Source organism: Treponema putidum, from assembly GCF_000755145.1.
Lineage (GTDB): Bacteria > Spirochaetota > Spirochaetia > Treponematales > Treponemataceae > Treponema_B > Treponema_B putidum.
On sequence record NZ_CP009228.1, the window covers coordinates 2,708,060 to 2,765,730 of the forward strand.

A 57,671-nucleotide genomic window follows, 5' to 3' on the forward strand; every position below is an offset into this window, starting at 1 on the left:
GTTTTCTGCGGCATAACTTCCCGGTATTACTTCTGCAATACGGTAGGCATTTTTTTTACCCAGTGATTCAAGCTTAAAACCAAAGACAGGAAGCATCGATCTTTCGATGCTGTCTCTTTTAAAAACGGAATTTCCCGGATATAAGGGGCGTTCGGCACATAAAACAGGCCAAGTTTTTTCTTCATAAACACCTGCTTCATTTTTTTGATAACCTTTGATACGCACAATCGTTTCAGGAGAGATTGATAGTAAATGGGCCTGTATTTCTTCAACCGAATTTACCGGAATATCATTAACTTCTTTTATTATGGTACCTTCATTTATCCCTGAAATAGAAAAAGGCCCGTCAGGAAGAACATAATTTACAAGAACACCGTTCAGAACTCCGTTCGGTGCATTAGATTCACCTTTTTGGGTTTGACCGTGGCAGCCAAACCAAGAATGCTTAACTTCTCCGCCCCTATATAGATCGGGAAGAATAGTCTTTAAATGCTCCACAGGTATGGCAAAATTAAGCCCCTCATTTCTTTCAAGACCGGCAAATACCACGGCCTGCACAAGCCCTTTATCATCCACTATAGGACCGCCCGAGTTCCCATGATTGACGGCTGCATCTATTTGCATTATATCCACCATCGAAAAAAGCCTGCGGTATTTTGCCGATACGATACCTGAGGTAAGAGTTTTTTCCAAACCTGCCGGAGAACCTATCGCATAAATACGGCTTCCTACACCTAACTCCTTTGAAGATCCCAGACTAAAAATAACGCTTGGCGAGTACTCAGTCTTTACCAACGCCAAATCAAACAAGGGATCCCAGCCGACTACCTTTGCAGGAATTTTTATATTGGGATTATCCGGCGACTTTATATAAAGTCTTGAATATCCGTTATATTTTTTATCAACTTCGCTTTGAATAACATGATAATTTGTGATAAAATAACCGCGGGAATCTATAAAAAAACCTGAACCTATAACGATGTCGGAAGATGCGAAACCTTTTTGTATACGGGTGCCTCTATCAACCCAAACGGTAAGAGTCCCTTTTATCATATCATCTATATTTTTTGGAAAAGAAGCGGAATCACCTGCAAGCTGTTTTCCGTTATTTTGTAAGTTTAAAAGAGGAAAATCGGAATGTTTTTTCCATATAATACTTTTTTCATTAAATATACGTTCCTCAGTCCAACCTTCCGGCCTTTTTCCAATTGCCGTAAGCGATCTAAAGTATTTTAAAGCTTCATTCCAGTTTTTTTCATTTACACTCTTAAAAAAAGCAGATTCAGCTTGTTCTAAAGATTTTGATATGATACCATCAACCTCTTCAAAACCATTTGTATTAAGATAAAGAATCTGAGAACGAATTAATGCATCGGCAATTTTCCCTGATTTTAAGAGATTCTCGGTGTGCTGTACTTGGTATAAAACACTGGATCTGTCCGAATAATCAATATAAGCGGCTTTATAAGAATTTTCTTTAATCGAAGTACACGACAAAAACAATAAAATAAAAATAAAAAAATATAGTTTATTCATTAACGATTTCTGCAAAAACAAATCCTCCCGATCGAACAGCATAAACTTCAATATTATTGATACTAAACATATATGAAACAACCACTAGACCTGTTTGGTTAAAGATTTCTATAATTTTTTCATTTATCTTTTCAATATTTGTAGGGCTTTTATTAAGCCAAAATAAATTACCCTTATCAGATGGTATAAGATCCAGTCTTTTTTCTCCATCAAATAAGTTTACGGGAATACCGTTTTTAAAATTTACACTCACCCGTTTATTAAGTTTCGGATGGACCCATTCCGTTTGAGAATCTCCGTTTTCATATTGAATATATTTAATTTCAAAATTTCCGTCTTCATCGTTATCCCAAATTTTTATAATGGAAGCGTCTTTTTCATAAAGTTCGGAATACTCATAAAGTTTATTCTTATTTAAATCTATATCAATCCTTTTTAATAAACCTACGGAATCATATTCAACCCTTGTTTCAAAATACCCGTCTCCGTCTTTATCTATGTTTTCAAAAACAGGCAAACCGTTTCTATAATTAGTTTGTGAATATAAGTTACCGGATACGGTTACCTCTGCTTTTATAGGGATACCCTTATCAAAAAAAACTTTTTTTACGCCCCCGTCTATGTAAGGAGTATTTTCTTCAGAAAATGCAGAAGAATAAATTAAGGTTCCTTGATGTAAACTTTCAGCATTTTTATCGATCTTTAAAGAGAAAAAAGCATTTTGCTTTTGATTGATGCCGTATAGTTTTAAATTTAATTCTTTTAATTCGATTGGTGCCCAAGTTAAATCGAGAGGCCTCATTACATATATTACGGAGTTTTTTGTAAATGTTTTAACGGCAGGATAAGCATCATAAACGGCGGTATATTCGTTTTTTTTGCCATGTATTGCCGAAGGGATTCCGAAGTTACATTCTACCGTATATTCCGGATAACCTGTTTGGAAGGTATCGAATTCGGCGCACCAAGGTCTTCCGTTTTTATAATAAATTTTAGAGTCTATAATTAAATCGGCATTTTCATCATTTACTATCAAGCCATCATAAACCGATAAAAAATTTTTAATCTCATTTCGTAATATTGAATTTGAAACCAAGCGTAAAAGTTCAACCAAATGGGATTCATACATAGCATGCGTAAGAGTATATTCTTTTAAAATGGGATTAAAGTAATAAACCTTAGAGGATAAAAATTCACTCACAGCAGTTTGTTCATCAATTATACCGTACCGTAAACAAAGTAATGTAGAATAAGATCGATAGTACAAGTCTTCAAGATAATTGGATTCACTGAAAGGCAAATACATACCTCGATATAATTTTAATCTCCTGATATTTTCCTCCGACTTTGTTTCAAAGGGACTGGCAAGTAAAAGTAATGAAGGATTTTCTTCTTGCCATACATATAGTCTGGAAAGAATATGTTCGGATAATTTTTTACCTAAAAAGTCGATTTTTTTTCCTCTTTCTCTTAAAAAAAACAATTTTGCAAAACGGGCATCAAATGACCATCGATCAGAAGCCTCTAAGATTAAGCGCTTTGCTTCAGTATCCCGTCCAAGACCGTAAAGAGCATCGGCTTTTACATAATCACTGTCGGCAGATTCAAATGGTAACAACCGTATAAGGTCTAAAGCTTCTTTATATTTTAACATCCTGCAATTAATCTGAGCAGCCAATAATCTGCCGGCATTTATATCATATAAACGCCAAACCATTCCGTCCGTACAGGAAGCATCGGCTTTTTCCAGTATATCCTCATTAGGATGATTTAATTTTAAACCGCACATTGCCTGAATATATAAAAAATCGGCAGTCTTTGGATCATAAACTTCACCGAGCTGTGCCTCAAACAAGGCTTCGTTCCATTTTTCTTCAGTAAAAAGCCTTGCCGAATTCTGCAAGTAAGAAAGAGCGGCAGATAAATTTACCCCCTCACTTTGATTTGCATAAAGACCTATACAAATTAAAATAAAAAAAGCACATAGCTTATGCTTGAGCTTAAAATACTTGAACCTACAGGAATATTTCATCTCTTTACTTCCCATAAAAAATTTTTGCAGGAAACATCAGTTTCCGAAAAAAGTTTTTTCAAGTAGTTTTGCTTTATGCAAAACTACATAATATAATGCGACGTTTGCCTGAAAGGCAAACTCGTCAGATAAACAGAGAGGCACCATTTGTGCCGAACCGTTTATCACACATCCCCTATAACATACCAATTTTTTTTACCGATAGCGGCACCGTATATTCCTTTAACTACCCCGCCCTCTTCGATTATCGGCAAAATATTTCTATTTTCATAGCTTATATCCCACTCATTTATAATTTTTTTTATCGATTTTTTTGAGCCTGATGAGGTTTCAATTTCATCTCCAAAAAGACGCGATCGCATACAAAAAGGAGGCTTAAAGGGCCCGATTCCGCAGGTATCATCGTTTTCATGCACGATAAAAAAGCCGTCTTCACCTTGTAAAGCCTTAAAATTCCCTGCAGGTGTATCAAAACTGCAAGGTTTATCAATCCAAATAGAATAAAAGAGCTCACTTTTCTTTTCCTCATATACGGTTTTAAAAAGCAATAGGTTATCTCCTTCTTTTTTTATACAAAACCCGCCCGAAAAAATTATCTTTTTTGCAGCGGAAATTTTCATCAAATCGTCAAAAACCGAATATGGAATTCTTCTTTTTCCCTTCAAAAGAATTATGCCCTCTTGAAGAAATTTAAGCTTTAAGACTTTTTCAAGACTTATAAAAAAAAGAAATTTACATAGGCAGTAATTCTCCTTTTTATCCAATACCCATTTTTCTTTCTTTGTTTTATAGGCTTCAAATACAAAATCATTTTGAAATTTTATCTTTTCTAAAGTTTTATCTAAACCGTTTTGCCAACCGTCAAAACAAAGATTTAAGGCAGGAACAAGGTTATGCCGGATATTATTCCTAAGATAGGATGTTTTAAAATTAGTGGAATCTTCTCTCCACGGGATATTTTTTTCCTTAAGATAGTCTTCGATTTCTAACCGAGTAATATTAAGCAATGGCCGTATAAATCTTCCCCGCTTGGGTAAAATTCCCATAAGAGCTTCAGGCTCAGAACCTTGAAAAAGTCTCATTAAAACGGTTTCATAATAATCATTTTTATTGTGAGCCGTCAAAATATAATCAGCCTCTAAGGTTTCTGCAGCTTTTTCAAATTCTTTATAACGTAAAAAACGGGCAGCATCTTCAATTCCCGTCTTTTTGATGCCGGCTTCTTCAAATACCTTATTTTTAGGAATTTCGGCTAAAATACAGGGGCATTTATTTTTGCAAAAGTCTAAAACAAAGGAAGCATCTCCTGAGCTTTCTTGTTCAGGCCGGATATTGTGGTTTACTGTTATTACGAAAATGTCGATGTTTAACCTGATTTTTAGTTCAAAAAAGGCCGACAGCATTGCCATGGAGTCGGCTCCTCCCGATACGGCAAGCAAAAGTTTGACATGTCCTCCGCCTTTTTTATCCGTTAAAGAGTAAAAATTATGCACTACCTTTTTTAAAAAATCTTTTTTCATATTTACGATAAGATTTTACACAATTTACAAAAATGGTCAACAGTTAAGAAAAAATGAGAGGAGTATTATGAAGAGTCAAAAACTGCCAGCCAACAGCTGAGAAGCAGCCGAGCATCAGATCGAGCAACAACTGAGCATCAGCTCTAACGGATGCTCTAGCATCTTGTAAAAAACTTTGTTAGACTTTCTTCGCATTCTTCAGAATAGAGATACCCACTAGTTTTTCGTAAGTCCTTACATATCAATGACTTACGAAAAACATCACAAATTAAATCTAAGGAAAAGCTAAAGTTTTTGAAGTTCCATTACAGCTTATTTAGCCTCTGCAGAATCAGGTTCGGCAGCAGGAGCTTCGGCTTCTTCAACTTCAGTTTCAGCAGGAGTTGTAGTTTCAGCAGCGGCAAATTTAATAGCAGCAACGGTTATATCATCGTTTGTTAAAACTGTAACGGCTTCAGGTAATTTAATATCTCTAACATGGAGAGATTGATTTACATCCAAGGCCGAAACATCAACAATAATTCTAGGAGGCAAGTCTTTAGGCAAACATTCCAATTCAAGCTCGGTAATACCGGTTTCCAAAATTCCGCCATGGCGTACCCCTTCGGGAGAGCCGTCAAGCCTGATCTTTACCTTTGTACGCAATGTTTTTCCACGCTCTACTTCATAAAAATCAATATGCTTAATTTCATCGTTAACAATATCATGCTGAAAATCTTTAATAAAAACTTCGTAATCTTTTCCGGTAACACTCAATGTTACTATGGTACTTTCTGTAACGAGCTTAAAAAGCTTCATAAATTCTCTTTTATCAACATCAAGAGAAACGGACTTACCGTGCCTATCATACATTACAGCTGGAATACGGCCTTCCTTTCTAATTTTTACAGCAGCACTTTTACCGTATGCCGATCTTTCATTTGCATTTAACAGTCTCTGTTCCATAATACCAGAACTCCTCTACTACCAATTATTTAGTTTGCAACAAGTACCGCGATAAAAAGCGGACTCAATACTGGGACGGTAGGATTCGAACCTACGGAATGACGGCACCAAAAGCCGTTGGCTTACCACTTGCCGACGTCCCAAAATATATACAAAAGGCAAAAGCCGAATTGTATCCCAAAAAGAAAAATAAAACTAGCACTACCTAAGAAGATGATTGCTTCGGCTAAACTTAAGCTTTCACAGAATTATCAGGAAGGCTTGAAGTTCTTTCATAAGTCTCTAAAACAGCCTTTGTCATTTTATCCCTAAAGTCGGCTGTGATAGGATGAGCTATATTTCTAAACTCACCGTTACTCAACTTCCGGCTAGGCATTCCAATGTACAAACCGTTATTACCCTCAATCACTCTTACATTATGAAGGACAAAACAATCATCGAACGTAATATTAGCATAAGCTTTTAAACTATTCCCTAGGCTCACTCTCTGAATACGGACTTCTGTAATCTCCATACTGCCCTCCTTGCATAATAATATCGGTAATATTCTACCTACCAATATTTTACTACGCTTTTTATCAGAACGCAAGTATCAAGAAAAAAAAACATTTGCCGTATTCCTCAAAAAGATTGAAATAGGCATTTTTTACTGTTTTTTCATCTTTAAAAAGCCCGAAAACCGAAGAACCGGCACCGCTCATAAGAGCAAAGTCGGCCCCGTATTTTAAAAGGTCTAGTTTTGCCTTTTTTATTGCAGGATATTTATTAAAAAGAACATCCTCAAAACTGTTAAAAAAAGGCCATTCACGGCAATCTTTACCGCAAAAAAGCTCAGGATTAAAAGCAGCATTCAGTCTCTCTGATTCTTTACGGCCTAAAAGGCTGTAGGCTTCGGCTGTTGAGCTTTTTACTTCGGGGTAAATCAAAATCCCGAAATAATCCGAAGAAATAAAGACCCTCTTTATTTCTTCTCCGCGGCCCCTTACAACCGCTGCCCCATCTTCCAAAAAAAACGGAACATCGCTTCCTATTTTTAAGGCGATAGACTTCAGTTCTTCTTCCCGTAAACCGGCAGAAAACATATCATTAAGTCCATGCAGAACAGCAGCAGCATCTGAAGAACCGCCGCCTAGGCCGGCTCCTTCAGGGATTTTTTTTAAAACCCTTACGGAAATGCCTTCAGAAATACCGGTAAAGTTTTTAAACTCTTCATAAGTCCTTGTAATAGTATTTTCCTCAGGCAATTCAGCCAGCGGGGACAAGACTATACATCTTTTATCCGGTATTCTTTGCATCAAAAGCTCATCGTCAAGAGAAACAGGAGCAAAAACACTTACAATGTCATGAAACCCGTCACTTCTCTTTCCTAAAACTTCCAAATGCAGATTAATTTTTGCATGAGCCTTAAGGCTGATCGCACTTTTAATCATGTTCTAAGGATTATACCCAATTATAAAGTTTTGTCAATACAAAATACATACAAAATAGCGGAATTGTCAAAATTTTATGTTAAATACGTTTATCGCCATAGTTTTAATTTTTTGTTCTATTACAGTCATTTCTATTCACCCCTTATAGCACAAAGCCATAATTTATGATATAATTCCTCCCAGTTTTTTAACTGCGGAGGACAGAATGCCCAAAATTGAAGTAAATGAAAGCCTTTTTTTTAAATTGCTAGGAGCAAAGCTAGAAGCAAAGCTCGGAGCAAAGCACAATTACGATTACGATAAACTTGAAGAAATTTTAACATCTGCAAAGGCAGAGCTTGACGAAAAACCGGACACGGCTCTTCCCGAAAAAGAGCGTATAATTAAGATAGAATTAAATGACACCAACCGCCCCGACCTATGGTCTACGGCAGGCCTTGCAAGGCTTTTACGCATTCATGCAGGAGGGACTTCAAATACAAAAAGCTATCAGAGCTTCCTTTCATCAAAAGAAAAAATGCAAGACTCAGCTGACCGTACGGTTAAAGTATCACCGGAACTTAAAGACATCCGTCCCTTTGCGGCAGGCTTTGTAATTTCCGGGAAGCCCATAGACGAGCTCATGCTTGCCGACATAATCCAAACTCAAGAAAAACTTTGCCGCAACTTCGGAAGAAAAAGAAAGACGTTTTCTATGGGTGTTTACCGCTCCAAACTTATAAAATGGCCGGTCGAATACACGGCCGTGGATCCCGACAAAACGGAATTCACTCCGCTCGGTATGGAAAAGCCTCTTTTATGCAGAAAAATACTAAAAGAACACCCCAAAGGGATTGAGTACGCCTCATTACTTGAAGGCAAAAAATTCTTTCCGATTTTGAAAGATGCAAACGGCGAAGTCCTTTCTATGCCGCCGGTTATAAACAGTGCGAAGATAGGAGCAGTTCAAGCAGGCGATACAGATCTTTTTGTAGAATTTACCGGCACCGATATGACAAGCATCTTACTTTCAGCAAATATAGTAGCATGCGACTTTGCCGACTGCGGATATAAGATTCTACCCGTTAAAATAGAACATCCTTATGAAACGGGATACGGAAAAATTCTTACTACCCCGTTTTATTTCCAAGAAAATGCAGAAACTTCAGTAGAAGCCGTCAACAAGCTCTTAGGCTCCTCTTTTAAGGCAGAAGAAATTGCCGAAGCCCTAAAGCTCATGGACTCGGAAACTCAAATTTCAGGCAATAAGATTATGCTAAAACCCTCACCCTACCGCAACGATTTTCTTCATGAGGTGGACATAATCGAAGATGTTATGATGGGGAAGACCGTTAATTTCTTTACGCCCGAAAAGCCTAACGAATTTACAATAGGAAGACTTTTGCCTGCAACTCTATTAAGCCGAAAAATAAAGGGGCTTATGACAGGCATGGGCTATCAGGAAATGATCTTTAACTATCTGGGCTCAAAAAAGGACTATATTGAAAGAATGTGTATTGATGAGGATTCGGTTATCGAGATTTCAAACCCGATGTCCGAAAACTATCAGTTTGTACGCAACTCTATTCTCCCCTCTCTTTTAAATGCCGAGATGGGTTCTGCAAATGCGGCCTACCCCCACAAAATATTTGAGACCGGAAAGATAGCCTTTTTTGATAAAACCGATGCGACGGGCACAAGGACAGCCCAAAGTTTAGGCTTTTTAACGGCGGAACAAAATGCCAACTTTAATACGGCAGCAAGCGAGGCGGCAAACCTCTTATACTACCTCGGAATAGAATACAAGGTTTGCGAAACCGTCGATCCACGCTTTATTCAGGGGAGGCAGGCAGGCCTTCTTTACAATGGGGAACAAATAGGAATATTCGGAGAGGTAAATCCTAAAGTTTTGGAAAATTGGGATATAAACATTCCCTGTTTTGCGGGAGAATTAAATATCGAAAAAATTTTGAAAACTCAAAACTAAAAACTCTTTATGAAAAATAAGCTGATTAAGGCCATTCGGACAATCGCCGATTTTGATCTTAATCTTTTTAATGACCTTAATTTAGGAGTTGAGCTTCAAGATTTTACCGAACCTTGTTTAACCGACTCGGAGATATACTCTCTTTTAAACGAATACGAAAAAAAGCTGCCATCTTTAAAAGGAATAAAATCCATGCACGGCAGCTTTATCGATTTAAATATAGCTTCTTTTAATAGGGACATAGCCGCTTACAGCAGAAAAATGTACAAGAGGGATTTATTTTTTGCAAAGCTCTTAAACCTGGACTTTATAATTTTTCATACACAGATTATGCCTTGGTTTAAAGAAGATTTTAAATTCGATTTGTTCTTAAAAAACAATGCGGAATTTTTTAACGAGGCCGTAGAAAATTCAGGCTTTAACGGCTGTGTGGTTTTAGAAAACGTATGCGAAAAGGACAGCCGCCTTAGTGCAAAACTTATAGAAGCGGTTGCCTTGCCTAAGGTAAAATTAAACCTAGACTTGGGACATGCCATGGTCTCAGGCGAAAAACTCGAAAACTGGTTTTCAAATAATCAAAAGCACATAGCCTACATGCATCTTCATTCCAATGACGGAAAAAGCGATCTCCATAATCCCGTCTCAAAAGAAGACTTTACAAAACTGTCTAAGCTGTTAGAAAAATATCGGCTCAACTGCCCTATCTGCTTGGAATATTGGGATATTGATATAAAAAAAGAAATGGAAAGAATATCCTCTTTTTACAAGTGAGCCTTGCTCATCAGTTTACTTAAGTTAACTTGCTATTCTACCTGAAAAATAAAAGAAGAACTTTTTTCGTTTCCGCCCTTATCAAAGGCGGTGATTATAAGCTCTATTTTTCCTGAAGGCAAATTTATTTTTCCTAAATGTATTCTGCCGTCCTTTTGATATAAAAGAGATAGAGACGTTTTTTTGTTTTTAAAATAAAGGGATTTTCCGTCGGAACTTAAAACTTCAAATGGAAGGTCGGCGATATTCATTCCATTGATAGAAACCGTAATTCTAAAAGGGGCTAGGACGGGGCCGTCTTTTTCTATAAAATCAAAGACCGAAGAATAAAGATCATATGATCCTTGCTTTATTTTTTTTATAGTTTCCAAATTTATTTGCTGATTATCGGAACTTACTAAAACAGTATTTTGAATTTGAGGCGGTATTTTTTCTTCAATTTCAGGCATAAATAAAAGAGGATTTATTAAAACATCATTGCGGACATCCACAACCTGAAAAATTAAGGAGTTTTCTTCCGTCCATGCCGAATTTCCGGTATGCCCGATTATTGAACCCGATTCGGTTTGTTCTCGTGAAGTAAAAACATTTGTATCGGTAAGATTTCCGTAAATAGTTTGGAGTCCTTCATCATCTATAAAGATAAGAGCATTTCCCAAGGTACTGGGAAAAAAGCGGGTACTGTTTTTTTCTTCAATACTTATTAAATGTTTACCGTAGCCTGAAGCTCTAACAATGTCCGTATCTGCAAATACTGCGGATTGAGAAAAGGCCTTACCATCACCGTCTCTTTGCCCGAATAAGCGTAAAAGGGAAGGAATTTCGACAGGCCACTCAAAGGCGTAAGAATTAAAAAACAGAACAAAAAATAAAAATTTATATATATTTTTTTTCATTTAAAGCCCCCTTATTTCAAATGCAGCAATCTTATCATCCGTGCCTATATAAATTTTATTTTCTTTTTGAATTAAAAAAGCATTTTTAGAATTGAACTTCGTTTTTCCCATCATAAAATTAGGCGGATCGATTAAAAGAAGGGAACATTCGTTTTCTTTTTGAACCAACACTGTAAGAAGGTTTCTTTCACTTTGAATTCCCATGCCTATTATAAAACCGTCTTCTTTGATAATAGAAAGTTTCAAACTTTTGCAATCTATTATACCTATACCGTCAGCAGACTCAAAGACTGCAAAAGAGCCGGACTCATCAAATGAAGCAAAGGTCTGTCTTCTCAAATCCCGTTCAAAATAATAATGAAATACTATTTTATGCTGATGGTCAAGCACATTTATAAGCACCACCCTTTGTTTATTAAGGCCGCATAGGCACAAAACCTGTTTTCCGTCTTCAGAGATTGCAGCCCCCATTACGGCTTGATAGGTACTGCCCCCCGGGTAAAAGCTAAAAAGAGTGTTTCCGTCAGAATCGAGACATACTAAAAGCCCATCCGAATGGCCTATCACACAGCCTGCCTTAGATGACTGAAAAGCCGTAATAGGAGAAGTATGCGTATAAGTCCAAAGTTCTTTTCCGGTCTTATCATATTGAGAAAGAGAAGAACCTTCGGGTTTAAACAAAAAAATTCTATCCTTATCAAGGTAAACATAACCAGGCTCATCAATTCTCAAAAAAGGCTTTTGAATATCGAATTCGTCCGGTTTATAAATATCGGTAAAAAGAGGCTTTTGGGGATACTTTGTCCAAGCATAAAAAGAAGCACTAAATCTTGATTCAGCCGTTTCGGCCCGTAAAATTTCGCCGTCTTCGGCAAAATATCCGAACGAGTTCCCCAAAGAAAAAGCAATCGGAGTCTTTCCGGCAAATTTTTGTTTAAGCTCATCTGAAGATGCACCTGCCTCTCTGGAATAAATTTCGTCGTTTTGAACTTGAGGTATGGGAGATGCCCACTCAGGCATAAGATAGACATTTTCCTTCATCGGAACCGCAGCGGCAAAAATATATATAACAAGAAGAATGATTACAGCAATAAAAATAAATTTATTTTTCCTTTAAATAACATGAAAAATATGATATACTACTTTTATGGAAATTTCAAGTCAGTTAGAAAATTTATTCAAAACAGCCCTTGAGGCTGCAAAAAAGGCCTATGCCCCCTACTCCAATTTTCATGTGGGTGCGGCTATTTTGTTGGAAGACGGTTCTATTGTAACGGGTGTAAACATCGAAAACCGCTCATACGGCCTTACAAACTGTGCAGAGCGGACTGCAATCTTTAAAGCCGTTTCTGAAGGAAAAATGGATTTTAAGGCCATCGCCATTGCAACGCCGGATGCGGACTACCCTGTAAGCCCCTGCGGAGCCTGCAGGCAGGTTATTTCGGAATTTATGGGCGGAGATATACCGGTAATCTTCGGTTCTTCGCTCGATAATGTAGTGCTGACGGACGTTAAAGGAATTTATCCCTTTGACGCCCTGCATGAATTAAAAAATGACCCGTAGACGATTCGAACGTCCGACCTGCTGCTTAGGAGGCAGCCGCTCTATCCAACTGAGCTAACGGATCAACAGGAAAGAATTATACTCAAAAAGCCCTAAAAGTTCAATACGGCGGTTTAAAAATAATTATATTTTTTAATCGGTAATGTGTAATTTGTAATTAAGTAGGCGATTACCCATTACACATTAAACCGAATTACCAACTAGAATTAAATCTCAACCCCGGGCCAGCTTCCATTCATCTTATACATCTTCCACTTCTTGTTATTTTTAGCATTATCAAAGGCATCCTTTAAGTCTTGCGGAGCGGTAAAGTCCGTGTGATTGCCTTCGCTAACGCCGGTTTCTTCGGTGTAAAGATAACACTTCGCATCATCGCTATCCGCCCGCACCGGCAAATCGTCAAAGAGCTTTTTAAATGCGTCTGCATTAAGTTTATTGCTGTAGCACCACAGCCCTTGCAAAGCGGTTAAGCCCTGCACGTCAAGAGCGGTGAGCTGATTTCTGTCACAGTACAGCTCTTGCAAAGCGGTTAAGCCCTGCACGTTAAGTTCGGTTAGCCGATTTACGCCGCACCACAGCGCTCGCAAAGCGGTTAAGCCCTGCACATTAAGTTCGGTAAGCTGATTGTTGTAGCACCACAGCCCTTGCAAAGCGGTTAAGCCCTGCACCTTAAGCTCGGTGAGTTGATTGCCGTAGCACTTCAGCGTTTGCAAAGCGGTTAAGCCCTGCACGTTAAGGGCGGTCAGCTGATTGCGGTAGCAGAGCAGCTCTTGCAAAGCGGTACAGCCTTGTACGTTAAGCGTGGTAAGCTGATTTTCGTAGCAGATCAGCCCTTGCAAAGCGTTTAAGCCCTGCACGTTAAGGACGGTCAGCTGATTGTCGTCGCAGTACAGCCATTGCAAAGCGGTTAAGCCCTGCACGTTAAGGGCGGTCAGCTGATTTTCCCAGCAGCTCAGATATTTCAAAGCGGTTAAGCCCTGCACGTTAAGAGCGGTCAGCCGGTTGCTGCCGCAGTGCAGCCTTTTCAAAGCGGTTAAGCCCTGTACATTAAGTTCAGTAAGCTGATTGCCCCAGCAGGACAGCCCTTGCAAGGCGGTTAAGCCCTGTACGTTAAGCTCGGTGAGTTTATTCCAGTCGCAGTCCAGCTCTTGCAAAGCGGTTAAGCCCTGCACGTTAAGGGCGGTGAGCCGGTTGCTGCTGCAGATCAGCTCTTTGATTTTGCCTTTAAGGATAACGACAGTGCCTTTTGCGTGCAGCACGGTTTTGGCACCGCTTGGGAGTGTTGTCTCGGTACAGCCTTCAACTGTAACGGGGGTACTATCGGCGGTTGTTGCCTTAACTGTAATGTCAAGTTTATCGTGACTTAAGATGAGCGAAGCGCCGCCTTCGATAAAGGGGCATGCGGTTTTTCAGGGGCTGCCGGTACGGTTTTTCCCTTTTCCTCTTCAACCAACATCTTCTTTAAAAACGGGTTTTCACAAGACATAACCGATACTAAAAGTACCGCCAAAAATAAAACTAAAATCTTACCTTTATGTTTTTTCATATTCTAAAACCTCCGCTTATTCCGGCAGCCCAGATTACGGGGTAGCCGCCTCTTATATATGGTTCGATAAAAAAGTTTTTTACTGCAAAGCGGTAACCGAATGTTCCTTCTCCCAAACCGAATACAAATGGTTTTGCGGCCTTTCCGTTCCAGCCTAAGGAAACGCCTCCTTCCGCCTGAACAAAAAAGCCCGAATCGCAGGTTTTAAACTTTGCAAAATCATAGAAGTTCCAGCGGAATAAAAGAGCCGTATCAAGAAGTCCGTATCTTTTAAATCCCGTCGAATACAAGAGCTTTACACCGGCTGAAAACCTGCCGGCCTTTACCCAATCAGGCAGTACAAACATTCCGTAAAGACCTGCACCCAAGGCATAGCCTTTCGGTACATTCATATTCCCTTCCGCCGAAATACCCAAAGACCAATGAAAGCCGTCTTTTTCTCTCTTAGGTTCATCCTCAACCTCTTGGGCAAAAAGAACGGAAGCTCCCATAATCCACAAAAACACCGGCACACAGAGTACTGTTTTTACATAATTTTTCTTCACATCATTCTCCCGATAAGTAATTTTTAATTGGTAATTTGTAATGTGTAATTTTCTTAAATTACCAATTATCCATTACCAATTAACTAATTGCTTCCACTTCTTCTTTACTGAGACCAGTCATCGGTATACCGTTGAGCGATGAGCAATTTCGATGACGGTAATAATCAGCTTATCGTCACGGATGCGGCACAAAATGCGGTAGTCTCCGACGCGGTATCGCCATAGACCTGAAAGATTTGAAGTAAGTGCTTTACCGCGGGAACGAGGATTATCAAGTAAGGCAATTTCACTCATATATTTTTTGATTCGGCTTTGTATCGGCTTATTAAGCCGTGAAAATTGTTTGCTCGCTGCCGGAGCATATTCTACTTTCATTTTAAGTTATAGTCCAAGTTCTTTATACAGAACGTCGGCAGGTATTGCAGCTTCCCCACTTTTTTCAAAGTCATTCCATGCTTTTTCGGCAAGCAGAGCATCTTCGGCATCTTCCTGCAATTCGGCAAGATAGCGGCTTAGGGCATTTTCCAAGACGGTATCTTTAGCCGCTCCGGTAATTTTTGCCGCCCGTTCCAATGCTTGATACACTTTATTTGTCATAGTCATTGTATACATAACAAGCCTCCTTAACTCTATTATACCATATCTTCAGTAGTTTTAAAAGAGTAGTTTCTTTTAATTTAACCGCAAGGGACGCTAAGAGCGCAAAGGAATTTGATGGCGATTTGATAACACATTCTTTAATTTTCCCTTGGCGTTCCTTGCGGCCAGCGGTTTCTTTTAATTTAACCGCAAAGGACACTAAGAGCGCAAAGGAATTTAAGGGGAGCTTTGTTTGAAGTATTGTTTACTTTCCTCTTTGCGAACTTTGCGGCCTTAGCGGTTTTTTTAATTTAACCGCTTTTACCTCTTGGGCAAAAAGAAGGGAAGCTCCCATAATCCACAAAAACACCGGCACACAGAGTGCTGTTTTTACATAATTTTTCTTCATACATCAATTCTCCATTATCAATTATTAATTACACTTTATTAATTATACATTAAACCAAATTCCCCATTGCATTACTCCTTCCATTTTATTTTAATCGTAACGTCGGTGTCGCCGTCGTCGTGCCGGTATTGTTCCGTAAATTCCACTTCATCGCCTTCAGTTATCAATTTATAACCATTTAGTCCTTGGTTTCCGTTCTCATGACCATTAGCTACATACCCCCAGTGCCATGCATCATTATTGTACTGATACGACAGCTTTGCCTTGGTCGTACCGATATGATCATCAGGACCGTTGTCTTCTTCGTAAATTTCGATATTTACCGGTATCTTTTTATCTTCAGGGAAGAAACTGAATGACTCGGTAAAGCTTTTATTGATGGTATATGACTGTCCGTTTTTGAGGTCACATGTGTTGTACTCATCAAATTGATTATCTACCATAACCCCGTTAACTTCCATCGTCCAGTAATATTCGGCCGTGGGTCCGATATCTTTTTCTTCTACGCATTTTAGTTTCACAAAGGTAACCGTCAGTGTTGCCGGTACAAACTTTATAACGCCGTCTTTCTTGTTATACCGCCAGTATTTATTGCCGTCTTGAGGTGTTACCTTAAAGTTCGCTTTTTCGGCGTTGCTGCCCGTCGCAAGAACTCTGCCGTCGGTATAGTTGCTCGGCGTTATCCGTGCGGCAGGTGTGTTTGTCAATGCTTTGGTTACGGTAATGGTTTTGCCGCTTTCCAAATAGACGTCGTTGTTTGTATCCACTTTTGCATTGCCTTTCATCTCGAATGTGCCGGCTACGTATACGCCGCTGCCTGTTTCGGAGACCTTGCCGTTTTTAATCGTTATGTCTTCAAGGATAAGGGTTTTGCCGCTTTCCACATTGAAGACGCGCGACTTGCCGTTTGCGTTCAAAACGGCGGAAGAACTGCCCTTTATGGTGAGGTTCCTGCCGAGCTTAATTTCGCCCGCATTGTCTCCGCCGGTCGCTGTTATTTCCCCGTTGATAACGATGGTGTGAGAGCCTTCTGTCTTTGCCGCTTCTTCTTTAAGCCTTTTCCACGCATCGGGGCCGCCGCCCGTAAGGTTGAATGTACCCGGTTTAAACTTAACCGTTACGGTTGTAGGGGCGGTTACGTTGTAAAGCGTTGCGGTAGTCGATGAGGAGCTTACGCCTGTCCAGCTGTCAAACTCCCAGCCTTCATCGGGTGTTGCGGTAAAGGATATGTTTTCGCCGTATTCGACTTGTTTGCTGCCGTTTACTACCTCAGAACCTGAATCGGCTTTTATCTTTCCGTGTCCGCCCGCTACGCTGTAAGATATGTTATATTTTTGGCGTTTTACGGTAAATGTTACGGTGTTTTGTGTACCGTCTTGAGCTTTTACCGTGATTGTAAAACTCCTTCCCGTACCTACGGGTATACTTACGCTTCCTTGAGGACTTACGCTTGCCGTTGCTCCTGTGCTGGCAGTATCAAAGGTAAAATCCTTTACTTCTGCCGTATCGGAAGCGACCGTGTATTCACTATCAAAAGGAGCGTTTTTAGTTTTTCCGTTAAGCTTAAAGCTCTTTAAGTTTGCAACGTTGTTTTTTGATCGGGTTATACTTACCGGTTTTGACCACGCAAGGTAATTGCCCGGACTTGCCGCAACGTTTATGGTAATGTTTTGACTCGTTCCCTCCGTTAAGTTAAGCGGCAATTGCGGTGTTACGGTAAACGGAATACCCGGATGTCCGCTAAACGTAAGAATTATATTGTTTTGCTCCACTTTAGTTACGGTATAAGGCAGTATAACGGAGCCGCTTTTAGCGTCGTTTCCGTGTATTTCAAGCGTATCCAGGGTTAGGGCATTAAGCTGTACAAATTGTACGGTTACAGTTGTATTTGCCTTTACGATAAGCGAAGCGGTCGAGTTTCCACTTGTTACTGTAAAGTCTGTCGAAGGTATACAAGTCCAGTTTCCAACCTTGTATTGGGTTGGATCTGTGGGCGTTGCAGTAAAGGTTACCTGCGCCCCATGCGGTACATCGGTAAACGTTACCGCGGGGTCGCCATCCTGAGCTGTTTTGGTTTGACCGTCGTATACGCCCTCCAATTTTCCCTCTCCTTCGGTTACGCTGAATGTTACGGTGTACTTCGCCGCCGTCCACTTTGCATAGAGCGTCATATTGCCGGTTACCGTGTTGGTGTCAAAATTCCATTGGGTTGAATACGAGGTATCCGTATACCAGCCGCCGAAGATATAACCCAGTCTTTCAGGATCCGGTGACGGCTTTGTTACATTATCACCCTTTAGTATATATTGAGTATCGGGCGTGTAATTTCCGCCTTTTGCATCAAATTTAACTTCAAATTTCTCTTTTAGCTCTGCGGTAACGCTGTCCGAAACAACGCCTTCTTTGTCGCTCAAGGTTATGGTGTACGATGTTTGCTGGTTTCCGCTTTGCACCGCTACACCGGTGTTAAAATACAATACCCACGCTCCGGACGGTAAGTCTGGGGAAGATGAGGTTAATTTTTCTACATTCCCATGCTCGAAAAACGAGTCTCCAGCAGGTTTTTGAAAGTCTGAGTTATCCTCTTTGTATAAAAGAGTGTAAGAGGAATCGTTTATTGTGATCTTTTCAATATCCTTGTGTACCGGTACGGTGCCGGAGTTTATCGTTACCGGCTTTTCCATTTCAGTGGAATTGAATTTAAGGCAGAGCACATAACGAGAGTCTGCTTCTTTTGTTTTTGCAATTATGATTTCGGGTTTAGGCGGCGGGGTGTTCGATTTTATGCCGAAAGTATAGGTTTGCTTAAATACCCTGCCGTCTTTAGCTTTTAGGGTGATAATCGGGTTTAAGACGGCTGAACCTTGTTCGTATTTTTGTAAAAAGGCTTGTTTATATGTAAGCTTCAGCCTGCCGGAATCGGTTTGCTCCAGTTCATAGTGGGTTCCTACCGCAGGCTGTTCGGAAAGTTCTTTAAATTCGACAATGCCCGCAGGTGCCGAAGAAATCGGCATAACGAGCGGAAAGTTTTTCGGGTTATGCACTGTAAGCGTAATATCTACGGGCGCCGAAGAGCCGACACACGGAACACCTGCTCCGTCCGGCCTATGTGCCGAATCGATGCTGTGGTCTTTGATAAAGGCTTCGCTCGCCCAATAGCTTAAAAAATCCTCCGGATCTTTCAGAAATTGCTCGCAGGCTGTAAAAAGTACAATTACGGCAACTGCCGCTGTTAAAAGCTTTAAAAGTCTTTTCATCATGATAGCATAATATACTACGGTTTTAATATTTTATCCATTAAAAACAAGCTCATATTGCTAAAAAGAACCAAGGTTACCGAAAAAGAACTTTGGTTACTCGCTGAAAAATGTACATCCTTGTACATTTTTCAGCTTCGAGTGTTTTTGCTTGCGCAAAAAACTCGTAAGGCGTGGAACCAGCGGCATCCGTGCCGCTGAAGAATTGGACATCCGTGTTTTTCCCGCCATGGATGGCGGGTGGTTTAAGCATACGATGTTTTAGGCAAAAAGCCTAAAACTCGTGATTAAAAAATATACAGGAGGTATATTTTTTAATCGAGCTTCGAGTTTTGCCTTGCGGCAAAACATCGCGAGAATGGAACAACTTGAAATTTACGGCATTGTTGTGTTTTTCTACGTTGCAAATGTCCTATTTTTTGTGTATAATATAACTGATGATAACGGAAGAAATCAAACAAATAACGGAAAAAATAAAAGAAGCTCTCGACCCCGCACGCATTTATCTTTTCGGCTCCTATGCACGCAACGAAGAAACCGAAACGAGCGACTACGATTTTTATGTGGTTGTAGACGAAAAAAGCGGTAATCCGATTTTACTTTCTCAAAAAGCATATCGGGCTATTCGTAACTGCAGAACAACCCCTTGCGATGTAATTGTAAACGATGTATTAAACTTTGATGAGCGCATAAAAAGACCCACACTGGAAAAAACGGTTTCAACCGAAGGAATATTAATATATGAAAAATGACCTTGAGCATGATGTCGATGAATGGCTCCGGTTTGTTGAAATGGATATGAGTACCGCCTATCATCTTTTTAAAATGATGCACCCCAAACCATTGGAAATAATTTGTTTTCACTGTCAGCAAGCTGCCTAAAAAGCTATTAAAGCATTGTTTATTTTAAAGAAAATTGAAGTTATTAAAATACATGACTTAATTAGTCTCCTTAAAAAAATAGAACCTTTTTTTTCAGTTCCTCTTTCCGTTAAAAATGCAAGCGATGATTTGACCCCATTTGACGCGACTTTCCGCTATCCGCAATATCCCGATATTGACGAAGATATTACCCGAAAAGCTCTCTCCGATATGGATATTGTTGTAGACTGGTGCAAAGAGCAAATTAAAACCTGCAGAAGTTAAAATTCGTATACCCGCTTATGAATGTACATCATTGTACATTTCTCTCCTCATCATTTTTTTGGATCCATCGGTTCCGGCAGGGGATTTTAAAATTGCAGTGCAATACGCTAATATCGGGATGTACGTAAGCATAAGCACAGGCTGTGTGACTTTTCCACTGACCGTAAAGTTAATGAGTAATTGATAATTTAATTACAAATTGCCCATTACAAATTACCTATTGATTGGCTACTTGTATTTTATACCGTCTTTTTTTATACTCTTTTCGTTATGAAAGAATTTTTTACCGTTAGCCGTATTATGTATGCATCCGCTTTTTTTGTGTTGTGTGTTGCAATTCTGCTGAATATTACAGCTCAAGTTCCGCTTGCTGGGTTTATTCCGGTTGTACGGTGGATTGATGTTGCCGTTAATGCGGTTGCCGCCGGTTTGTGTGTCTTTTTGTTTATAAAACCGGATTGCAAAATGATTTCGTATCTGTTATTTTTTATTGAAGGCGGGATTACCGCTCAGATGGGTTTTGTAGGTATCGGCACCCTCCTTTTTACCTCAGGCTGCATTATGGTTTTTGTAAACGGAGATTTTAAAACCCGCTATAAAGAAAAGATTGCGGCACTCTGTTTGTACTGGGTACTCATTACGGCAGGCCTTTATTTTTCGTTTAATATAAAAATGGCGGTATTCGAAATTGCGCTTACTCTTTTTCACTTCGGACTTCTGCTCTGTCTTTATAAAAAACTGGAATCAAAGCTCTCCTTTCTTTTGCCTGTTGCAGAAGTTGTTACTCCTGAAATTCCGCTTCCTGCTAAAGGTTCGGCCTTGCATTTGTCGGACCACGGCATTTCGGAGAGGCAAAAGTTTTTTATTCAAGGCACGGTTACCGGCGGGAAAACATACGAAGAGCTCGCTGAAGAATATCACGTAAGCACCTCGGTTGTAAAAAAAGATATGGCGGCGGCATGCCGTCTTTTCGGTGTAACAAACAAAGAAGATTTGAGGATTTTGCTGCTGCAATATAAAATCGAATAGAGGATACCTTAATTCCTTATGGACGCCTTTATAGGCACCCGTAAGGGTGCCTATAAAGGCGCAATTCTTTTTATATTGCAGCTCAAACCGGAGTAAGTCAGGCCTCCCGAACCGGCACTTGGCGTTCGCATTTAACGTTTCTTTATTTTATCTTAAACCGTCGGCTTTTTTCAGCCATTCATAAAAGTCAAGCCCTGAAACCTCTCCATCCGGAGCAAAGAGGCGGCCGTCGATTAGGGGAATCACATCCTCTTCTACAGTGCCTATGATTGAATCAAAGTAAACCCCGTCTATGGCTACATCCTGTATCGGGCTTGGTTTTCCGCTATAGACATATTGGCGGCTGTATTGAGTGAGTGCCTCATTGTCATTCCATATAAGGAGGTGCCACAAAAAAAGAGCGGCATCCTTTCTTGTTGCCTGTCCCTTTGAAAGATTGGCCGAATCGGCATACCAGCCCGCGGCCTTTAACCTGTCTGCAAGCATTGCAGGCCGCCAAAAGGCAGTTCCCGTAATTGAATCGAGGGCATGGGTATTATCCTGAGTAAGGGTCGTCATATCTATTAAGCTTATCCTATTTTGGGTTAAAATCTGAGCAGTGGACTTTTTTAGATCGGAATCAACCTTATAAAACTTTTTGCAATACTCCCTCTTTTCACCGTAAAGAAGGCTGTATTCTTCGTTTAAAAAATCCAAGGAAGCATCAAAGGCAACCAAAGCTCCAGTATAATCTTCCAAACGGTAATAGACAAAGCCCAGCTCCGATTGCAGCCTGTAGGCACGCGGGTCTAGTTTAATCATCGAAATCAAATAATCTCTTTGGTCTTCAAGCCTGTCGAGTAACCTCGCTTTAATCAGATGCACATATTCTTCATGAGGATTATAGCTTTCGGCAGTTTTAAGTATTTTTTTTGCAGAAACCTTGTCCCTGTTCAGTAAAAAGTAATCGGCATAGAGGGCATATACCAAGGCAAGATAGGATCTATCAGATGAAGGAGAAGCTAAAAGAGCATTTAAATCCTTTTTTATCTGTTCAATCTTTTCCTGATTGTTTTCCCTGTACTGCCTGACTATGTCAATTTCAATATTTTCTACATTCTGAATATTATCTTGAGATAATGTAGTAGAATAAATAGAATCTTTTTGCATTGTAGAACAAGATACAAAAACCATCAAAACACAAAGCAGCAAAAGCAAAAATTTATTTTTCATTTTGAAACTCCCGTATAAGAATGAATGCGGTTATCTATTCCGCAAGTTATTAATTCGGGTTTTCCGTTTCCGTCCACATCGATTAGATAAGGGATTCCCGTTCCTGCAACCGGAAAACCGTTTAATGGAGAAAGGTTGGCATTATAAGCATATATGGAGTTTCCTCCTCCCGAAACAAGCACATCATCATAGCCGTCCGCATCAAGATCAATTAGGGTAATAAGGTAATCGGACGCATTTTTTTGCTTTAAAGGAATTTTGTCTATTATGTTGCACTCGGTATCTATCTTATATAAAAAGCCGTTATCCGTAATCAAAAAAAACATTTTTAAGTTTTCGGAATAAACGGGTTGAGTTTTACAGGAGCTATTAAGGTCTATGGAATAAACCGCCTCCTCTTTTCCCCGTATAAGTGCAGGCTGAAGAGAAAACAAACCCTTTTCCGTCAACACGGCTTCGTATGTATTATTTTTATATAAAATAGGCTGAACGGCCGAGATACCGTCAAGCTCTTTGGGATAACCGGAAACGATTTTTCCCTTATCATCAAAAATATACATAAAGCTGTCAAAGGAACGGGGAATAGCCGTAATAAAATCTCCATATACTAAAGGAGAATTCCGCAAGCGCGTATTCATTTCGTCCGAATAATAAAAGGTAGCCGAGCTGTCTACATATAAAAGAACGGGTTTATTGGCAATCGGAATAACTATCTTGTCCTGTATAATCGCCGGAGAAGAGCTTAATTTTTCTCCGGTTAAAATCGGAAAACCTGAGGCGGCGTTCAGATTATAATCGGTTTTATAGACGCTTCCGCGGGCAGATACGGCCCAAACGGAATTTACAACACCCTTTTTAATATCAAGATTTAAATAAGCCTTATCATCAAGTTTAATCGACTTTAATTGCTTATCCGCTAAATTTAGAGCATATAGATTAGATCCGCTTACCCAATAAGCAAAGGGCACATTGTTTGTTCCCTTTCCGCAATAGAGGTACGAGTTCAACTTTGAATTAAATTCGAATGGAAAGGCGGAAAGTTCTCCCAAAGCATGGGCTTCGGTTTTTTGGGCATAAACTTCAAATTTAACGGTTTTTTCTTTTTCAAACCGTATTGAAATTAGCCCCCGCCCGAAACCTTTTAAGACGGATTGTAAAACCTGATTTGTTCTTAAAAATGAAGGAACTTGATTTTCCAAATTATAATAAACAAAAACGGATGTTTCGGGAGAAATAGACCTTGTTATGTTTTTCCAGTTTTCGGTTTTTACAAGTAAGTCTCCTCTTTTTACATCATTTAATGTAGAAGCAAGGGCTTCCGCACTCTGCGAAAGATAAAGGTACCCTCCTTCAATAACATAAAAAGGAGTGGGGAGCTCAACCTTAAAGGCCCGTAAAAGTCCCGTTAAAATATCGGGAAATTCTATACGCGGTATTCTTATGCCGTCGACAAGGGCAGAAATATTTCTATTTATAAAAAATGAGGTATAGATCAATTCAAAGGTTTGCCTGCATAGTTTTTCATCTTTTAAAGAAACAAAAAAGATAGGAACATCGGATTGCTTTACTTCAAAAACACCTATCTCTTCTCCCATCCACGAAAAGAGCAAGTCCTCAATGCCCTTATTAAAAATAAATTTAGAAGCCTTATTTGCCGACTCGTAGGCTTTCAATATAGATGAACCTAAAACATCATTTCCGTTTTGGAATAAAAATTGAGGATCACCCATATTTATCAAACTTATATAGTCGGTTGATTTTGGAAGCCTGTTCAATATACCCGGAATAAAGGCCTGCCTTTGAAGAATCGTATTTAAGCCCTCGGATTCGGTTTCCCACTTACAAAGCCCCGAAAGACTTATATCTTTATAATCCAAGCTAAGATTTATTTTAGCGTCTTCAGGAAATTTAAGGGCACGCACAACATTATTGCTTATCGAATCGTCTTTAGGCGTGTCTTTGGTAAAATAATTTACATCGCTTAATATGCTTAAAGAGCCGCCCTTCTTTTCTTTGATAAATTTACGCAAGGTTTTAATGTGTTCATCTTCATTCTTTTTAGATAGGGCCGAAAAAAATAAATTCTTTGATGTAGAGGCAATTACGGAATCTTTGTAATTTAAAAAATATACAGCTTGACCTCCGCCCAAATCATACTGCCAAAAACTTATGCCGTTTTCTTCAATCGGCTTAAGCTCTTTTAAATCAGACAACAAATCAGGGTAAAATTTTAAGATAATGGGAGAAAGCCGCGTTACGGCAGATCGGAAGCCCAGTTTAGCAAAAATTAAAAAATTATTTTCAGGATAGGCGGCTATGTCTAAGCTGATGTTTGATGCAGAGCCGAACCACCATGAAGATAAGAGAGGAGAAGCTCTAAGGGAACGTAAGGCACCTTGAAGCTGAGCTGTTTCAGGTGAGTTTAAAACGGAATCGACTGTCCGCATTGAAAGAGTTTTTTGTAGAAGCTCTCCTGCAGAATCTATGTTTACATAGGCATAATGTCCTTCAGGTATGTACTCTATCGGATTTATGCCGTCAATTGCGGAATAAATAAGAAAACCTGCAACGGGTAAAACCAATACAAGTAAAATAACTAAAAGAGTCATTCCGATTTTAAAAAAAATGCCGTGCTTTTTTTTGACTTTTACTTCTTTTTTTTCGGGTGTTTTATTTTCTTCCGCTACAGTTTGATTATCGCTTTCTAAAGAGGCGGTTTCATCTTCTTTTTGATCTAATATTGTTTCCGGATTATCGCTCATCTAAATTCTCCAAATTTAATTGTGTTCAACATTTTATATTTGATATTATAGAACTAAAGGAGCAAAAAATCAAGCATGAGAATAATAAAAAACGGCTCATTCTCAGGATGAGCCGTTTATACAAGAACCTAAAACTTAAGTTTAAAACTTAAGCTTTTCTTGAGTAGTATTCAACGACGTTCTGTATATTTCCTACGGGCTGAATATCTGTAGGAACGGGCAAAATATTTACCGTAGCAGAAAGTTTTTCATCATCAATCGTGAGCCAAGAGCCTCTCGCATTTTGAGAAGTGCTCATATTATGACGGATAAGGTTTTGAATACCTTTTTTATTTTTTGTTGTGATAACATCGTTTACGCTTACGCACATCGAGGGAATGTTTACGGGCTTTCCGTTAATAAAAAAATAAGCATGCGTGACCATTTGTCTGGCCTGTGCACGGCTGATAGCAAAGCCCATTCGATAAATCGTATTATCCAAACGCTGTTCCATCAAGGAAATCATATTATCACCGGTAACACCGGGCATTCGGCTTGCTTTTTTATATAAATTCGTAAACTGACGTTCCGAAATTCCATAAGCAAATCTGAATTTTTGTTTTTCCTTTAATTGTTCTCCATAAACAGAAGTCTTGCCCCGTTTTCTTGCGCCGCGTTCTTTTCCGGGACTGTTCGGCTTACGATCCAAAAGTTTGTCATATTTTGGGTTACCGTAAATATTAACGCCGAGCCGTCTAACTGTTTTTCCTTTAGGCTGTCTAGTCGCCATTCGTCACCTCTTATAAGAATAAAATAGATTTTTAAGCCTATCAAAATCAGACTGTTTTGTCAAGTAATTAAAAATTATGGAAATAAAACAGTAAAATAGGCGGCAAATCTATGCGCCCGACACGATTCGAACGTGCGACCTGCGGATTCGAAGTCCGATGCTCTATCCAGCTGAGCTACAGGCGCAAAATAAACGGAGCCTTGTAAGTCCCGCATAGGGTGGGTAGTGGGATTTGAACCCACGACAACCAGAACCACAATCTGGCGCTCTACCCCTGAACTATACCCACCAATTGAGAGCTCATTATGCTAAAAAACTGAAAAAATGTCAAGGTCTTTTTTTACAAAATTAGACAAAGTTCAATTTTGAGCCTTGAAGACTTAAAAAAAATAGTGTATAATTCTACTTAATAAATCAAAAGGAGATTTTTATGTCAAATTTAAAAGCAATTGATCTTTTTGAAGCCTACGCTCAAAACAAACTTCCAATGGATCAAGGATACATCGTTTCATCTTTTTTTAAGGAAGATTCGGCCTACAGTGTTTATGAGGTAATTTCATATTCAACAGTAAAAGACATTTATATGACCGGCGACGGCTTAACATTCCAAACAAACGGAAAAAAACTTTTCCTCTTGGTAGAGCCCGCAAACTTCCCTCACAAGGCAACGGAACCGGTATTTAGAGATAAGAACTTTCAAGTACCATTGAGATTTAAGGAATCCAATATTTATACTGCAAAGAATCAGTCTACCATTATCTACAGTAAAAAACCTCAGGACGCTATTTCGGCTTTTACGGTAGTAAAACCTGTAGGAATTAACTTTGCATTCCTTTTTTATCCTCTTCCCGACACATTTAAATCGATCGAACTTTTCTTTGAAAAAACATTAAATCAGGAAGCGGTTATCCCTGTAAGCGATGCAAAAAAAGTAGCAAAGGACTTTGCTGCCCTTTGCGAAAAAGTGCTGACTTGGCCTAAAGAATAATCAACATTTCAAGAGGTACCTATGATTAAGGACATCTTAGGTACCTTTTTATTCTATTGTGTATTCGATAAAGCCTTCAGCTTTTCGGCTTATAATTTCGCCTATTCCGGCCCTGACGGTTCTTATATTTTTGTAATTTATATCGGGCATATTTTGCCCCATCAGGGCGTTATGACACAAAGCAATATCAAGCCCTGAATCCGTAAAATCGTTTTCAAAATTTTCAAAATATTTTACAACATCACCGGCAAAAACAACTTCAATTTCGGCAGTGTCGCCCATTTCTTCACAATATCTTTTATAATTAGTTATCTTGTGCTTTAACTTGTCTATTAACTTAAACTTTTCAATCCTAAACAAAACCTTATAATGCATAATTCCTTCCTTGTTTATAAATCTTCAGCCGGTGGTATAGACGGCTCAGGCGGGGCTCTCCGCTTTGCATTCTGCTTTTCGATCTCGGCATCCAGGTCTTTAATATCGGATCTAATCAAAAATGGAGAGCCCATGGCAAAGACATTTCCGTCATCCATTATATAAAGAGGTAAATTTTCTAAAACAGAAAATTGTGCCTTAGGATAGGTATCGGGAGAAGCATGAGTTCCGGGGCCTGCTCCGCTAGGCATAAAACTTAAAGATAGGCCTTGGGTATTTTCAGCACTTGCATTCGAAAAAGTTGTGTATTTTCCCTTTTCATAATTGCGTAAAATACTGCCTGTATTAGTAACGCATGAATAAACAAGGCTGCCTCTTTTTAAAAGACGGGGAAATTCACAGCTAATTCCGTCATTCATCTGCACAATCACCTTTTTATCATTATACTCAAGGTCATCCAGCCAGTACCGGAATCTGATATAATCGTCTCCGCTAAAAAAGTAAGCATCTATTGAAGCGGGAGCTTCATTAGGATAAAGAAGGATACCGTCAGGACTGCCCTGCTCTATCCAAAAACCGTCCAAGAGGTTCCTTTTGCCGGCGAGGAAATTTGCAGAATTTTCATCTTTTGGTTCTAAAAGATTATCCGAGCTTTCTTTTTTTATCTCATAAGGAATTTTTTTATAAAATGAAGTAAAAAATAGTTTTTTCTATACATACGGGAAAAACAACGGCTTTTTTAACATAAGGGTAGCTTATTCTTAAATAAAATTGAGTTTTAGAATCTTCGACAGCTTCTATAGAGGAAGAAAAATTCCCCATTTTTTCGTACACAAAGCGGTAATAAGGCTTTAAAACAACTCTCATATTAAGAGAATCTTTTTCAATGTCTCGTGAAAATTCTATAAACCGCCCCCCGTTCTCCCAGATTCCCTCAATATCAAGAGCATTTTCGGGGAAGGCAGTTCCGGTATTTTCTTGGCCAAAAAGACTAAGGGCCGGCCCAAAAAGGGTAAAGGCCGGCCAAAAAAGATTGAGGGCTGGCCCAAAAATATTGAAAGCTGGCCCAAAAAGGTTAAGGGCTATAAAAAGACTCAATATAAGGCCGAATTGCCGAAAAAAGCGTTTTTTCATAGGCTCCTCCCTGATTAAAAAAACTTAATAAGGTTCACCGTCAGCCTTAGGGGCTGCCGAATTTTTACTGAAAAGAACAAGGGCTATCAAGGTTACCATATAAGGGAAAATTTTAAGCCAAACCGGAGGAATAATACTCAAGGAAGGGATAACCTGAGAGACATTTGCAACAGTACGGGCAAAACCGAAAAAGAAAGTTGCGCCCAAGATGCCTAAGGGCTTCCACTGACCGAAGATTAAAGCTGCAAGGGCTAAAAAGCCCAGACCGTCAACACTCCCGTTAAATTCACCCGAATAGGTTACAAGAATAACGGCCCCGCCCAAACCGGCCAAAGCCCCGCTCGCACATACGGCAAAATAGCGCATCTTATGAACATTTACACCGGCACTGGCCACGGCCGAAGGATGCTCTCCGCAGGCTCTGAGTCTAAGGCCGAATGAGGTCTTGTAAAGTAAAAACCAAGAAAAAACCAAAATAGCCAAAATAAGCCATGTACTCCAATAACTTTGGGAAAAGAATAGAGGACCTAAAACAGGAATATTTGCCAAGCCCGGGATATCTTTTCTTATTATGCCGTTTACACGGACATTTCCCGAACCTAGAATGGCTCTTGCAGTATAGACCGTCAAGGCTGCAGCCAGCATATTTATAGCAGTACCGCTTATAATCTGATCAGCCTTTAATGTAATTGAGGCAAAGGCATGTAAAAGAGAAGATAAGATTCCCATGATTACGGCAGCTAAAAGGCCTATGGGTATAAGAAGCCCTGAGGGTATCAAGCCTTCTAAAAGATGTATGGTAATAGCTGCAGCAAAGCTGCCTACAAGCATGAGGCCTTCAAGCCCTAAATTTACTACACCGCTCCTTTCACTATAAAGACCGCCTAAAGAAGTAACTAAAAGCGGAATTGTATATGCTATAACATAGGGAAATATAGAAGTTAAAGTATACCACATAGTTAATTCGCCTCCTTGACGGTTTTTTCCTTATTTTTTTGGATTTTAGACCAAAATTTCTTTAGCAATAAACTTGTAGCCGTAAAATATATAATAACGGCAATGATAGTATCGGCTATTTCGGGCGGTACATTTGTGTTGGCACTCATAAAGCCCTTTCCTACATGGAGAACGCCGAAAAATATGGAACTTAAAGCAACACCGATGGAATTTCCGGCACCTAAAAGAGCTACAGCTATTCCGTCAAAACCTTGCGAGGGTAAAACACCTATCTGCATGTTAAGGGAATAACCGGCATAATAGGTTAAACCGGCAAGACCTGAAAGAGCTCCGGCAATCATCATCGAAAAGATAATATTTCTGTTTACTTTGATGCCTGCATATTCCGCCCCACTTTTATTATATCCTGCAGCTTTTAATTCAAAACCCAGAGTCGTTTTATCCAATATTATTTTTACAAGAATAATCCCTAAAACACCTAAAAATATGCCGTAATTTATATACTCGCTTCCGAAGAGATTACTCAGCCACTCGGCCCTCAATGTGTGCTCTACTGCAATGGAGCGGCTTTCGGTTTCGATAAATTCGGTCTTTAGATAACCTTGAACCGAATAATAAACTATCCAATAGGCTATCCAGTTCATCATTATGGTAGAAACAACCTCATGTACATTGAATACGGCTTTTAAAAGCCCCGGCAAAGCAGCCCAAAGAGCTCCTCCAATCATGGCGGCTATTATTAAAACAAGCAATAAAACGGGACGAGGAAGTGAACTGTTTAAGGCTATAAAGGTAGCACAAAGGCCTCCAATGAGCATCTGCCCTGAAGCCCCTATATTAAAAAGACCTGTTTTAAAAGCAAAGCTGACCGAAAGCCCTACAAACAAGAGAATCGTGGCCGTTGCAAGGGTGTTTCCTATACGTTCTATATTCATTAGACCGCCCCGGAAAAGGTAGGAAAAAGCCGAAAAAGGATTTGTTCCTAAAACAGCTATAAAAACGGCTCCTGCAATAAGGCCGAGTAAAACAGCGGAAAAACTTATAATAAAATTGTTTTCGGCTATATTAAAGTCTTTAAATTGTATTTTAAGCTTACTCATTCTTTCCTCCCATACCTGCCATCATAAGCCCTACTTCTTCGGCGGTGGTTTGTTCGGGGCGTACGATTCCGCTTAAAGAGCCCCTGTGCATGACGGCTATTCTGTCTGAAAGATTAAATATTTCATCAAGTTCAAAGGAAATTAAAAGAACCGCTCTCCCGTTATCTCTGTGCTTTACAAGTTCCTTGTGGATAGATTCTATGGCACCGACGTCAAGTCCTCTCGTAGGGTTTACCGCTATTAAAAGATGGGGATCAAGGGTAATTTCTCTTCCTAAAATCGCCTTCTGCTGGTTACCTCCGCTTAAATCTCCTGCCTTGGATTCTATACCGTAACCTGAGCGGACATCAAAGGCTTCGCTGATTTTTTGGGCAAAGTTTTTGATTTTTTCCTTGTTTAAAAACCCGTGCTTTTGGAAGTTTTTTGTGTAATAGGATTTTATAACCATATTTTCCGCTATGGAGTATTGTAAAACAAGGCCGTGTTTTTGTCTGTCTTCGGGAACATGTCCTAAGCCCTTTTCAGCTCTCTCCCTTACGGAAAGGTTTGTAATATCTTTTCCTGCCAAAATTATACTGCCTGACTCGGACGGCATTAGCCCTGAAAGCGCATAAACAAGTTCGCTTTGACCGTTTCCGTCTACACCGGCTATGCCTACAATTTCCCCTGCCCTGACCTCAAGGGAAAAGTCTCTTACGGCAGGCAATCTTTTTTCTTTTAATACGTTTAAGCCCTTAATTTCAAGAATAGGTTCCCCCGGATTTGAAAGCCCTTTTGGAACCTTAAAATCTACAGGCCTACCCACCATTTTGGAGGCAAGTTCATTTTTGGTAGTAGAAGCTACATCAACCACATCTATGAGTTTTCCCCGCCTTATGACCGTACACTTGTCGGCTACATCCAAAATTTCCTGCAATTTATGGGTAATAAGAATTATAGCCTTACCTTCTGCGGCAAGGTTACGCATAATCTGCATAAGTTCGCTTATTTCTTGAGGGGTTAAAACTGCCGTGGGCTCATCAAAGATGAGAATGTCGGCATTCCTATAAAGCATTTTTAATATTTCAACCCTTTGCTGCATACCTACGGTGATATTACTTATAATAGCATCAGGTTCAATAAAAAGACCGTATTTATCGCTTAATTCTTTTATGCGCTTTTCGGCTTCTTTTTTGTTTAGGATAAAACCGCCTTCTTTACCCAAAATGATATTTTCAGTTACGGTAAAATTATGGATGAGCTTAAAATGCTGATGCACCATTCCTATCCCCAGATCGTTTGCATCGTTAGGGCTGTTTATTTTTACCTTGTTTCCCTTTACATAGATTTCTCCTTTATCGGCATGATAAAGGCCGAAAAGGATACTCATCAGAGTAGATTTTCCCGCTCCGTTTTCTCCCAAAATTGCGTGTATCTCTCCCTTTTTAACGCATAGGCTTATATCATCGTTTGCAACAATTCCGGGAAATTCCTTGCGGATATTTCTCATTTCAATCACATAATCACTCTGGGGCAATTTGAACTCCTCAAAAAATAAGAAACTGCCCATCTTTTTAATTTTAAAGATGGGCTTTAGTTTTTGGGCATCTTCTAAAAAACTGAAGTTTTTAGAGGTTCCCTTTTATTTAAATAAATCACCTTGAACTGCACTTACTACAATCTCTCCGTTCTTTATTTTTTGATAAATCTCATTTACTTTTTGCTGTACATCATCAGAAAGGTTTGGATTTTTCAACGGAATTCCTACACCGTTTTCTTTTACAGAGAACAATAATGAGCGTCCGCCCGTGAAAGTTCCGTTCAATTCTTCCTTAATCATGTCGTATGAAGCTTTATCAAGATATTTCATAGCAGATGTAAGAATTACAGAAGAGCCGTCTCCTATTATTCCTTCTGCATATTGATCAACATCTACACCTACAACCCAAACTTTTTTTCCTGCCTGAGTTCTGGTTTTAGCTTCGTTTATAACACCTACGCCTACACCGCCTGCTGCAGCATGGATTACTGTAACACCCTTATCATACATAGAAGCGGCAAGCTGCTGGCCTGCAGCAATATCTGAAAAGCTGCCCTGATAGATGAAGTTTTCAGGGTAGATTTCAATTTTAGTACCTAGGTTTTCGTTGGCATATTTAATACCTTGCTGCCATCCCCAGTTAAATTTTTGTACTGCAGGGATTTCCATACCGCCGATAAAACCGAAATTTCCGGTCTTTTGCTGTAAAGCAGCGGCAACACCTGCCAAGAAACCGGCTTCATTTTCTAAAAAGCTGATACCTATTGTATTAGGTCCGTTTTGGGCATCATATGCATCGGCAGGATGAGCATTTCCGTCGATTATGATGAACTTGGCATCCTTGTACTTGGACTGGGCCTTAAATACAGCCGTCTCAAATTTAAATCCGGGACAAATAATAAATTTATATCCTGAATCGTAGAGGTTTGAGATTTCTTTGATGTAGTCGGCTTCGGTTGTTCCGACAGGTTTTAAATATTTAACCTTTACACCAAGATCTTTTTCGGCTTTTTTAATACCTTCCCAAGTTCCTTGGTTAAAGGATTTATCGTCTATAGTTCCGGCATCCGTAACCATACCGACCATCAAAGCCTTTTTGCCTTCTTCCTTGGTGCAAGAAATCAGCACACCGGCAATTAGAAGACAACCGATAAAAATCTTAAAAATATTTTTCATAGAAACTCCTTTTTGTATGCTAAACTGTCTGAAAATTAAGAATAAGCTTCTTAACTGACAGACTGTTAACCGACAAAGTACTTTGATTATACACTGTTTTTAAATTTATGTCAAATTTTAAAACAGCCTTTCAATAGTTTATCTACAGTCCGAAATATAACCTGTTAATAAAAGAAGAGTGTTCTCAAGCCCTTGCTTGTGGATTCTCTCATAGCCGTGGGAGGCTGCAACTCCGGTGCCGATTAAAGCATGGCGGTAATCATAGCCTGCACTCAGGGCAGCTGAGGCATCCGAGCCGTAAAAGGGATAAACATCGACTGCAAAGTTTAATTCCATCTCCTTGGCTATTTTTATAAGCTCGCTTGTAAACTCATAGTTGTAGGGCCCGGAAGAATCCTTTGCACAAATTGAAACTGCATATTCATCGGTATCAAGATCGCTTCCTACAACGCCCATATCGACTGCAAGCATATCGCTTATACCTTCGGGGTGTCCTGCAGAAGCTCCGTGGCCTATTTCTTCATAATTGGTAAACATAATGTAGGTCTTACGTTTTAATTTTAATTCTCCCTTTGCAACCTGCTCTGCAAGGTAGATGAACATCCCGCAGCTCGCCTTGTCGTCCAAGTGGCGGCTTTTTAAAAAACCGTTCCCTGCCTTTCGGGCAAGGGATTCTATGGCGACGACATCGCCTGCCATGATGCCGAGCTTTTCGACATCTTCACGGGACTTTACAATCTCATCGAGCACGAGCTCCATGTTTGAATCATCTCTTTTTAGCTCGTTTATTTCGCGCGAAGCGTGAACGGCAGGTTCCGTAAGCCGCATGGTTCCCTCATATTTTTTCCCCTCTCTTGTAATGACAGTTACATTGGACTGTTCCACATAATTGTATGGGAAGCCCCCGTCAAGGCTGGTGCGCAGACGGCCTGAAGATTTAATATGGCGAACAAAAAGGCCTAGGGTATCAATGTGGGCTGAAAGCAAAAGAGCCTTATCTCCTTTTTTGCCGCTATTAGGTTCGGCATTTTTATCAAGTTCGCAGACAACGGCTCCCTTGTTTGTAAGCCAAGGCTTGAAGCCGAGCCCCGACAGCCTTTTCATAACATAATCGGCGGCCTCGCAGGTGTAGCCTGTGGGACTTGGTATATTGCAGATAGTGATAATCTCGTCCATAACCTTTTCGGCTGCATTCGAAATCGAGGTTTTAAGTTCGTTAATCTTATTTTTTTCCATTGATAAAGCTCCTTTAAAGCATGTTTTAATTAAGACTTATAGAATATTATAGATGGGCCAATATGTCAAGAAGAGGAAGTTCAAAAATTATCAGGTAAATACCGGGTATTCACCTGGTGAATATTAGATTTTTATTCCATCATGTTAAAAAATCAAGCTCATTGAAACTTTTACAAAATAATGATAAGATAAACTCTCATAGAGGTAGATATGAATATAGCAATCATTTACGGCGGAAAGTCAAGCGAGCATGAGGTTTCCCTACAGTCGGCATCATCGATTATAAGGACAATAGATAAAAAACACAAACTTCACCTAATCGGTATTTCTAAAAACGGAGCATGGTATTTACATGGAGATGAAGAAAGAGAGCGAATTATAAAAAACGAAAAGGCCGTTTTAAAAATAAAAAAAGATGAGGCAAAGAGAGTAACAGTCATTCCCGGAGGCGGCACAAAAAAAAGTTTAAAAGCAGGAGACGACTTTTTACCGACTGATGCGGTCTTTGCCGTTTTACACGGAAGATTCGGAGAAGACGGCACAATTCAAGGTCTCTTTGAAATGGCCGACCTCCCCTATGTAGGGGGCGATGTAATGTCCACAAGCATATCGATGGATAAGGAAAAGACCAAAATGATTTGGGATTATTCGGGCCTTCCCATTGTACCCTATATAGCAATCAAAAGGCAGGACTGGGATGACCCTGAAAAGAAAAAAGCAATCTTAGCAAAGGCCGAAAAGGACTTGGAATATCCCCTTTTTGTAAAACCGTGCAGAGCAGGAAGCTCGGTCGGTGCCGGAATGGTAAAAAACAGAACCGAACTTTTAGAGCAGGCAGAAGAATCTTTTTTATGGGATAATAAAATTTTAATTGAAGCATGTATTGAAGCCAGAGAGATAGAATGCTCGGTTACGGGAAACACCAAAACAGTAGCCTACATTCCGGGAGAAATAATTCCGACCCATAAATTTTATGACTATGAAGCAAAATACACCGATCCGAACGGCGCCGAATTAAAGATTCCGGCCGATTTAAATGAGACCCAAAGAAAGACAATTAGAGAAACTGCAATTAAGGCCTATGAGGCATTAGATCTATCAGGTCTTTCCCGCGTTGATTTTTTTATCGACAAAAAAACCGGTAAGATATACTTAAATGAAGTAAACACCATTCCGGGTTTTACCTCAATTTCAATGTTTCCTAAAATGTGCGGAGCTTCAGGACTTCCATACGGTGAACTGATCATGCACCTAATAGAGCTTGCAATAGATAGATTTAAGGCAGACAGAAAACTCAAAACCTGCCGCCAATCTTAACTAAAACGATGATAAAAAAGAAAAAGAAATATTTTTTTTAAACATAATTTTTATTTTTCTATTCATTCTATTTATTTTTATGCCGGTAATTTTACCTAAAACTTATTTTACGGCTATTGTCTTTAATATAAGTTTTTATATAATCTTTCACATAATAAGTTTTGCCTTATATTCTTTTTATTATAAAGAGGATGAGGCAAATATAAAAAAACTTATAACCGGTGTAAAAGAAAATCTTATTTCAGCTTTAATTATATCTGCAATAAAATTATCGATAATATCAGTACTGATTTTTTTATTAAGATATTTTTTAAAGCTAAAAACTATTATGGGATATTTTTTTTCAGTACTCATTCTTTTTATTTTTTTTATTTTTGAGCTTTCTCTTTTTTGGTATCCGGCCATAATCACTTTTCAAAAGAAAAATAAAGGAATAATCTGCAACTTAAAAAAATCCTTTTATCTTTTTTTTGAAAATTCTTTTTTTACATATAAGATAGTATTCTTCAGTACCCTAAAATTACTTATTTCATTCCCTGCCCTATTTATATTTCCGGGAATTACGGGAATTATATTTTACATAGCAGAAAATTATAAACTGATAAATTATAAACCAACAATGGAGGAAAATAAATGAAAAGAAGTTCAGGTATTATTTTACATCCTACCTCGTTACCTAATGATGAAGGCATAGGGACAATCGGTAAAGAAGCTTTTGCCTTTATAGATTGGTTAAAAAAAACAAGAACGGGAGTTTGGCAGATGCTTCCGATTGGCCCCACAGGTTATGGCGACTCACCCTATGCTTCTTTTTCGGCCTTTGCAGGAAACCCCTATCTTATAAGTCTTCAAGATCTTTGTGAAAAAGGCTTTTTAGAAAAAAAAGATTTTGACGAATACAAAAAAATCGTACAAGAAAACACTGATCCTAAAAGAGCGGATTTCGGTTTAATCCATTACCATAAAACAAAAATGTTAAAAAAAGCGGCAGCATTTTTATTGCACAAAACGGAAAGAGACTCATCTTTAAAAGAAAAACTTGAAAATTTCTATCAAGAAGAAAGTTTTTGGCTGTACGGATATGCAGCCTTTATGACAATTAAAGAAGACTATGAAGAAAAAGCAAATAAAGAAAATTTAGTGCAAGGAATCTGGAATGAAGTTTGGCCCAAGGAACTTGCCTTAAATAAAGAAAACGAAGTAAAAGCATTTTTAAGCAAACACTCCGAAGAATATAAGGCCCAAAAGATTATACAGTTTTTCTTTTTTTCGCAATGGAAAAAATTAAAAGATTATGCTGAAAAAAACGGCATACAACTTATAGGAGATATTCCGATATTTACAGCAATGGATTCAGCCGATATTTGGCAAAACCAAAGTTTATTTTTACTGGACAAAGAAGCTAAACCTAAAGCCGTCGCCGGTGTGCCTCCCGACTTTTTTAGCCCTACGGGACAGCTTTGGGGTAACCCTCTTTATGACTGGGCTAAGATGAAAAAAGACGGCTACCTATGGTGGAAGGCCCGCATAAGACATACCCTAAAACTATTCGACATAATACGCCTCGACCATTTTAGAGGCTTTGAAGCCTTTTGGTCTATCCCCCGAGGTGCAAAAACTGCTCAAGAAGGAAAATGGGTGAAAGGCCCTGACCATAATTTTTTTGAAGAAATACAAAAGGATCTGATTTCATTGGATGAAAAATACAGGATAGAGCTTCCAATACTAACTGAAGATCTGGGAATTATAACGCCTGAGGTTGCCAGACTCAGAGATGATTTTAATTTTCCGACGATGAAGATATTGCAATTTGCCTTTGACTTAAACGAATTTAAATCGGAAAATATGATTAACCCTTATCTGCCTCATAACCACAAAAAAAACTGTGCCGTATATACCGGCTCCCACGACAACGACACAATCATGGGCTGTCTTGAAAATTCTTCCGATGAGATGCTAAAATTTATTTACACCTATCTTTACGGAAAAAAAGAGGATGAAAGGATTTGCTCCATTTTAAACACTTATGAATTTAAAAAAGAATTAGCCTCCGAAATAATCCGAAAAGCTTTTTCTTCCGTAGCGGATTTTGCAGCCGTACAGATGCAGGATCTTTTGTTTTTAAATTCGGAAGCAAGAATGAATGAACCTTCAACAGTCGGAAGAAACTGGCAATGGAGGGTAACCGGCTCTTATGAAAACTGCGAGATGACCGAAAAATTGAAGCTTTGGAATATCTTGTACAATAGGGTATAAAAAATTACCCCCTGTACAATAGTTTAAATTTTTTGTATATTAGTCATTGTGAACGAAAAAATTTTAGGAGCTTACATGAACTTTATAAATGAAAAAAATGAAGAGAAAAAAAATAAAACAAATGATGACGATGCTTTGATGCAAAAATTTCTTAATACACGCCAAATTATTTTGGCAGGAGAAATCAACAAGGAGCTTTCCGAAAAAATAGTACGCCAGCTTTTACTCATGGAATCATTGTCGGCAACAAAGCCTATTTATATTTATATAGATTCCCCCGGAGGAGATGCCGATGCAGGCTTTGCAATCTTCGATATGATAAGATTTATAAAGGCTCCCGTTTACACAATAGGTATGGGACTCGTTGCCAGCGCAGCCTCTATCATTCTTCTTGCGGCAAGTAAGGAACGCCGCTTCGGTATGCCTAACAGCCACTACCTTATCCACCAGCCGCTTTCCGGCATAAAAGGTGTCGCAACCGAAATTGAAATCCATGCCAAAGAACTTGAAAAAATGAGAATAAAAATAAATAAACTCATTGCAGAAGAAACGGGCACGGACGAAAAAAAAGTTGCAAAGGATACGGATAGGGATTGTTGGCTCAATGCCGAAGAATCTTTAGAATACGGACTTATCTCAAAAATAGCGAAAAGCCGAAAAGACATCCCTGAAAAATAAGAACTAAAACTTTAAAAAAAAGAAAATCGAATAAAGCCCAAACATAAAAATCTCGGATGCATACATCAGCTGTATGCATCTTTTTATATCCTCATCTTCAATTTCAAAAACTTCATCCCCTATAAAAGGTTTTTCGACAAGAACTCCGCCGTAATAGTTCGGGCCGCCCAGTTTCAGACCTAAAAGACCTGAGGCAGCACTTTCAGGATGAGCTGAATTGGGACTGGAATGTTTTCTGCAATCCCTACGCCAAATCTTAAAACCTCTTTTTATTATAGCCAGTTTTGACATTATTTTATTTGTTTTTTGCGAACCTTTTTGTGCCCGTCTTCCAAGTTTACAAAAAAAAGAACCTGCAAGAATGAGCAAGGCAGAAAGGCGGGCAGGAACATAGTTTACAATATCGTCGACCTTTGCCGGAAAAAATCCCAAGTCGGCATATTTTTCATTTTTATAGCCGAGCATAGAATCCATAGTGTTTACAGCCTTATAAGCTATCCCTCCAGCAGGACCTAAAAGCATCATAAAAAACAATGGAGCTATAACCCCGTCACTTGTATTCTCGGCTATGGTTTCAACACAGGCACGGCTCACTCCTTTTTCATCCAAAGACTCGGTATCCCTGCCTACAATATTTGCAATCTGCTTTCTTCCCTCTTCAAGGCTTACCTGCAAAGCCTTAAAAACTTTTATAGATTCTTTTTGAAGACAGCGGGCTGCAAGGCAGGTATAGCTGATCCATACTGAAAAAATAAAGTATAAAACCTTGTAAGGATATAATAATTTTAAAAAGAAAAAGACAAGACAAAAGCTGAAAATAATATTGAAAACAACAATTAAAAAACCGGCAAACTTTAAACCTCGCGGAGAACTAAAACAAAACCTAGCAAGGACTTCTTCTTTTTTTATAAGACTTCCTATAAATTTTACGGGATGAGGAAAAGAATAAGGGTCGCCTAAAATAAAATCAAGAATGATTGCAGACAATAAAATAAAAAAATTAATGTGTGAAAAAACAAAATCGGAAAGGCTTAAAAAATTAAAATTCATTTTGACGATAGATTTTAATCTAATAATAGAACTAATCTAAAACAAAACCGTCCGGCCTTTTATAAAGCCAAGACGGTTTTTCACTAAACAAAAAGCTTATTTTTCTTCAAGGTATGAAGCTTGAATCCAACCTTTCTTTTGTTTGTTTTGTACATAGTACCATTCGGTTTGAGAACCATCACCATCAACAATTACAACTTTTTTTGAAGCATGAAGAACGGTATCGGCTTTTACGGATGCCAAAACTCTCAGGTTCCCTTCTGAAGACGGAATACTCAAAAGTTCTACATCTTCTTTTGCCGTAAATTTCTTTTCTACTTTTTCGGATTCAAGTTTCTTTAAAAAAGCAGCCTCCGCATCCAGTACTTGAGCAAGATTTTGTAAAATTGCTATATCATCACTATAGTGCGAATTCATTTCAATAGCGTTTTGAAACAGTTCTGCCCTGCTTGTTTCACTTTGAGTTTCCATTGCAATTTGAGCAAGAACCATTGCTGCCACATTTTCTTTTTGAAATTCGACAGTATCTCTTTTAGCATACTTTTCTTTTACGATCCACGAAGTTACCAGTTCAGGGCAATAAGCTGCAATCTTTACAAATTTCTGATTAGAGCTGTTTAAACTATCTTTATAAACGGCAACAATAAAATACTGAGGTATGATTTCATCCGTAACCGCCGTTAAAGAATCCGATTTGTATAAAACCGTATCTGCAGAAGAAATAAATCCTGCAACCGTATTAGGCTCATAACAATAGTCTTGAATCCAATATTCCTTATCTTTTAAAGAAATATGGAAGAATCCCCGCTTTTGTCCGTCAGTTCTTTGCGCTTCCTTTTTTTCGCCAAGGTAAATAGCAACATCTCCCAACGAAGCTTCTGCAGCCCATTTCATTTTACCGTCATCCGTTTCGGTATAGAGTCCTGCACGGTGCACATAGATAACTCCGTCTGCATTTACCTCAGCCATCGATTCTTTAGGAGAATCTTTTTCCATTGAATCCATGGATTCAGGTTTTGCAGGCTCGGATTTTGCAGTTACGTCTTCCTTTGTACAAGAAGCAAAGGCAAATAACAAGACACACAACAGTAAAACAGGCTTTCTAACAAAATTTACTTTCATAAGCAACTCCTTATTTTTTATGTTATTTTATATTTAATAATTCAAGTTCAAAAACCAAGTAAGCGTTTGGAGGAATAACACCTCCGGCACCGGCTTCACCGTAAGCAAGGTGAGGAGGAATAATGATAATTCGTTTTTCACCCAAAGTCATTTTTGCCGCTTGAGAATCAAAGCCCTGAATAACTCGGCCTACCCCCACAGGAAAATCTAAAGGTTTATGCATATCCGAATCATCAAAGACCTTTCCGTTTTCCAAAAGGGAGCCTTTGTATTTCATTGTTAAGGTTTGACCTTGTTTAGGAGTATCTCCCTTACCTTGTTTTATAACAAAGGAATATACACCGTCATCATCAAGTTTTGCAGGAGAATATTTCGTTTTAATCAAACCTTCCATTTTTTTTGCAACAGCCTCTGCTCTGCGCTTTTCACTTTCTTTTGAATCTGAAAGGTATTTATAAAAGGCCTCTTGATCGGTTTTAAAAGCCTTTGCTTCATTTCCTGTTCTTATAATTTTAACGGTTTTAATTTTATCGCCCTGCTGAATTGCATCTACAACATTTTGGCCTTCAACAACCCGCCCGAAAACCGTGTGCTTACCGTCAAGCCAAGGAGTTTCAACATGGGTAATAAAAAATTGAGAACCGTTAGTACCGGGACCTGCATTAGCCATTGACAAAACACCGGGACCGTCATGCTTTAAATTCTCTACAATCTCATCGGGAAATTTATAGCCGGGGCCGCCCGAACCTGTACCTGTAGGATCGCCGCCTTGAATCATAAAATCAGCTATTACCCTATGAAAGGTGAGTCCGTCATAAAAAGGTTTTTCCTTTGCGGCATCAAGAATTCCTTCAGCTAATCCTACAAAATTACATACCGTTAAAGGGGTATCCTTGTAAAAAAGCTTTAAGACAATCAAACCTTTATCGGTATCGATAGCAGCATAGAGCCCATCTTCTTTTAAAGCTTCTATATTTTTTAAATTGCTCATTTTTTTATCTCCTTTTTCCAAGCCGGAATTTGTTATTATAATAGCAGCAGTTCCTGCAACTAAAATCATAAACGCAATAGCAATAATCATGATCCATAATTTTTTCATTTTCATCATTCTGTCTTCTCACTATTTTTTTTAGCACTATATTCGATACCTTGTTCGGCACATTTATATTCATCCAAAAACCAATTATATACGGCAGTCAACCGTGAAGAAAAAGCTCTTTTTACCCTGCCGCCTATAAAAGGAAATGTAGGAAATTTAGCAGTACTTGAACAATGGATTAAAATATAATCATCCAAATCATACACGGATATAGATAAGATCATTGCTTCAGGCTGAAGGGCAATAAGACTCATATCGGGATGTGTAATCTTCTGTTTATTCACGCATATCATACCAATATTATTACCGCTTTTAAAATAACTGTATTTATAAATAAAATCTCCGAATGTAGCATCTACTTGACGGGCAAGGATTTGCAAGCCGTCAACTTCTTCATTCAAAGGGTCATCTATCCGTTCATAAACAAAACCGTCCGAAGTTTTTACCTCTTTTACTGCATGAGATGTCAAATAAAGAGGCCTCATTTCTTGATAGCTGTTTGAAAAATATTCAATACCCTCAAGGCCGGAAATATGACGCATTATTTTAGAAATATCAGGATTATTCGGCCCCTCTTTTTTATACAAAGAGATGAATTCTCCTAAAAACGCAGGTTTTTTTTTCTCCAATAATGGAGACATTTTTTCCGAAAGGGCCGAAACAGGCATCATTTCGGGTTTCATATTTGATGCCCCGTATTTTAGTTTAAGTATTTCTTTTTTTTGAACAAGCTCGGCTGCTATCTTGGGATCAAGAATCTCCGCAAGCCTCTGCTCAATACTACGGCTTGAAAGATTATCGTTTGCAAAAATTGAAAACAGGCAGACCGCAAAAAATATTAACAACATTTTAATCTTTTTCATAAAATCTCCAATAAAATTGATTTACCTCGAAGAGGCTTCCTCAATGAGGAGGATTCTTCGAGGCCTGAGCCCGCCTGTTACATTTATATACCTTTGTAGAACACACGAACCTGTTTATATAAACCACTGCCTTCGCTTTTGGTTTCAATATCATTTACGGCATTTAAGGTTGTATGAATAATTCTGCGCTCATAAGGATTAAGAGGTTCCAAAAGCTGTGACTTCTTTGTCATACGTACCTTATCGGCGACATCATAGGCCATTCGGACAAGAAGTTCTTCTCTTCTCATTCTATAACTTTCACAATCCACAGATACCCGTGTATAAGCATGGCCTATGGTGCCGGCATATACATTTGCCAGAAGCTGAATAGCATCTAAATTTTTACCTTTTTTGCCTATCAGCATTGCAGCATCCTTAGAGTTAATTCTATAAGAAAAATGTTTTTTATCGCAAGCAATTAATGACACAGAGCAATCATAGCCTATTTTTTCAATCATAGTCTGAATAAAAATTCTTGTTTTTTCTGAGCCTTCTGAAATTTCCTCAGAAGTTCTTACATCCGGCTCTTCTTCAAACTTTTCGACTTCCGAATCTTCCTCTACATTGTTATGCGCATTATTCTTTAACGATTCATCAACATGCACTCTTATCCTCGCATACCCTTTTTTAAACAAGGAATTTTTTTGAATTTCCAAAATTTCAACATCAAACTGATCTTTTTCAAGACCGAGTTCAGCTACTGCAATATCAATAGCATCCCGTTCTGTTTTTCCTTCAAATTCATATATCATATCTATTCTCCCATAATAAAATTATTCTTTATTCTTCATCGACTTATTGATTATAATCTGCTGTAAAAGCATCAATATATTGGAAAATGTCCAGAACAATAAAAGTCCCGAAGGTGCATTATAAAAAAGGAAGAAAAAGAAAACCGGCATAAAATACAGCATTATCTTCATAGAAGGATTTTGCTGAGACTGACCCGGAGTCTGCGTCAGCTTACTATGCAAAAGCTGAGAAACGGTATAAATGATAGGAAGCAATCTTAAATCCGTCCAATTTAAAAATGGAATAGTGAAACCGAATTTCAAAACACTATCACCCACCGACAGATCAGGAATCCAGCCGGGAATAAAACTTGCTCCTCGGAATTCGAAATAATTATTAAATAATCCGAACATAGCAAACAAAAACGGAAGCTGAATAAGCAAAGGCAAACAACCCGATGCAGGATTATAACCGGCTTCTTTATAAAATTTAACCATTTCTGCATTAAGTTTTTGAGGATTATTTTTATACTTTTGCTGAAGCTCATTAATCTGAGGCTGAAGTTCCTGCATCCTCTTTGTGGCCTTAGAACTTTTTTGGGTAAGCGGGAAAAAGATTACACGCATTAAAAGAGTAAGTAAAAGAAGGGCTACACCCCAGTTAGGAACAATTTTATATAAAAGCTCCATAATAAATTTTAAAATTTTTTCCAATGGGGCTAAAAAGCCGCTTGAAGCAGCAAGGCTGTCTATTCGTAGATTTTCATAACCGTAATTATTGGCTGCCGCAGAATTATAAGAGTTTAATATCTTTTCGGAACTAGGCCCTATGTAAACTCTATATTGGTCATAAGCTGCATTTCCTACAATAGGCTGTCTTGAAATAAAAAATTGAGAATTGTGAAGTTTTGCTCCTTCTTCCTTCAAGCCGGAAAAAAACATTTTTTGAATAGGGTCTTTGGGTACAACGATAAAAGAAAAGTACTTACCTGAAACGCTTACCCAAGAAGCTAAATCGTTTACAGTCTTCGTTTTTCCGTCTGTAATACTTCGATCTTCTTTTTTCTTTTCATTTGCAAAATATGAAAGGGCTCTGTATTCGTATTTATCGTTTGCTTTATCCCATTCAGGACCGATCTGAGGAGCACTGCGTAAAGTATAAGCGCTATCACCGAAAGAAATCCCCTTCATTCCTTCTTTTCCGTCAATTGCGATTTCAAGGGTAAACATATAATCGCCCGGAATAAAGATATAGCGTTTTGCAAGAGTAAAAACGGTTTCCGAACCGTCCATATTTTTTAGCTTTATATCCCGATAAAAGCCTATCTGCTTTCTTCCGTCGGAAAGATTTTCTTCTTTTACATTAAAAAGTAAATCAACAGCTTGAGCATCGGGGCCTCCGAAAGCTAAAGAAAGAGCTCTGTTCTTTTCGGTAACATTTTCTATCATTTCAACACGCTCATCACTTTTTGCTGAAGCATGTTCCTTTAATTTATAAGAAATAATATCTCCGCCCTTGTTTGTAAAAACAGCACGGATAATATCGGTCTCAATAACGTAGGTTTGTTCTCTTGAAGGATAATCCGAATCTGCAACAGCCTCAATCATCAAATTTGAAATTTGGTTTGAAGAAGTTTGAACGGCATTTTCAGATGGACTCGGATTTTGCCCCTGAGCCTGAGCAACAGGTTTTTGGGGAACATTATATTCGGTAGGGAAGTATTTTTGCTGGATATACAGCCACCCTCCGAAAACAAGCATTGACAGCACAACGGCCAAAACAGTATTTTTTTTCAATTGTAACTCCAATAAAAACTTTTTGCAGCAAATATTAATTTGCAAAAAAAGTTTTTTCAAGTAGTTTTGCTTTTGCAAAACTACATACAATAATGCGATGTTTTGTGCTTTGCACAAAACTCGAAGATAAACAGTGAGGCAGTATTTCTGCCGAGCTGTTTATCATAACTCTTATAGGTTAATCATTTTAGGGAACAGGATCGTATCCTCCTTTACAAAAAGGATTACACCTCAAAATCCTAAGCAAAGCCATACCGCTTCCCTTAAACGGGCCGTATTTTTTTATGCTTTCGATAGCATATTGCGAACAAGTGGGTTCATACCTGCAGCTAGGCGGAAAATGAGGAGAAACAGCCTTTTGATAAAAGATTATACAAGCACATAAAAAACTTACTAAAAGTTTTCTCATAAAGCCTCATCATTATACATTTTCGCTTTTAAAAAGAGGGCGGTAAGTTGTTCTAAACGAAGAGAATAAGAATCCTTTTCTGAAAAAACCAGCAGGATAATGTCGTTTCCCGTTTTTAACCTATGTTTTATATGTCTATAGGCCTCTTTTGATATTCTCCGAGACCTGTTCCGCATCACTGCGGAACCGAAACCTCGCCGAAAAGTACATAAGAATCGATTGTACTCCAATCCATTAGGCAGGGTGAACAAACTAACTCCATTTAAGCTAAGTTTAAGGCCTTTTTTAAATACGGCCCTAATACATGATCGATCTCTTAACCGTTCTTCTCCGGAAAATGTAAAATTACTCACTCAAGAGAAGATTAGAACGGTTTTTTTTCGTCGGAAGCTGAAAGCTTGCGTCTGCCCTTTGCTCTGCGGCGGCTTAAAATAGCCCTTCCGCCCTTTGTCTTCATAAGTGCACGGAATCCGAAGCGTCGAACCCGCTTTGTTTTACTTGGTTGATATGTCCGTTTCATAAACTAGACTCCTTATATTATAGAACGGGAACCCCCGCTCAAAGATTTCACTATAAATCACGTTACGGATTGTAGATTATATCAATTAAGGGGATAAAAGTCAAGAGTTTTTAAACATATTGTTTTAAAACATTGTCTCAATAATTTTTTAAGGCTTAAGTTTATACACCCGTATTCTATTATCCAAAAAATCGGATAGAACTATTGTTTTACCGTCGGGTGAAACGTCCAAGCCCGTAGGCTGATTACCGGCTTCAATGCTTTCAATACGGGTAAAGGTTTTTGTATCGATTATATCAAGACGGCCGAATACATAACCAGCATATAAATACCCTTTATCGGGATTATTCGGCCCGCGGCATGAAACATAGAGAAGGGTTTTATCGGGTGAAAGCTGAATAGTATTCGGATTAAAAAACACCTTGATACTTGCAATAAGTTTATCTTCATCCATAGAATAAACTTCAACAATATTATTTTTCATATCGGAAACGTAGATGAGCTTACGGTCATAATCTGTAACGATGTGCCGCTTTGCCCCCTTTACCCCGCCTTCGTAAACGGTTTTATAATCGGCTAAAGATTTTTTTATAAGTTTACATTGGGAATTACCGGCAGAATCTTCAAATTGTGCACAATAGATAAATTTTCCGTCTTGAGAAAAGGCCATACCTCTCGGAACAGCCTTAGTTTTTATTTTACTTTCTTCTTTATAAGAAGAAGGATCTATAACGCTTATATCATGGGAAGTCCAATTACTCAAATAGACCTTATCAAGGCCGGCATTATAAGCCATGACCTTACTCCATGTACCTGTAGATTTTATAGTTCTTTTATACTCAAAAGATGTAAGATCAAAGATATGAATTGAGGCTGTGGGCATTTGGCTGACCCATAACTCGTTTTTATGCTTTAGCACTAAAGACTCTACAAAGCCGAACTTTTCGGCATATTCCTTTGGAGGAGAAATTCTTTTTGTGTCTCCGCTTTCTATATCTATTAGATCGAATCCCGACCCGTCAAGGAGAGCTGCTGCAACGGTTTTATCGTTTACAAAGGTTACGCTCTTAGGTTTTCTTCCTGTAGAAAAGACCTTAACTACATCATATTTTGAATCTATGGGAGAAAGAACAACAAAGACTTTTTTATTTTCTATCGATGTTAAATCTAAAATATGAGTGCGGAAGCCTTCTTTTTTTATCACAATGGAAGCAGTCCTATCTTTTAGATTAAAACTCAAATGCCCCAATGTTTTATCTGAAGATATGAGTTTAGGTTCAACTTTAAGTCCATCAGCAAAAAATTCCGCATTTTTATACGGTTGAAGATTAAGATCAAAAACAAATTCCGCAAAGAGCGATAGAGCCGAAAGAAAAAATAAAAATACAAGCAATCTTTTTTTCAGAAAACATAAAGAATTAACAGATAATTTCATAAATTTATTTTGCTTGTTTTACAAATACTTGTCAATAGGACGCTTGACATCTTTTTTCTTTTTTGATATATTATAATTATAATTTTGATGTATCAAAATAGGAGAATTATTATGAATATAAAAAAAATATTTGATTTAAAAATAGTAAGTCTTTTTTTATTATTGGGCTTAGTATTTTTTTCCTGCTCAAAACAAGAACAAAAAACGGATATATCTGAAACGGAAGGCAAAATAAAAGTTACGACAACAATCGGTATGATATCCGATATTGCAAAGATTATAGGGGGCAATGAGGTAGATGTGCACGCTCTTATGGGAGCGGGAGTAGACCCTCACCTTTACAGAGCGAGTGCAGGAGATATGGAAAAACTTCAAAATGCCGACATTATTTTTTACAATGGTCTTCATCTTGAAGCAAAAATGGGGGATGTTTTGAAAAAAATATCTTCTACCCGCAAAACAATAGCGGTGGCGGAAAACATACCAAAAGAATATCTGTTGCCATTTGAGGAAAACGAATTTGATCCTCATGTTTGGTTTGACGTAAAACTATGGAAATATGCAGCTGAATCGGTATATAAAACTCTAGCGGAATTTGCTCCGCAAAAAAAAGAAATCTTTAAAGAAAACTATGAGGCCTATCTTGCAAAACTTAATGAGCTCGATGAGTTTATCAAAAAGAGAGCGTCGGAAATTCCTCAAGAAAAAAGAGTTTTAGTTACGGCTCATGATGCCTTTAACTATTTTAGCAGAGCCTACGGTTTTGAAGTAAGAGGTTTGCAGGGAATAAGTACCGTAAGCGAGGCCGGGGCAAAAGATGTACACGACCTTGCAAATTTTATCACTGAAAGAAAACTTCCGGCTATTTTTGTAGAAAGTTCGGTTCCTGAAAAAAATGTAAAAGCCTTGCAGGAAGCCGTAAAAGCCAGAGGCTACAATGTTTCTATCGGAGGAGAGCTTTTTTCGGATGCTATGGGCGATGAAGGCAGTTTTGAAGGCACCTATATAGGAATGCTCACTCATAATATAAACACAATAATAGATGCTTTAAAAAAGTAAGTGCTTATTCCAAGAAGGATGATTTTATGAACACATGTTGTACAGAACATTCAAAAGAAAACTTAATTCCGGCTTTTTGTGTTGAAGACCTCACCCTAGCCTATCGAGAAAAGCCTGTACTCTGGGATATAGATGTATGCGTACCTCAAGGCGCCATGGAAGCTGTAGTCGGCCCAAACGGAGCCGGAAAATCGACACTTCTTAAAGCCATGATGGGCATCCTTCCTATAGCATCGGGAGAAATAAAAATTTTAGGAAAGTCCTATAAATCTCAAAGAAAAAGAATAGCTTACGTACCTCAGAGAAATTCGGTCGATTGGGACTTTCCTACTACAGTCTTAGATGTTGTTTTAATGGGATCGTACGGGAACTTAGGATGGATAAAAAGACCCGGCCAAAAAGAAAAAACGGAAGCTCTATCGGCATTGGAAAAGGTAGGCATGCTTGAATTTGCAAAACGGCAAATAAGCGAACTTTCAGGAGGTCAACAGCAAAGAGTCTTTTTGGCAAGAGCTCTTGTCCAAAATGCTGATCTTTATTTTATGGATGAACCCTTTCAAGGAGTTGATGCAGCAACCGAACAGGCTATCGTAAGACTTTTAAAAGAATTAAAAGCCGATGGAAAAACACTTTTAGTGGTTCATCATGATCTTCAAACCGTAAAAGATTACTTTGACAGAGTGCTCTTATTAAATGTAAGATTAATAGCTGAGGGAAGAGTTGAAGAAGTTTTTACCGAAGAAAATTTAAGAAAAACCTATGGAGGAAGAATAGCTTACAATTCTTAAAAAAAATGAATTATATAATAAATTTTTTTGCAGATTATACTTTAAGAAATGTGTTTTTGGGAACAATGCTTTTAGGAATAGGATCAGGGATTGTGGGAAGTTTTGCTGTTTTACGCAAACAAAGTTTACTCGGAGATGCGGTTGCACATGCTGCCCTTCCAGGAGTAGTAATAGCTTTTTTAATCACAGGTTCTAAAATGACTCTTCCCCTTTTAATAGGAGGAGGTCTTACCGGCCTTCTCGGAACGATTTTTATAAACAGCATCGTAAATAACTCAAAAGTTGACACAGATGCGGCTCAAGGCATTGTATTGGGTGTATTTTTAGGTTTAGGCTTCTTACTTTTAACCTATGTTCAAAAATTACCCGGGGCAGGAAAAAGCGGCCTTGACAAATTTATATTCGGTCAAGCAGCAACTATCACACAGCAAGATGTAATAATAATTTTTATAGTTGAAGTCTTTATTCTTATAAACATTATACTCTTCTGGAAAGAACTTAAAATATCTACTTTTGATTCTGAGTTTTCTCAATCAATAGGTTTTTCACCTAAAATAATAGAATTAGTTTTAACTGTTTTAATTGTAATTACAATAGTTATAGGAATACAATCGGTAGGTGTAATTCTTATGAGTGCTCTTTTACTTGCACCGGCAGCAGCTGCAAGACAGTGGACGGATAAATTAAGCGTTATGTGCATATTATCGGCTCTTTTTGGAGCTGCATCAGGAATGGGCGGAGCCGTAATTTCTTCGCAAGTTGTAAAAATGCCTACAGGTCCTATAATAGTTTGTTTTTTAACGGGCTTTACAATTATTTCAATCCTATTTAGCCCTCACAGAGGAATTATTCAGGCAAAAATAAAAAAACTTTATATTAAAAATAAAATGCTTAAAAAAATAAAAGAGGTAAAAAATTAAACTTTATGAATATGGAAATAATATTAATTGCAATTATTGTATCCGCTTCATGCGCCCTCTGCGGAGTATTTTTAGTTTTAAGAAAAATGTCGCTTATGAGCGATGCAATAAGTCATTCAATTTTAATAGGAATAGTATTAGGCTTTTTTATAAGCAAAAGTTTATCGTCAAGCATACCTTTAATAGGAGCCGTTATCGCGGGAATGGTCTCGGTTGTATTTACCGAAGCCTTACAAAAAACAAAACTTATAAAAAGCGATGCCGCCATAGGCCTTGTTTTTCCGTTTTTATTCGGTTTGGGAGTTATCTTGGTTTCAGTTTATGCGGGAAATATTCACTTGGATACTGATTCGGTTTTATTGGGAGAATTGGCCTTTGCGCCATTTGATAGAATAAATATTTTTAAAATTTCACTTCCGAAAAGTTTAGTTCAAATGGGCTGTATTCTCATATTCGATTTATTTTTTATCATACTATTTTTTAAAGAATTAAAACTGACAACCTTTGATCCCAATTTAGCAAAATCATTGGGCTTTAGGCCTGCAATCATGCATTATAGCTTAATGTTTGCAGTCAGTCTTACCTGTGTAGGAGCATTTGATTCTGTAGGGGCAGTTTTGGTTACAGCCCTTATGATTGCACCTGCCGCTGCAGCCTTACTATTGACAAATAGTCTTTTTTATATGATAATAATTTCAATCTTAATTGCTTCAGCAGCATCGATAAGCGGTTTCTACCTTGCGATAAAAATAGACGGGAGCATATCAGGCTCAATGGCATCTATGACAGGCTTGTTTTTTTTGCTTGTTTACTTATTTTCTCCTAAAGATGGATTGGTAAGACGCAGACTTGAGCAAAAAAAATTAAAAATAGATTTCGCCGTTAAAATGCTTATTGTTCATCTTTTACATCATCAAGGTGAAGAAAATATGGCCATAGAGTGCAGAGAAGAACATTTATGTGAACATATCAACTGGACACAAAAAAAAGCTCACAATACAGTACGGTTAGCAGAAAGATTAGGTTACATAAAAAAGAAAACGGTTTGCTTATTTTGTCTGGATTAGGGGAGAAAGAAGCTGAAAAGTCAATAACTAATATCTAATTGGAATGAAGATTAAGGAGGAATGGTGCAAGTCTCGCAAATTGCAACTGAAAATTATTTAAAATCCATTGTCAAATTTTTATCGGAAACCGATAAGGATTTAATCACTACCGGTGAACTTGCAAAACTACTGCATGTTACTCCTGGTACGGCTACATCTATGGCAAAAAAACTTGAAAAAGAAGGATACATAGAATATCAAAACCGAATAGGATGCAATCTAACCGAAAAAGGAAAAAAATACGGACTTAATATTTTAAGGCGGCATAGGCTAATTGAAACTTTTTTATTTCGAATACTAAAAATGAATTGGCAAGATATTCATAATGAAGCAGAAAATTTAGAACATGCCGCTTCGGATGTTTTAATAGACAAAATAGATGAATATTTAGAAAATCCTAAAAGAGACCCGCATGGATCAATAATTCCGGCAAAAAATCAGAGAGAGTATACATTTGCTGATTTAGCTATTGATAAAGCAAAATGCAAGATCAAATATTCCGTAGCAAGACTTACCGGCTCTGAAGCTCAGTTTGAATATTATAAAACAATAAATTTAAAATTAAATTCGAAAATCATACTGGAAAGCAAGAATGAAGAAAGCGGCTTAGCTGAAATTATTATAGATGGAAAAAGAATCTCATGTTCAACAATGATTTTAAAAAATATTTTCATCGAGGTGCCCCTGACGAAGCATTCTAATTAGTATTTATTTTAGTATTTTTTCTGCTGCTTTTTTTGCATTATAAAATTCTTCTTTATCAAATTTATATTTTTCAATAGGCTTACACGATTCGTCAATAATGCCCATTTTCATTTTTGTTTTTAAAATATTAAAAACAGCTGAATTGATACGTTTTTCAAAATCTTCATCCTGTTTTATTTTTTCTGAAACGGCTTGGACTAAATCTTTAAATTTAGGTTCGGAACACATTACCATATCACAACCCGCTTGTAAAGCTGAAATTACGTTATCTGAAGTTGAGCGTCCTTTTTCTTTAAGAGCTTTCATTGCCATATCGTCAGTAATAATTAAACCCTTAAATTTTAATTCATCACGTAAAAGTTTTTTTATTCCTTTTTTTGAAAAACAAAATGGAACTTGTTCTATAAAAGAAACTTCAGCATGAGAAATCAAAACAACTCCATCAGTATCATAAAGAATTTTTCTAAAAGGATTTATAAATTCTTTATAAAAAATATCTTCTGAAACATCAATAATACTTTTTGAAAGATGAGGATCGGTACCTGTACCCGGAAAATGTTTTACAGCAGACATTACGCCGCTTGTTTCCATTCCCGATATAAATATTTTGGCATATTTTACAAGAATATCTTCATTTATTGAAAATATACGGTCATTAAAAAAAGTTTTATTTTGTGATTGTATTTTTTCAACAATGGGAGCAAGATTTAAGTGTATTCCTAATAAAGATATTTGTTTTGCAGTATATTTATAAAGTAATAAAGCATCTTCTTCATTTAACGTATCCGCGACTTCTTTTGGTGAAGGAAGCGGTGAAGCTATTTTTTTTATTCGGTAAACACTGCCTCCCTCAAAGTCAGATGCAAAAAAAGGAGGGATAAACGTTTCCGATTTAGATAAACTTCGCATGGACTGCTTTACCGATTTTATATAAGAAGCACAAGCTTGAGGGGTATCTGAAAAATTATATCCGAATAAAATAAAGGCACCTGGAGTATATGAGCCGAAGTAAGAATTTAAATAAGATGGGAATACTTTTTTTCCTTCAATGCTCATCATTAAAACTTGAGCTGATTTTTCTTCAACACTCATTTTAGAAATGTAATAGTTAATATTTTCATCGTTAGCAAAAAGAGCTGTACAAACAAAAGAACAATATAAAAAAACGGTAAGAAAACGTTTCATAAATGATTCCAAGATTAAATAAGTTTTTGACTTTTTGCAACCTTAAAAAGTCTGGAGTTCCATAAATTATTTTGCATATACTTGTCTCGTATATCATTTTCACCTATAGCAAGTACATTCTTCTGCATTGACTTAAAAGCCTTGCTTAAATAAGCAACACTTTGTGAGGAACTTTCTCCGTAAAGGCGGACGGATAAATCATAGCATAGATACATGTATAAAGATGAATAAGGATCATTTTGGTGTAAGGACTCAACAGCTATACTTTCCAAATCTGATAAAAAACCTTTGCAAACTTCTACCTCATACATTTGTGAAAAATTAATCTTACAATTATAATAAGTATAAAAGGCATCAAATATTTTTTTACCGATAGACATATTATATATATTGGACCAAATCAAATCTTCAACCATACTAAAACCTGATTTTAAATTTGTAAATTCCATAAGTTTTGAATCATTATGTTCACTATAAACGGAAGATACGTCAAAACCCATTTTTTTAAAATCATTGTTTGAGACAGGGTAAAATAAAAAAGATTCCAATAAAAATAACAAAGCATCATCCGTGTAGTCTACATATTTCAATAAGATATCTTGAGCATTTTTTATTTGTCCCATATAAATTAAGGAACGCCCATACCAAGATTTACATAAGGGTTCTAATTTTTCAAAATATAAAGCAGCAAATTCAGAAGCAGATTTAAAACTTTCAGCGGCTTTACTGAATTCTCCTATCTGTAAATACACACGCCCTGTCATAAACAAATAAGGAATTTTCCATTTTTGTTCAAAATAATTATCAACAGCAGAGGATAAACGATCCAAAAAAATTATAGATTGCTTTAAATTATTTTGTAAAAAATAAACTACACTTAGATTGAATAAGGCGTTACAAATAAATGAAGTATCATGAGAATGTTCTGCATTATCAAGAGAATAAGAAAAATAAGTGATCGCATCGGATATTTTATTCTCGGAGAGATAAAAAAATGCAAGTAAAGAAAATGCTCGAAACTCTCCGGATTCCAATTTATTATCTTGAAAAAAACTAATCGCTGTTTTTATATATGCATAAGATTTTGAAGTATTATAATCGATATTTGAAATAATCGAATTTTGATAATATTTTAATGCATCATAAAAAACTTCGTTTTTATATTTTTTTAAATCCAAACCTTCAATAACATCATCAGAACAAGTGTGTAATAACGAAGTAATTAAAAAATCCGGTTTACATTTAAAATTTAAATAATCAAAAATTTTTTCAGTTTCCGGATTTGCATCTATAACACCGTTTTTGTATTTTTTCCATAAAAATTCAGCTATATATTTATCAATTTTATTTTTATTAACAGCAATACGTCTCTCAATTATCTCAAGTAAGCCGCAAGGGACGGAATAAAGATTATTTTCCATTAAAATAATACCTTCAGAATACATCCATGAATAAATATCATTGAAAAACGCCATACTTTTATTAAGCGAAAGCAAAAACTCATTTATCTCATCATAAAAAAAGTATTTACCTGAAGATAAAATAATATATACAAGCTCTAATAAGTCATCAGGAATACCGTATATGGACGGCAAAGAAAAATCAAAAGATTGAATGGTTATATTTTTATTAACAGCATATATTTTTTCTGCTTCTTCCAAATTTTTTTTATCATTTATATTATCTATTAAAACTTTTATAGGTTTGCCATTATTTTTTATTTTAATATAGTTTTTTAAATAAATTGCAGTATTGGTTAAAAAGGCATCTATAAAATATTGAGGCATCTCTTTTAAAAATCTATATTTTTTTAAATAAACATAAACATTCTTTGTAGATAAAAAAGAATTTATATCCCCATCTTCCATTATTTTTAAACAATCATCATCTAGGGGATTAGCCAGAATAAAGTTATATAATGCCCAAAAATAAGTATCATTTCGATGAAGCACAATTGAAGATTCTATTGTAATATCATTATGCTTACTGCTTATAGTTTCAAAAAAGTTAAAACCGGAGCATTCAAACATTGAATAATCAATAAGATTAAAATCAAGGTACTTTGAAAGTTTAATTGAAGCGTTTTCTGTTGCAAATAGTCCGTATTCCGGAATCAATTTTTGTTTGTATGATAATACACAATCCAACAAATAATCATTTGATTTTTCTTCTTCAGTATAATCAATAATACATCTAACTTCTGAAATTTTATTTTTATGTGAGATTAATATTTTATTCAAATTGTATAAAAAACGGGCAATAGAAAAAGCATAAGCAACCGATTCTCTTTTAAATAAAAAATAAAAACCGCCTTGAATCTGTAAAAATTCCGAGCCATTTGATACAGCTTCCTCTTTTATTAAATCAACAAACGAAAGGAAAGCTTTTAAATCAATTTTACGTAACTGTCTTTCATACACTACTTCTAAAAAAATACTGAACATAATTTATTCCCGATTAATAATACTAGCATTTGTATAATCATTATTTTTACCGAATTTATAGGTGATTATATCATCAATATATTTTTCTTCTGCTTTCATATTTTCTTTTTTCCAAATTTCATGCTTTTTTTCTTTTAGTTTTGAAATAACTTTTCTTTTTGATGCAGCTTCAATATATATTTTTCTTTTTTCATCAATAATCTGTTCTGCAATAATTAGCTGCTCCAATAATTTATCCTTTTTTTATCTAAAAAAATTATATAATTTTGTGCATTATGAAGATCAGGTATACTTATTTCATCAGACTGAGGATTAAATTTCAAACTTGTTTTAGCTTTTAGTTTTGCAATTTGTCTTAATTCAAGGTCTATGTAATCCTTATGAGCAATAGCATGAGCCAATTCAATTTCTGCTTGATGCTCACAGAATGAGCGCAGAGCTAAAAGTTTTTCAAGTCTAAACTCAAATCTTTTCATAACTTATCCCTCAGAATTTGCTTTATACAGTAAAGGGCTTTCGGAACTTTGAGCGTATTTTTTTATTGCGCCCAGACCTAAACCGGCTTCATCAAATTCTTCCGGAGGAATATCGATACCCGTAATATCGGAAAGTTTTTGTAAGGTATCTTTTAATTTTGCAGGATCATCCACCTCTTGAGTTAAAAAATCATAAATACGCGGGTAATGTTCGATAGCATCATCGATTGCTGCACTGCTTCCTTTTTGATAAGCACCAAGATTTATCATATCTTCGGATTCGGTATAGTCTTTTAATAAGGTACGCATACGTTTTGAGGCTGTTTTTGTATTTTGCCCGGATACTCTGTTTGACAATCTGGAAATACTTTTTAAAACATTAACGGCAGGATATTGACCGCGCTCTGCAAGGTTTCTGTCCAAAACAATATGACCGTCTAAAATACCTCGGACTGCATCCGAAATAGGCTCATTCATATCGTCTCCTTCTACCAATACAGTATAAAACCCTGTGATGGAACCTTTTTCGGAAGTACCGCTTCTTTCCAGAAGTTTTGGTAGAGAACTGAAAACACTGGGTGTATAACCGCGAGTTGCAGGAGGCTCTCCTATGGCAAGGCCTATCTCTCTTTGTGCCATAGCAAAACGTGTTACAGAATCAAAAAGAAGCATAACATCTTTTCCCTGATCTCTAAAATATTCTGCAATTGCCGTAGCAGTATAAGCACCTCTTATTCTTGCAAGAGCACTTTGATCTGAGGTTGCACTTACAATAACAGAATGTTTTAAACCTTCAGGCCCCAAATCATGTTCTATAAAATCCAAAACTTCTCTTCCGCGCTCTCCTATCAGAGCAATAACATTTACATCGGCATTTGTATTTCGAGCTATCATTCCAAGCAAGGTAGACTTCCCTATTCCCGTACCGGCAAAAATACCTAGTCTCTGACCGCGGCCGACTGCCAAAAGACCGTCAATTGCACGGATACCGGTAACAATTCTTTGCCTTATAGGTTTGCGTGTCATAGCATCGGGCGGAGGAGCAACAACGGGATATCTTTTAGCTGAATACGGTTCAGGTTTTCCGTCAGCCGATTTACATAAGGCATCTACAACACGGCCCAATAAAACATTTCCGACGGGAACGGATAATATTTCACCGCTTGCTATAACATAATCTCCTACCTTTACTCCTTGAACATCGGTATAGCTCATCAATTGAACCAAAGCTCCGTTTAAACCTACAACCTCAGCCTTTATACCTTCAGGA

At 37.6% G+C, this 57,671-nt stretch carries 54 protein-coding genes, 4 tRNA genes and 2 pseudogenes (2 of these 60 running past the window's edge); 17 read left to right on the forward strand and 43 right to left on the reverse strand.

The features are described from left to right. The 7 genes from JO40_RS12340 to ispE form a co-directional block, all read right to left on the reverse strand. Positions 1-1,452, reverse strand: the 5' portion of a protein-coding gene (locus JO40_RS12340) for a S1C family serine protease (protein ID WP_044979866.1). The gene continues 162 nt to the left of window position 1, outside the view; only the first 1,452 of its 1,614 coding nucleotides appear in the window; it begins with the start codon at positions 1,450-1,452; the stop codon falls past the left edge of the window. 76 nt (positions 1,453-1,528) lie between these two features. Continuing rightward, positions 1,529-3,568: a hypothetical protein gene (locus tag JO40_RS12345; protein ID WP_044979569.1), complete on the reverse strand. Its 2,040-nt coding sequence runs from the start codon at positions 3,566-3,568 to the stop codon at positions 1,529-1,531. A gap of 164 nt (positions 3,569-3,732) precedes the next feature. After that, positions 3,733-5,088, reverse strand: coding sequence for a tRNA lysidine(34) synthetase TilS (gene tilS, locus JO40_RS12350; RefSeq protein ID WP_044979570.1), 1,356 nt, complete (start codon positions 5,086-5,088; stop codon positions 3,733-3,735). Between the two features lie 312 nt (positions 5,089-5,400). Beyond that, the gene (locus JO40_RS12355; RefSeq protein WP_044979571.1) at positions 5,401-6,033 is read right to left on the reverse strand and encodes a 50S ribosomal protein L25; all 633 of its coding nucleotides are present in this window, start codon (positions 6,031-6,033) and stop codon (positions 5,401-5,403) included. Between the two features lie 70 nt (positions 6,034-6,103). Next, positions 6,104-6,176: transfer RNA gene (locus JO40_RS12360), tRNA-Gln, on the reverse strand. A gap of 89 nt (positions 6,177-6,265) precedes the next feature. Beyond that, complete coding sequence (gene spoVG / locus JO40_RS12365; protein WP_044979572.1) at positions 6,266-6,547, reverse strand: septation regulator SpoVG; 282 nt, start codon at positions 6,545-6,547, stop codon at positions 6,266-6,268. 64 nt (positions 6,548-6,611) lie between these two features. Continuing rightward, a complete protein-coding gene (ispE, locus tag JO40_RS12370; RefSeq protein ID WP_044979573.1) occupies positions 6,612-7,463 on the reverse strand; it encodes a 4-(cytidine 5'-diphospho)-2-C-methyl-D-erythritol kinase in 852 nt (283 codons plus the stop codon). A gap of 205 nt (positions 7,464-7,668) precedes the next feature. Here ispE and pheT point away from each other — a divergent pair, with 205 nt between their 5' ends. Both pheT and JO40_RS12380 read left to right on the forward strand, forming a co-directional pair. Continuing rightward, the gene (pheT, locus tag JO40_RS12375) at positions 7,669-9,429 is read left to right on the forward strand and encodes a phenylalanine--tRNA ligase subunit beta (protein ID WP_044979574.1); all 1,761 of its coding nucleotides are present in this window, start codon (positions 7,669-7,671) and stop codon (positions 9,427-9,429) included. Between the two features lie 9 nt (positions 9,430-9,438). After that, positions 9,439-10,200 carry a sugar phosphate isomerase/epimerase family protein gene (locus JO40_RS12380; RefSeq protein ID WP_044979575.1) on the forward strand — a complete coding sequence of 254 codons (762 nt, stop codon included), beginning with the start codon at positions 9,439-9,441 and terminating at the stop codon, positions 10,198-10,200. Between the two features lie 32 nt (positions 10,201-10,232). On the opposite strand, the gene JO40_RS12385 is transcribed toward JO40_RS12380, so the two are convergent. Together JO40_RS12385 and JO40_RS12390 are read right to left on the reverse strand one after the other, a co-directional pair. Beyond that, the gene (locus tag JO40_RS12385) at positions 10,233-11,096 is read right to left on the reverse strand and encodes a M23 family metallopeptidase (RefSeq protein ID WP_044979576.1); all 864 of its coding nucleotides are present in this window, start codon (positions 11,094-11,096) and stop codon (positions 10,233-10,235) included. Beyond that, on the reverse strand, positions 11,097-12,137 hold the full coding sequence (locus JO40_RS12390; protein ID WP_245608914.1) for a hypothetical protein: 1,041 nt from the start codon (positions 12,135-12,137) through the stop codon (positions 11,097-11,099). A gap of 106 nt (positions 12,138-12,243) precedes the next feature. On the opposite strand from JO40_RS12390, the gene JO40_RS13250 reads away from it, so the two are divergent. Continuing rightward, positions 12,244-12,660, forward strand: a complete 417-nt coding sequence (locus JO40_RS13250; protein WP_084224551.1) for a cytidine deaminase — start codon at positions 12,244-12,246, stop codon at positions 12,658-12,660. Here the strand turns inward: JO40_RS13250 and JO40_RS12395 are convergent. The 7 genes and pseudogenes from JO40_RS12395 to JO40_RS12430 all read right to left on the reverse strand — a co-directional run bounded on the left by JO40_RS12395 (position 12,651) and on the right by JO40_RS12430 (position 18,996). Further along, a tRNA-Arg gene (locus JO40_RS12395) sits at positions 12,651-12,724 on the reverse strand. The two genes, JO40_RS13250 and JO40_RS12395, sit on opposite strands and share 10 nt — an antisense overlap. Before the next feature lie 142 nt (positions 12,725-12,866). Then, positions 12,867-14,206, reverse strand: a pseudogene (locus JO40_RS12400) (leucine-rich repeat domain-containing protein). Then, entirely contained in the window at positions 14,203-14,751 is a 549-nt protein-coding gene (locus JO40_RS12410; protein ID WP_084224552.1) for a hypothetical protein, read from the reverse strand. The pseudogene JO40_RS12400 and the gene JO40_RS12410 overlap by 4 nt, the downstream one beginning before the upstream one ends. 117 nt (positions 14,752-14,868) lie before the next feature. Beyond that, positions 14,869-15,126 (reverse strand): type II toxin-antitoxin system RelE family toxin, encoded by a 258-nt coding sequence (locus tag JO40_RS12415; protein ID WP_002688831.1) that lies wholly within the window; start codon positions 15,124-15,126, stop codon positions 14,869-14,871. A 6-nt stretch (positions 15,127-15,132) separates the two neighbouring features. Further along, positions 15,133-15,363, reverse strand: a complete 231-nt coding sequence (locus tag JO40_RS12420) for a hypothetical protein (RefSeq protein WP_002688827.1) — start codon at positions 15,361-15,363, stop codon at positions 15,133-15,135. A 232-nt stretch (positions 15,364-15,595) separates the two neighbouring features. Further along, positions 15,596-15,739 carry a hypothetical protein gene (locus JO40_RS13925; protein ID WP_158506582.1) on the reverse strand — a complete coding sequence of 48 codons (144 nt, stop codon included), beginning with the start codon at positions 15,737-15,739 and terminating at the stop codon, positions 15,596-15,598. Positions 15,740-15,810: 71 nt separating this feature from the next. Then, the gene (locus JO40_RS12430; protein ID WP_044979869.1) at positions 15,811-18,996 is read right to left on the reverse strand and encodes an InlB B-repeat-containing protein; all 3,186 of its coding nucleotides are present in this window, start codon (positions 18,994-18,996) and stop codon (positions 15,811-15,813) included. A 437-nt stretch (positions 18,997-19,433) separates the two neighbouring features. On the opposite strand from JO40_RS12430, the gene JO40_RS13255 reads away from it, so the two are divergent. From JO40_RS13255 to JO40_RS12445, 4 genes are all read left to right on the forward strand, one after another. Then, on the forward strand, positions 19,434-19,748 hold the full coding sequence (locus JO40_RS13255) for a nucleotidyltransferase family protein (protein ID WP_002669761.1): 315 nt from the start codon (positions 19,434-19,436) through the stop codon (positions 19,746-19,748). After that, complete coding sequence (locus tag JO40_RS14120; RefSeq protein ID WP_170225373.1) at positions 19,738-19,878, forward strand: HEPN domain-containing protein; 141 nt, start codon at positions 19,738-19,740, stop codon at positions 19,876-19,878. Before JO40_RS13255 ends, JO40_RS14120 begins: the two co-directional genes overlap by 11 nt. Positions 19,879-19,884: 6 nt before the next feature. Further along, positions 19,885-20,142, forward strand: a complete 258-nt coding sequence (locus JO40_RS13775) for a HEPN domain-containing protein (RefSeq protein WP_338065270.1) — start codon at positions 19,885-19,887, stop codon at positions 20,140-20,142. A 270-nt stretch (positions 20,143-20,412) separates the two neighbouring features. After that, positions 20,413-21,171, forward strand: coding sequence for a hypothetical protein (locus JO40_RS12445; RefSeq protein WP_044979580.1), 759 nt, complete (start codon positions 20,413-20,415; stop codon positions 21,169-21,171). 147 nt (positions 21,172-21,318) lie between these two features. On the opposite strand, the gene JO40_RS12450 is transcribed toward JO40_RS12445, so the two are convergent. From JO40_RS12450 to JO40_RS12470, 5 genes are all read right to left on the reverse strand, one after another. Next, positions 21,319-22,383, reverse strand: coding sequence for a hypothetical protein (locus tag JO40_RS12450; protein ID WP_044979581.1), 1,065 nt, complete (start codon positions 22,381-22,383; stop codon positions 21,319-21,321). Next, positions 22,380-25,145, reverse strand: a complete 2,766-nt coding sequence (locus JO40_RS12455; RefSeq protein ID WP_044979582.1) for a hypothetical protein — start codon at positions 25,143-25,145, stop codon at positions 22,380-22,382. The genes JO40_RS12450 and JO40_RS12455 overlap by 4 nt, the downstream gene beginning before the upstream one ends. Positions 25,146-25,293: 148 nt before the next feature. Then, the gene (rpsD, locus tag JO40_RS12460; protein ID WP_044979583.1) at positions 25,294-25,914 is read right to left on the reverse strand and encodes a 30S ribosomal protein S4; all 621 of its coding nucleotides are present in this window, start codon (positions 25,912-25,914) and stop codon (positions 25,294-25,296) included. Positions 25,915-26,025: 111 nt separating this feature from the next. Then, a tRNA-Arg gene (locus JO40_RS12465) sits at positions 26,026-26,099 on the reverse strand. Between the two features lie 32 nt (positions 26,100-26,131). Further along, a tRNA-His gene (locus tag JO40_RS12470) sits at positions 26,132-26,203 on the reverse strand. A gap of 141 nt (positions 26,204-26,344) precedes the next feature. Between JO40_RS12470 and JO40_RS12475 the strand changes: the two genes are divergently transcribed. Beyond that, positions 26,345-26,902: a hypothetical protein gene (locus tag JO40_RS12475; protein ID WP_044979584.1), complete on the forward strand. Its 558-nt coding sequence runs from the start codon at positions 26,345-26,347 to the stop codon at positions 26,900-26,902. Positions 26,903-26,950: 48 nt separating this feature from the next. Here JO40_RS12475 and JO40_RS12480 read toward each other — a convergent pair whose 3' ends face one another. From JO40_RS12480 to JO40_RS12510, 7 genes and pseudogenes are all read right to left on the reverse strand, one after another. Continuing rightward, positions 26,951-27,277: a DsrE family protein gene (locus tag JO40_RS12480; protein ID WP_044979585.1), complete on the reverse strand. Its 327-nt coding sequence runs from the start codon at positions 27,275-27,277 to the stop codon at positions 26,951-26,953. Positions 27,278-27,291: 14 nt separating this feature from the next. Further along, positions 27,292-28,411: pseudogene (locus JO40_RS15275) on the reverse strand (hypothetical protein). Positions 28,412-28,435: 24 nt separating this feature from the next. Further along, entirely contained in the window at positions 28,436-29,368 is a 933-nt protein-coding gene (locus tag JO40_RS12490; protein ID WP_044979586.1) for an ABC transporter permease, read from the reverse strand. Between the two features lie 2 nt (positions 29,369-29,370). Next, positions 29,371-30,468 (reverse strand): ABC transporter permease, encoded by a 1,098-nt coding sequence (locus JO40_RS12495; protein ID WP_044979587.1) that lies wholly within the window; start codon positions 30,466-30,468, stop codon positions 29,371-29,373. Continuing rightward, complete coding sequence (locus JO40_RS12500) at positions 30,461-31,984, reverse strand: ABC transporter ATP-binding protein (protein ID WP_144242292.1); 1,524 nt, start codon at positions 31,982-31,984, stop codon at positions 30,461-30,463. Before JO40_RS12500 ends, JO40_RS12495 begins: the two co-directional genes overlap by 8 nt. Positions 31,985-32,089: 105 nt before the next feature. Then, positions 32,090-33,163, reverse strand: a complete 1,074-nt coding sequence (locus tag JO40_RS12505) for a BMP family lipoprotein (RefSeq protein ID WP_044979589.1) — start codon at positions 33,161-33,163, stop codon at positions 32,090-32,092. A 138-nt stretch (positions 33,164-33,301) separates the two neighbouring features. Then, positions 33,302-34,399, reverse strand: a complete 1,098-nt coding sequence (locus JO40_RS12510) for a M42 family metallopeptidase (RefSeq protein ID WP_084224553.1) — start codon at positions 34,397-34,399, stop codon at positions 33,302-33,304. 210 nt (positions 34,400-34,609) lie between these two features. Here JO40_RS12510 and JO40_RS12515 point away from each other — a divergent pair, with 210 nt between their 5' ends. The 4 genes from JO40_RS12515 to JO40_RS12530 all read left to right on the forward strand — a co-directional run bounded on the left by JO40_RS12515 (position 34,610) and on the right by JO40_RS12530 (position 38,650). Next, positions 34,610-35,716 carry a D-alanine--D-alanine ligase family protein gene (locus JO40_RS12515; RefSeq protein ID WP_044979590.1) on the forward strand — a complete coding sequence of 369 codons (1,107 nt, stop codon included), beginning with the start codon at positions 34,610-34,612 and terminating at the stop codon, positions 35,714-35,716. A 79-nt stretch (positions 35,717-35,795) separates the two neighbouring features. Beyond that, positions 35,796-36,353, forward strand: coding sequence for a hypothetical protein (locus JO40_RS12520; protein ID WP_245608918.1), 558 nt, complete (start codon positions 35,796-35,798; stop codon positions 36,351-36,353). Then, complete coding sequence (gene malQ, locus JO40_RS12525; RefSeq protein WP_044979592.1) at positions 36,350-37,972, forward strand: 4-alpha-glucanotransferase; 1,623 nt, start codon at positions 36,350-36,352, stop codon at positions 37,970-37,972. Before JO40_RS12520 ends, malQ begins: the two co-directional genes overlap by 4 nt. A 75-nt stretch (positions 37,973-38,047) precedes the next feature. After that, positions 38,048-38,650: an ATP-dependent Clp protease proteolytic subunit gene (locus JO40_RS12530; protein ID WP_044979593.1), complete on the forward strand. Its 603-nt coding sequence runs from the start codon at positions 38,048-38,050 to the stop codon at positions 38,648-38,650. 3 nt (positions 38,651-38,653) lie between these two features. On the opposite strand, the gene cbiB is transcribed toward JO40_RS12530, so the two are convergent. The 10 genes from cbiB to JO40_RS12580 all read right to left on the reverse strand — a co-directional run bounded on the left by cbiB (position 38,654) and on the right by JO40_RS12580 (position 47,688). After that, a complete protein-coding gene (gene cbiB, locus JO40_RS12535; protein WP_049992373.1) occupies positions 38,654-39,700 on the reverse strand; it encodes an adenosylcobinamide-phosphate synthase CbiB in 1,047 nt (348 codons plus the stop codon). 96 nt (positions 39,701-39,796) lie between these two features. Next, entirely contained in the window at positions 39,797-40,822 is a 1,026-nt protein-coding gene (locus JO40_RS12540) for an SH3 domain-containing protein (RefSeq protein WP_044979594.1), read from the reverse strand. Positions 40,823-40,844: 22 nt separating this feature from the next. After that, positions 40,845-41,921, reverse strand: a complete 1,077-nt coding sequence (locus JO40_RS12545; protein WP_084224567.1) for a peptidylprolyl isomerase — start codon at positions 41,919-41,921, stop codon at positions 40,845-40,847. A 5-nt stretch (positions 41,922-41,926) separates the two neighbouring features. Then, the gene (locus tag JO40_RS12550) at positions 41,927-42,784 is read right to left on the reverse strand and encodes a DUF6675 family protein (RefSeq protein ID WP_044979595.1); all 858 of its coding nucleotides are present in this window, start codon (positions 42,782-42,784) and stop codon (positions 41,927-41,929) included. Positions 42,785-42,867: 83 nt separating this feature from the next. After that, positions 42,868-43,578 (reverse strand): RNA-binding cell elongation regulator Jag/EloR, encoded by a 711-nt coding sequence (gene jag / locus JO40_RS12555; protein WP_044979596.1) that lies wholly within the window; start codon positions 43,576-43,578, stop codon positions 42,868-42,870. 21 nt (positions 43,579-43,599) lie between these two features. Beyond that, entirely contained in the window at positions 43,600-45,354 is a 1,755-nt protein-coding gene (gene yidC / locus JO40_RS12560) for a membrane protein insertase YidC (RefSeq protein ID WP_044979597.1), read from the reverse strand. A gap of 187 nt (positions 45,355-45,541) precedes the next feature. After that, positions 45,542-45,763, reverse strand: coding sequence for a membrane protein insertion efficiency factor YidD (gene yidD, locus JO40_RS12565; RefSeq protein ID WP_044979598.1), 222 nt, complete (start codon positions 45,761-45,763; stop codon positions 45,542-45,544). Beyond that, positions 45,760-46,116, reverse strand: a complete 357-nt coding sequence (gene rnpA, locus JO40_RS12570) for a ribonuclease P protein component (protein WP_044979599.1) — start codon at positions 46,114-46,116, stop codon at positions 45,760-45,762. The genes yidD and rnpA overlap by 4 nt, the downstream gene beginning before the upstream one ends. Before the next feature lie 11 nt (positions 46,117-46,127). Beyond that, the gene (gene rpmH / locus JO40_RS12575) at positions 46,128-46,283 is read right to left on the reverse strand and encodes a 50S ribosomal protein L34 (protein ID WP_044979600.1); all 156 of its coding nucleotides are present in this window, start codon (positions 46,281-46,283) and stop codon (positions 46,128-46,130) included. 148 nt (positions 46,284-46,431) lie between these two features. After that, positions 46,432-47,688, reverse strand: a complete 1,257-nt coding sequence (locus JO40_RS12580) for a beta-propeller fold lactonase family protein (protein ID WP_049992385.1) — start codon at positions 47,686-47,688, stop codon at positions 46,432-46,434. Positions 47,689-47,829: 141 nt separating this feature from the next. Between JO40_RS12580 and JO40_RS12585 the strand changes: the two genes are divergently transcribed. From JO40_RS12585 to JO40_RS12605, 5 genes are read left to right on the forward strand one after another with little or no spacing between them, the layout of a single operon-like run. Then, a complete protein-coding gene (locus JO40_RS12585; protein ID WP_044979602.1) occupies positions 47,830-48,777 on the forward strand; it encodes a metal ABC transporter solute-binding protein, Zn/Mn family in 948 nt (315 codons plus the stop codon). Between the two features lie 26 nt (positions 48,778-48,803). After that, positions 48,804-49,565 (forward strand): metal ABC transporter ATP-binding protein, encoded by a 762-nt coding sequence (locus JO40_RS12590; RefSeq protein WP_044979603.1) that lies wholly within the window; start codon positions 48,804-48,806, stop codon positions 49,563-49,565. A gap of 5 nt (positions 49,566-49,570) precedes the next feature. Then, on the forward strand, positions 49,571-50,485 hold the full coding sequence (gene troC, locus JO40_RS12595) for a transition metal ABC transporter permease subunit TroC (protein WP_044979604.1): 915 nt from the start codon (positions 49,571-49,573) through the stop codon (positions 50,483-50,485). An 11-nt stretch (positions 50,486-50,496) separates the two neighbouring features. Beyond that, positions 50,497-51,552 (forward strand): metal ABC transporter permease, encoded by a 1,056-nt coding sequence (locus JO40_RS12600; protein WP_276324841.1) that lies wholly within the window; start codon positions 50,497-50,499, stop codon positions 51,550-51,552. A gap of 60 nt (positions 51,553-51,612) precedes the next feature. Continuing rightward, positions 51,613-52,296: a metal-dependent transcriptional regulator gene (locus JO40_RS12605; RefSeq protein WP_044979606.1), complete on the forward strand. Its 684-nt coding sequence runs from the start codon at positions 51,613-51,615 to the stop codon at positions 52,294-52,296. A gap of 3 nt (positions 52,297-52,299) precedes the next feature. Here the strand turns inward: JO40_RS12605 and JO40_RS12610 are convergent, their stop codons facing one another. The 5 genes in view from JO40_RS12610 to fliI are tightly spaced (at most 14 nt apart) and all read right to left on the reverse strand, a layout consistent with a single transcriptional unit that may run on beyond the window. Further along, positions 52,300-53,481: a glycoside hydrolase family 3 N-terminal domain-containing protein gene (locus tag JO40_RS12610; protein WP_044979607.1), complete on the reverse strand. Its 1,182-nt coding sequence runs from the start codon at positions 53,479-53,481 to the stop codon at positions 52,300-52,302. 14 nt (positions 53,482-53,495) lie between these two features. Then, a complete protein-coding gene (locus tag JO40_RS12615) occupies positions 53,496-55,925 on the reverse strand; it encodes a tetratricopeptide repeat protein (protein WP_044979608.1) in 2,430 nt (809 codons plus the stop codon). Between the two features lie 3 nt (positions 55,926-55,928). Continuing rightward, entirely contained in the window at positions 55,929-56,153 is a 225-nt protein-coding gene (locus JO40_RS14955; RefSeq protein ID WP_245608919.1) for a flagellar FliJ family protein, read from the reverse strand. Continuing rightward, positions 56,141-56,401, reverse strand: coding sequence for a flagellar export protein FliJ (fliJ, locus tag JO40_RS14960; RefSeq protein WP_245608920.1), 261 nt, complete (start codon positions 56,399-56,401; stop codon positions 56,141-56,143). The genes JO40_RS14955 and fliJ overlap by 13 nt, the downstream gene beginning before the upstream one ends. A gap of 3 nt (positions 56,402-56,404) precedes the next feature. After that, positions 56,405-57,671, reverse strand: the 3' portion of a protein-coding gene (gene fliI / locus JO40_RS12625; protein ID WP_044979609.1) for a flagellar protein export ATPase FliI. It continues 155 nt past the right edge of the window; the window shows 1,267 of its 1,422 coding nt (coding positions 156-1,422); its start codon lies beyond the right edge, outside the window; the stop codon is at positions 56,405-56,407.

Bases quoted from the DNA above. Each gene is read 5' to 3' on its own strand.
- JO40_RS12390 (WP_245608914.1), bottom strand. From the start codon at position 12,137: ATGAAGGAAAATGTCTATCTTATGCCTGAGTGGGCATCTCCCATACCT.
- JO40_RS12505 (WP_044979589.1), bottom strand. From the start codon at position 33,163: ATGAAAAATATTTTTAAGATTTTTATCGGTTGTCTTCTAATTGCCGGT.
- JO40_RS12430 (WP_044979869.1), bottom strand. From the start codon at position 18,996: ATGAAAAGACTTTTAAAGCTTTTAACAGCGGCAGTTGCCGTAATTGTA.
- troC (WP_044979604.1), top strand. From the start codon at position 49,571: ATGAATTATATAATAAATTTTTTTGCAGATTATACTTTAAGAAATGTG.
- JO40_RS12450 (WP_044979581.1), bottom strand. From the start codon at position 22,383: ATGAAAAATAAATTTTTGCTTTTGCTGCTTTGTGTTTTGATGGTTTTT.
- JO40_RS12605 (WP_044979606.1), top strand. From the start codon at position 51,613: ATGGTGCAAGTCTCGCAAATTGCAACTGAAAATTATTTAAAATCCATT.
- JO40_RS12530 (WP_044979593.1), top strand. From the start codon at position 38,048: ATGAACTTTATAAATGAAAAAAATGAAGAGAAAAAAAATAAAACAAAT.
- JO40_RS12550 (WP_044979595.1), bottom strand. From the start codon at position 42,784: ATGAAAAAGATTAAAATGTTGTTAATATTTTTTGCGGTCTGCCTGTTT.
- JO40_RS12420 (WP_002688827.1), bottom strand. From the start codon at position 15,363: ATGTATACAATGACTATGACAAATAAAGTGTATCAAGCATTGGAACGG.
- JO40_RS14120 (WP_170225373.1), top strand. From the start codon at position 19,738: ATGAAAAATGACCTTGAGCATGATGTCGATGAATGGCTCCGGTTTGTT.
- JO40_RS12380 (WP_044979575.1), top strand. From the start codon at position 9,439: ATGAAAAATAAGCTGATTAAGGCCATTCGGACAATCGCCGATTTTGAT.
- JO40_RS12455 (WP_044979582.1), bottom strand. From the start codon at position 25,145: ATGAGCGATAATCCGGAAACAATATTAGATCAAAAAGAAGATGAAACC.
- JO40_RS12540 (WP_044979594.1), bottom strand. From the start codon at position 40,822: ATGAAAGTAAATTTTGTTAGAAAGCCTGTTTTACTGTTGTGTGTCTTG.
- tilS (WP_044979570.1), bottom strand. From the start codon at position 5,088: ATGAAAAAAGATTTTTTAAAAAAGGTAGTGCATAATTTTTACTCTTTA.
- JO40_RS12545 (WP_084224567.1), bottom strand. From the start codon at position 41,921: ATGAAAAAATTATGGATCATGATTATTGCTATTGCGTTTATGATTTTA.
- JO40_RS12520 (WP_245608918.1), top strand. From the start codon at position 35,796: ATGCCGGTAATTTTACCTAAAACTTATTTTACGGCTATTGTCTTTAAT.
- JO40_RS12495 (WP_044979587.1), bottom strand. From the start codon at position 30,468: ATGAGTAAGCTTAAAATACAATTTAAAGACTTTAATATAGCCGAAAAC.
- JO40_RS12600 (WP_276324841.1), top strand. From the start codon at position 50,497: ATGGAAATAATATTAATTGCAATTATTGTATCCGCTTCATGCGCCCTC.
- JO40_RS12585 (WP_044979602.1), top strand. From the start codon at position 47,830: ATGAATATAAAAAAAATATTTGATTTAAAAATAGTAAGTCTTTTTTTA.
- JO40_RS12385 (WP_044979576.1), bottom strand. From the start codon at position 11,096: ATGAAAAAAAATATATATAAATTTTTATTTTTTGTTCTGTTTTTTAAT.
- JO40_RS12615 (WP_044979608.1), bottom strand. From the start codon at position 55,925: ATGTTCAGTATTTTTTTAGAAGTAGTGTATGAAAGACAGTTACGTAAA.
- JO40_RS13250 (WP_084224551.1), top strand. From the start codon at position 12,244: ATGGAAATTTCAAGTCAGTTAGAAAATTTATTCAAAACAGCCCTTGAG.
- JO40_RS13925 (WP_158506582.1), bottom strand. From the start codon at position 15,739: ATGAAGAAAAATTATGTAAAAACAGCACTCTGTGTGCCGGTGTTTTTG.
- ispE (WP_044979573.1), bottom strand. From the start codon at position 7,463: ATGATTAAAAGTGCGATCAGCCTTAAGGCTCATGCAAAAATTAATCTG.
- spoVG (WP_044979572.1), bottom strand. From the start codon at position 6,547: ATGGAGATTACAGAAGTCCGTATTCAGAGAGTGAGCCTAGGGAATAGT.
- JO40_RS13255 (WP_002669761.1), top strand. From the start codon at position 19,434: ATGATAACGGAAGAAATCAAACAAATAACGGAAAAAATAAAAGAAGCT.
- JO40_RS12480 (WP_044979585.1), bottom strand. From the start codon at position 27,277: ATGCATTATAAGGTTTTGTTTAGGATTGAAAAGTTTAAGTTAATAGAC.
- jag (WP_044979596.1), bottom strand. From the start codon at position 43,578: ATGATATATGAATTTGAAGGAAAAACAGAACGGGATGCTATTGATATT.
- malQ (WP_044979592.1), top strand. From the start codon at position 36,350: ATGAAAAGAAGTTCAGGTATTATTTTACATCCTACCTCGTTACCTAAT.
- yidD (WP_044979598.1), bottom strand. From the start codon at position 45,763: ATGAGAAAACTTTTAGTAAGTTTTTTATGTGCTTGTATAATCTTTTAT.
- JO40_RS12445 (WP_044979580.1), top strand. From the start codon at position 20,413: ATGAAAGAATTTTTTACCGTTAGCCGTATTATGTATGCATCCGCTTTT.
- JO40_RS12475 (WP_044979584.1), top strand. From the start codon at position 26,345: ATGTCAAATTTAAAAGCAATTGATCTTTTTGAAGCCTACGCTCAAAAC.
- fliJ (WP_245608920.1), bottom strand. From the start codon at position 56,401: ATGAAAAGATTTGAGTTTAGACTTGAAAAACTTTTAGCTCTGCGCTCA.
- JO40_RS12510 (WP_084224553.1), bottom strand. From the start codon at position 34,399: ATGGAAAAAAATAAGATTAACGAACTTAAAACCTCGATTTCGAATGCA.
- JO40_RS12345 (WP_044979569.1), bottom strand. From the start codon at position 3,568: ATGAAATATTCCTGTAGGTTCAAGTATTTTAAGCTCAAGCATAAGCTA.
- JO40_RS12490 (WP_044979586.1), bottom strand. From the start codon at position 29,368: ATGTGGTATACTTTAACTTCTATATTTCCCTATGTTATAGCATATACA.
- JO40_RS12355 (WP_044979571.1), bottom strand. From the start codon at position 6,033: ATGGAACAGAGACTGTTAAATGCAAATGAAAGATCGGCATACGGTAAA.
- JO40_RS12415 (WP_002688831.1), bottom strand. From the start codon at position 15,126: ATGAAAGTAGAATATGCTCCGGCAGCGAGCAAACAATTTTCACGGCTT.
- JO40_RS12515 (WP_044979590.1), top strand. From the start codon at position 34,610: ATGAATATAGCAATCATTTACGGCGGAAAGTCAAGCGAGCATGAGGTT.
- JO40_RS12610 (WP_044979607.1), bottom strand. From the start codon at position 53,481: ATGAAACGTTTTCTTACCGTTTTTTTATATTGTTCTTTTGTTTGTACA.
- JO40_RS12590 (WP_044979603.1), top strand. From the start codon at position 48,804: ATGAACACATGTTGTACAGAACATTCAAAAGAAAACTTAATTCCGGCT.
- pheT (WP_044979574.1), top strand. From the start codon at position 7,669: ATGCCCAAAATTGAAGTAAATGAAAGCCTTTTTTTTAAATTGCTAGGA.
- rpmH (WP_044979600.1), bottom strand. From the start codon at position 46,283: ATGAAACGGACATATCAACCAAGTAAAACAAAGCGGGTTCGACGCTTC.
- cbiB (WP_049992373.1), bottom strand. From the start codon at position 39,700: ATGAATTTTAATTTTTTAAGCCTTTCCGATTTTGTTTTTTCACACATT.
- rpsD (WP_044979583.1), bottom strand. From the start codon at position 25,914: ATGGCGACTAGACAGCCTAAAGGAAAAACAGTTAGACGGCTCGGCGTT.